Raw genomic sequence first — 57,671 nt, 5'->3', positions numbered from 1 at the left:
GGAACTTGGCCGCAGCCAGCCACTGACGCCCAATGCCAAGCTGCCCGCCGAGCTGAGCATCGGCATCGGCCGGGAGAACACCTGCCCGCTGCCCGAAGAGTTCGATGGCTATGCACGCAAGAACCTGCACGGTGGCATGCCTTTCGCTGTGACCGGCCTCAGCGATCAGGAATACGCGACGCTGCAGCGGTGGCTGGAGCAGGGCGCTCCGGTCGAGCATCGGCAGCTGCAACCGTCGCCGGCGGAAGCACTGCAGATCGAAGAATGGGAGCGCCTGCTGAACACGCCCGGCCCGCGCGGCACGCTGGTCGGACGCTGGCTGTATGAGCACCTCTTCATTGCCCACCTGTATTTCGAAGATGGCGAGCGCGGGCATTTCTATCAGCTGGTGCGCTCGCGTACACCCAGCGGTGAGCCAATCGACCCCATTACCACGCGGCGGCCGAACGACGATCCGGGTACCCGCTTCAGCTACCGCTTGCGCCCCATCAGCGATGTGATCGTGCACAAGACGCATATCACCTATCCGCTGAGCTCGACGAAGCTGGCAAGGGTCAGATCGCTGTTCTTCGAGGGCGACTGGGTCGTCGAATCGGTGCCGGGCTACGGCGCCAACCACCGGGCCAATCCGTTCAAGACCTTCCAGGCGATTCCGGCCGAGGCGCGTTACCAGTTCATGCTGGATAACGCCGAGTATTTCGTGCGCACCTTCATTCGCGGGCCGGTCTGCCGTGGGCAGATCGCCACGGACGTGATTCGCGACAACTTCTGGGTCTTTTTTCAGGACCCGCAGCATGACCTCTATATCACCGACCGTCGCTTTCGTGAGCAGGCCACACCGCTGCTAGCCATGCCGGGTCAGTTCGACGAGATGGGCGATCTGCTGGCGTTCTGGAAGACCTACCGCGTCAAGCGCAACCAATATGAGCAGCTGCGCACCAAGGCTTATGCCGACGCGCCGGCGGACTGGCCGCAGATCTGGTCCGGCAACGACAATGCCTTGCTCAGCGTGTTTCGTCAGCACGATAGCGCCTCGGTACGCAAGGGGCTGATCGGCGAGATTCCACAAACGCTGTGGTGGATGGACTATCCATTGCTCGAACGCACCTACTACCAGCTGGTGGTCAACTTCGACGTGTTCGGCAACGTATCCCACCAGGGCCAGACGCGGCTTTACTTCGATCTGATTCGCAACGGCGCCGAGCTCAATTTCCTGCGTCTGCTGCCGGCCAACAGCCGCCAGGCGATTCTCGATGACTGGTATGAAAAGGGCGGCCAGCTGAAGCTGCTGCTGGCCTACACCGCCATCGACCGCTCGACCCCCTCGCTGGTGGCGTCGAGCAAGGCGGACCCCAAGCGTGACTTCGCGCAGAGGCTGCTCGTGCGCCATGCCGCTATCAATGCCGCGCCTGATCCGATCAACCGCTGCCAAGGCACGCATTGCTATCGTGAAGACCAGTCGGTCGAATTGCAGCGCGTCGAGCAGGCGCTCGCTCGACTGACGAACCGGATGGCAGCAGGCTTGCCCGCCATCTTGCAGTTGCCGGAGGCGACACTGCTGCGGGTCGAATATGCTGATGACCGCCGCGAGATCTACAGCCTCCTGCGCAACCGTGCTCACAGCAACGTCGCGTTCATGTTCGGTGAATCACTGCGCTGGCAACCGAGACTGGACACCCTGACCGTCTACCCCGGCATTCTCAGCAGCTATCCGAACTTTCTTTTCAGTCTGCCGGCAAGCGACGTGCCCGCATTCGCGGCTGCAATGGAGCAGGTCCGGAACAGGGGCGATTTTGAGCAGGTGGTAGAACGCTGGGGCATTCGCCGCAGCCACCCGCTGTTCTGGAGCTATTTCAACGATCTGACTCGCTATCTCGAGCAGGTCGAGCCACTCGAGGCGGGGGTACTCGACATGAATCGCTACGAGAATCTCTGATCTTCGAACCGGATGCGGGCGTGCTGGAACTGTAAGCAAGCTATCCCGACTAAAATACTAGGACTTAACCGCGGCAGTGGTTTGGCGTACACTGCCGCGCATGTCTGCGAGGAGTTCTCATGAGCGCGATCACCATTACCGAAGCTGCACACGATTATCTGGCCGACCTGCTCGAAAAGCAGAACACCACCGGCATCGGCATTCGCATCTTCATCACCCAGCCCGGCACACCTTACGCCGAGACCTGCATCGCGTACTGCAAGCCGGGTGAGGAGAAGCCCGATGACATCGCCATGGCTTTGAAGAGCTTTACCGCCTGGATCGATGGCACCAGCGAGCCCTTCCTCGAAGACGCACTGGTCGACTATGCCACTGACCGGATGGGTGGCCAGCTGACCATCAAGGCGCCGAATGCCAAGGTGCCCATGGTCAATGACGACAGCCCGCTGAACGAGCGCATCAATTACTACCTGCAGACCGAGATCAACCCTGGCCTGGCCAGTCACGGAGGGCAGGTGACCCTCATCGATGTGGTCGACGAAGGCATCGCCGTATTGCAGTTCGGTGGCGGCTGTCAGGGCTGTGGTCAGGCCGACGTGACATTGAAGGAAGGAATCGAGAAGACGTTGCTGGCTCGGATTCCAGAGCTCAAGGGGGTCCGCGACGTCACCGACCACACCAATCGCGAGAACGCGTACTACTGATCTTCGGGCCCGGTGGAGCAGGTCCACCGGGCCGTTCAGCGGATTAAAGGCAAAATGCCATTATTTTGCCGCCATGACGCACACAGCGCGTCTTTCCTGCGATAAGCTCTGGCGCTTCGGTCGATCGGGCAACGAGAGCTCGTACCATGTCTGCCATTTCACTGCTGATCTGCGATGACTCCAGCCTGGCCCGCAAGCAGCTGCTGCAAGCGCTGCCTGCAGGCTGGCCGGTGGTCGTCAGCCAAGCGGCAACCGGTATCGAAGCCCTGGAGAGGGTCCGGCAGGGCGACATCGACGTGCTGCTGCTCGACCTCACGATGCCCGAGCTGGACGGTTATCAGGTCCTTGCGCAACTGCGCGAAGAAAAACTGCCGTGCAAAACCATCGTGATTTCGGCCGATATCCAGGATGAAGCCGTACGTCGGGTGCTGGCGCTCGGCGCGCTGGCCTTCATCAAGAAGCCTGCGGACCCCGTGCACCTGCAGCAGACGCTCGCCAGCCTTGGCCTGCTGGACGATCTTTCGACGCTGATCGGTCGAGAGGAGGGTGAACGGATCGGTTTCCGCGACACCTTCCGCGAGGTCGTCAACATCGCCATGGGTCGTGCCGCGGCCCTGCTTGCGCGGGTTCTGGGCGTCTTCATTCAGCTGCCGATTCCCAACGTCAACATTCTCGAGGTCGGCGAACTGCACATGGCGCTGGCCGATGCTGCGCGCGGTGACCAGTTGACCGCGGTTTGTCAGGGTTACATCGGTGGAGGGATCGCCGGAGAGGCGTTGCTACTGTTCCATGATTCGGAGGTCGCGGACATGGCGCGCCTGATGCGCCGGCAGGATTACCTGGAGATGGAGATGCTCCTGGATCTGTCGAGCCTGCTGATCAGCGCCTGCCTGAGCGGCATCGCCGAACAGATCGAGGTCGTGTTTTCCCAAGGGCATCCGCAGGTGCTCGGGCAGCATGCGTCGATCGAGGAGCTGATACGCCTCAACAGCGCGAGATGGAAAAAGACCTTGGCGGTCGAGATCAGCTATAGCCTGGAAGGGCATGACATCCACTTTGACCTGCTGCTGTTGTTCACGGAAGATTCGGTCGAGCTGCTGACCCGCAAGCTCGCCCACCTGATGGATTGAGCATGAGCGATACCACCGAGTTGACTGAGCTTCACTGGTTGCTGGCCATCGTCCAGAGCATCGACGTGGGTGTGGTGGTTCTGGACCGCGACTTCCGTGTCGAGGTCTGGAACACTTTCATGGAGAATCGCTCTGGCCTGCCGCCGGCAAAGGCGCGCAATCGCTCTTTTTTCTCTCTCTTTCCCGAAGTCGACGAGGACTGGTTTCGCCGCAAGGTGGAGGGCGTCATGACCCTGGGTACGCCCTCGTTCACCATCTGGGAGCAGCGGCCGTATCTCCTGCGTTTCAAGAACTACCAGCCGATTACCGGGCTGGAAGATTTCATGTCCCAGAACACCACGCTGCTGCCGCTCAAGGGCATCGACGGCAGCATCGCCCAGGTCTGTCTGATCATCTACGACGTGACCGACGTTGCGGTGAACCGGCGCCAACTGCAGGCGGCCAACGCTGAGCTGCAGCGCCTGTCGAGCACCGATCGGCTGACCGGTTTGTACAACCGCGGCCATTGGGAGGAGATGCTGCAGCTGGACTATGCACGTCATCGCCGTTACGAGAGTCAGGCCGCGCTGGTGATGTTCGATATCGATCACTTCAAGGCGATCAACGATACCTACGGTCACCAGGTCGGCGACGCGGTCATCCAGCAGGTTGCCGATCTGATCCGCGAGAACCTGCGGGAGTCGGACGTAGCGGGGCGGTACGGCGGCGAGGAGTTCGTCGTGCTATTGCCGGACACCGACAAGCAGGGCGCCATGACCTTCGCCGAGCGCCTCCGGCATGCCGTTGAGAGTCATGAGGTGCAGCACGAGCAGCACCGTATTCGTTTCACCATCAGCCTCGGGGTAGCTGATCTCAGCGAGCCTACCAGCAGCCACGCCCAGCTGATCGAATGGGCAGACTCGGCGCTTTATGCATCCAAGGCGGCCGGACGCAATCGAGTCACCCTGCATCAGCACGACGCCTGAGCCGGGGGCGCGCCTTCAATCCGCTGCGCTCCTGAGAAAGGCTAGCAATCCAACCTCTTCCGCGCTCAGCCATCTGCGCTTCCTGGCACCTCGCAATCCGGCCAGTGCACCCTCGCTGAATGCCTGCAGGATTGCAGGATGGATGTAGCACTGTCGACATACGGCGGGCGTGTTCCCCAGCTGGCTGGCGACCTGCCTTACCGTCTCAACCAGATTGTGCCGGGCCATGCTCTCGGGGGAGCATTCGAGCTGACGCAGACGCGCCAGTGCCAAGGCACTTCCGGCCCAGGTGCGGTAGTCCTTGGCGGTGAAGTCGCGGCCCGTCATTTCCTGCAGGTAGGCATTCACATCGCTGGAGCTGACCGCCCGGCGTTGCCCCTCGTCATCCAGATACTGAAACAGCTGCTGGCCCGGTAGCTCCATGCAGCGGCGCATAAGCCTGGCCAGGCGCTTGTCGCGCAGGGTGACCTCGTGCTTGACCCCGCTTTTGCCGCGAAAGTGGAAACGGATTGCGGTGCCGCGGATATCAACATGGCGGGTACGCAGGGTAGTCAGCCCGTAGGAGCGGTTGTCCTTGGCGTAACGTGGATTACCGATTCGGATTAGTGTGGATTCGAGCAATAGCACCACCAACGCCATGACCTTCTCGCGCGGCATGCCCCGGAGCGCCAGGTGTTTTTCCAGGTCTCGGCGCAGTCGTGGCAGGGCTTCGCCGAACTCCAGCATCCGGTCGTACTTGTTGCTGTCTCGGATCTCTCGCCACCGGGGGTGGTAACGGTACTGCTTGCGACCACGGGCGTCGCGACCGGTAGCTTGAAGATGACCTTGCGGATCGGAGCAGATCCAGACATCACGGTACGCCGGCGGTATCGCCAACTTGTTGATCCTGCGTATCTCGTCTCCGTCGCGGATGCGCTCGCCGTCAGTATCGAAGTAGGCGAACTTCCCACGTAACGTCCGGCGGCGGATGCCGGGTTGCGAATCATCTACGTAGTGCAGGTCCGGTGGTAACGCAGGGCATAAGAGGGTGCCGGTGTCGCCCGCTTCGTCCCTGGGAACGGGACGATCTCCCTCCGCCAGGGGAGGGGGCTCTTGCATCGTGCTGTCGTCGCGCATCTATTGCGAGATCCTCTGGGCCTCGCCAGCCCTGCTGGCGAGGCGATGGAGCGGCTCAGTTGTCCTTTTCGTTGCCGTTGCGCATCAACAGGCGGATTGCTGCGACGAGTTCGTCAACCGCTTCGCGGTAGAGCTCTGGCTTGGCCTCGGTTTCAGCCTGGTCTGCGTGCTTGCGCGCGGTTTCGAGGTGGTCGTTGATCGATGAATAGTCGCCAAGCATGGTCTGCTCCTGCTTTGATCTGGATTGAAGTCGGACAGCCGCAACGGAGATTGCTGGCCTCTATCAACTGACCGGTTAGAGCGATGGCGGTTCGTACCGTGTATCAGCGTGATCGCAGCGTCGTCAGCGCCTTTGACCAGGTCGGATTGGAGCAGCGCGGGCATCGCTGCGTCTGTTGGCTTTCCAGTGCCTGGGGGAAACCGCAGCGGCCGCATGCATACATGCCGGCCGCGGGAACCTGGCGGAATTCCGGCCGGTATTCCGGCGGTAGAACGGAGAGTCCGGGACGTACTGCTTCGGGTTCATGGAAGAACAGACTGACGTTGCCGTCGTTTTCCAGAATGCCGAGCCGTACCTGACCAAGGTGCTCGACCCCCTGCTGGCGCAGTTCCATGAAGAATTCGTCAGCCGAGATGTTCAAGCTGTCCAGGCTGCGCAGTTCGTAGATGCCGTCGCGAATGATGGTGACCGGTCTACCTTCCAGCCACACACCGAAGCGCGGGCTGCGATTCATCAGATACACGGTGAAGCGATACAAGAACAGCAGGGTGACGAACACCGCCGCGACCGGCAGCAATGGTACGTCTTCATAAAACGAGACGTCGCCGGCGGCGGAACCGAGGGTCAGGATGATGACCAGCTCGAACACCGAGAGCTGGCGAATGCCCCGACGGCCGCTGACCTTGAGAAAGATGAAAACCGCTGCGAAAGCGAGCAATGCCCGTAGCGCCACTTCCGCTACGAACATCAGCGGAAACTCATGCAAAAGCATGCGCTGCAGATCAAAGGGAGTCATCTTCGGTGTTCCTTCGGAAAAGCCGGCGTTCGTCGGCAGGCATCACATTCGGCTTATCCTAGAGTGCCAGCGTCGAGGAGTGCAGCCCCGTTATTCGGCTGCTGCTATCTCGAATTCCAGGTCGATGGCATCACCACTACCGTCGCCGACCACCGAGCCGACTACTGGCTTGCGGGTGACCTTGCGCCCGCCATAGGCCTCGCTCAAGTGCCGCTGTGCGACGTCACCGATGTGGTCGATGAGTCCGGGCGTCTGTGTGTCGCGCGGAATGACGAAGTGCAGTTTCACCAAGTGGCCGCCGGAGTCTCGAGGTAGATCGGCAAGCCCGCAGCTTTGCCATTGATCGTTGACGTAGGCTTCTGCACCTTTCATGGGTCTCTCCTGTTATGTCCGTTGCTGTTGAGACCGTTAAACAGCCGAATGGATCAGTCGAGATCACCAGGGCAGCCCAACCGCCGGACATGAAAAAAGGCCTGGAGCGCGTGCCGCAGGCCTTCGTTCGGGCGAGCCATGCTTATTCAGGCATGTGCCAAGGGGAGAAGTGGGCGCCGTCGCGGCTGAGTTGCTCGCGAGTCTGCTCCAGGGTTTCACCGAGCTTCACAGGATCGGTGAAAACGCTGCTGGACATTTTGCAACGACCCAAGAGGCGGGCTTCGTCGCGATCGACAACGGTGATGCTGACTTCGCCGTTTCCTTCGGGCAGCGTCCAGGCAACGCACTGGAATGGTTTGAACGCGCGGTCGGTGATCAGAAGGGCTTCATTGATACGCAGCGGGGTGTGCATGGGGCATGTCTCTCTGTGTGATACCCAAAATACCTGCAGCCAAGCTCGTTGGCATTGGCCTTACATTGCAGTTGATGTACCCAGAGGACTGATGAGTCACATGCGAGTTCGAAAAAATTTGAAGGCCTTTGCAATTAGCCAAAGGTATAACGTTGACGCATGGTCGGCCGGGGGCTCCAGGTTCGATCTAAACTCTTGTCACTGCTGGAGAATTTCACTGGCGAGGTGAGGGAGGTGGGCTTGCTAGGCCGCAGTGGGAAAAGGCCCGTGCGACAACCTGTCGCGAGGGGAGATGTTGAGGTTAGGCTGGCGCCTGCTTGCTGATGGTGCAAGCGGGAGGGGGCACTGCTTCAGTAGGGTGCCGGCGGTCCCGCTCGCACGAGGACCGCCGGGTGGGGGATCAGACCCTGAACTGACTGAGCAGGCGATTGAGCTGGCTGGCGAGTTCGCCCAGACGCTTGCCCGCCTCACTGGACTGCTCGGCTGCCAGCGTACTCTCTTGCGCCAGGCCGGCGGCCTGGGTCACGTTCTGGTTGATCTCCTCGACCACATGGGACTGCTGCAGGGTGGCGCTGGCAATCGAAGCGTTGACGCCCGACAGGTTGCGCAAAGCCTGAGCGATCTCGCCAAGACTTTCGCCAGCCTGACTGGCCTGCTCGACAGTGAGCTGCGAGGCCCGGTTGCTTTCCATGATGACGTTCACGGCTGCACCTGAATTCTTCTGCAGGCGCTCGATCATGCCTTGGATCTCCGCTGTCGACTGTTGTGTCCGCTGAGCCAGCAGACGCACCTCGTCGGCTACCACGGCGAAGCCACGGCCCTGCTCGCCAGCTCGTGCAGCTTCGATTGCGGCATTCAGTGCCAGCAGGTTGGTCTGCTCGGCGATGGAGCCGATGACCTCGAGAACGGAGCCGATCTTGGTGGTTTCATCGGCCAGCGACTGGATCACGTCCACCGCCTGGCTAATCGTTGCCGACAGCTCATCGATCTGTTGCAGGCTCGTCTCGATGTTGCGCTGGCCGAGCCCGGCCTGGTTCTCTGCTGCGCCCACTTCGCTCGACGCGTGTTCGGCGTTCTTGGCGACTTCCTGCACTGCGTAGGTAACCTCGTTGACTGCCGTGGCCACCTGTTCCATTTGCAGCATCTGCTGCTGGCTCTGTTCGTGGGTCTGGCTAGAAAGCTCGCTGAGCGAGCGCGAGGATTGATCCAGGGCTCCGGCCGTTTCGAAAAGCTGACCGACAACGGTACGCAGTTTTTGGGTGAATCGGTTGAAATCTCGGCCGAGCGTGGTCAGCTCATCATTGCCCGACACATCCAGTGTGTGGGTCAGGTCGGCTTCGCCGCTGGCGATATTGGCCATCGCCGCCATCGTGTGGCGCAGCGGCGCAACGATACTGCGGATCAGGATGGCGACCACCACGGCCATGATCGCGGCGATGAACAGACCGATGATGGAAAAGCGCGTCACGTAGTTCCAGAACTCCTGCTCCACGTCATCGACGTAGATGCCTGAGCCGATGATCCAGCCCCAGGGCTTGAACAGTTGCACATAGGAGATTTTCGGCACCGGATTCTCTTCGCCGGGCTTGGCCCACATGTAGTCGACCAGGCCTGCACCGTCACGACGAGCGATGGCGACCATCTCGTTGAACAGCTCCTTGCCTTCCGGATCCTTGATCTTCGAAAGATCCTGGCCGTCGAGCTTGGGCTGCATCGGGTGCATGATCATGGTCGGGCCGAGATCGTTGATCCAGAAGTAGTCCTGGCCGTCATAGCGCAGCAGCCGGATCTGCTCCATGGCGGCACGTTGCGCCTCGGCAGTACTCATCGCACCGCTGGTTTCCAGCTTGCGGTAGTGCTCGAAAACACCGGCGGCCGCTTCAACCACGTTACGCGTCGCCTCCTGCTTGCCTCGGTACAGGTCGGAGCGAACCTGCTGGATCATCAGCAGGCCGAGGATGAACAGCATGGCGATGGCGACCACGGGGATCAGCCAGAGGCGCTTGCTGATAGGAACATTGCGCAGCAGATTCATGAATACGGCTCCTGGAGGTGTCTTTCTTATCGTTCTTGTCTTGTGGTGGCTCGGACGATGCTTGGTTTGTTGCAAGTGGTAGCGCCATGCTGGTGACGACAACCACCTGAGCCTGTGCCCGCTCAAGCAACCAATGGCTCGCCTGTCAGCTGCGTGCGGCCTGCTGGTTAGAGCCGGACAATGGCTTCTAAGTAGCTTTTCGGCCGCTTGTGACTAAAAATGAGCCCGCGCTTCGTCTGCCGTGGAATTTAGTTCCCCGCGGCGAGTCAGAACAGCGTTTCGATGGCTTTGTGATATATACCTTGGTTGCATTCATGTGCGATGAGTGGCATCGCTTTTGGGGAGTAGATGGATCTTTGGATTGCGGTTCAGGCACTGATTCTGGGCGTAGTAGAGGGAATAACCGAGTTTCTTCCGGTCTCCAGTACCGGCCACCAAATCATCGTCGCGGATCTGATCGGCTTCGGCGGTGAACGCGCACTGGCTTTCAATATCATCATCCAGCTCGGCGCGATCCTCGCAGTGATCTGGGAATATCGGCGCAAGATCATCGATGTGGTGGTCGGCCTGCCTAGGGAGCGCCAGGCACAGAAGTTCACGGCCAACCTGCTGGTCGCCTTCATGCCGGCTGTGGTGCTTGGCGTGGCCTTTGCCGATCTGATTCACGAATACCTGTTCAACCCGATCACAGTGGCCACCGCGCTGGTCATCGGTGGCATCGTCATGCTCTGGGCCGAGCGTCGTGATCACGCGATCCGCGCCGAGACAGTCGATGACATGACCTGGACGCTGGCCTTGAAGGTCGGTTTCGCCCAATGCCTGGCGCTGGTGCCGGGCACTTCGCGGTCGGGCTCGACGATCATTGGTGGACTGCTGTTCGGCCTGTCGCGCAAAGCCGCCACCGAGTTCTCGTTCTTCCTGGCGATGCCAACCATGGTCGGCGCTGCTGTCTATTCCGGCTACAAATACCGCGAACTGTTCCAGCCGGGCGACTTCGCCGTGTTCGCCATCGGCTTCGTTACCTCGTTCATTTTCGCCATGCTGGCCGTGCGAGCGCTGCTGAAGTTCATCGGTAACCACAGCTACGCTGCGTTCGCCTGGTACCGGATCGGTTTCGGTCTTTTGATCCTGGGCACCTGGCAGCTGGGGGTGATCGACTGGAGCACGGCAGTCGGTTAGAGCCACCCATGAAACGAAAAAGCCCCGCGGATGCGGGGCTTTTTCATTTCATGCGCGAGGGTTTCAAACAAGCACGCCCTGGCTGCGCAGATAGTCGTCGTAGCTGCCGCTGAAGTCGGTCACGCCGTTCTCCGACAATTCGATGATGCGCGTGGCCAGGGAGCTGACGAACTCGCGGTCGTGGCTGACGAAGATCAGCGTGCCCGGGTAGTTCTCGAGTGCTAGGTTGAGTGCCTCGATGGATTCCATGTCCAGGTGGTTGGTTGGTTCGTCCATCACCAGCACGTTGGGCTTCTTCAGGATCAGCTTGCCGAACAGCATGCGGCCCTGTTCGCCGCCGGAGATCACCTTGACCGATTTCTTGATCTCGTCGTTGGAGAACAGCATGCGGCCCAACGTGCCGCGCACCAGTTGCTCGCCACCCTGGGTCCACTGGCCCATCCAGTCGAAGAGGGTGACGTCGTCCTCGAAGTCCTCGGCGTGGTCTTGGGCGAAATAGCCCACATCGGCACTTTCGGTCCACTTCACTTCACCGGACATCGGCGGCAACTCGCCGACCAGTGTGCGCAGCAGGGTGGTCTTGCCGATGCCGTTCGGGCCGATGATGGCCACGCGCTCGCCGGCCTCGACCTGCAGATTCAGGTTCTGGAACAGTGGCGTGCCGTCATAGCCCTGACTGATGCGCTCCAGGGTGACCGCCTGGCGATGCAGCTTCTTGTACTGCTCGAAACGGATGAACGGGCTGACGCGACTGGACGGCTTCACTTCGTCGAGCTGGATCTTGTCGATCAGCTTCGCGCGGCTGGTGGCCTGCTTGGCCTTGGAGGCGTTGGCCGAGAAGCGGCTGACGAAGGTCTGCAGTTCGGCGATCTGCGCCTTCTTCTTGGCGTTGTCCGAGAGCAGGCGTTCACGGGCCTGGGTCGCAGCGGTCATGTATTCGTCGTAGTTGCCCGGGAACAGGCGCAGCTCGCCGTAATCCAGGTCGGCCATGTGGGTGCAGACCGAGTTCAGGAAGTGACGGTCGTGGGAAATGATGATCATGGTGCTGTTGCGCGCCGTGAGAATCGATTCCAGCCAGCGGATGGTGTTGATGTCCAGGTGGTTGGTCGGCTCGTCCAGCAGCAGCACTTCCGGGTCGGAGAACAGCGCCTGGGCCAGCAGTACGCGCAGCTTCCAGCCGGGCGCCACGGCACTCATCGGGCCGAAATGCTGATCGAGCGGGATGCCGAGGCCGAGCAGCAGCTCGCCGGCGCGCGATTCGGCGGTGTAGCCGTCGAACTCGGCGAACTGAACCTCCAGCTCGGCGACCGCCATGCCGTCTTCTTCGCTCATTTCCGGCAGCGAGTAGATGCGGTCGCGCTCGGCCTTCACCTTCCACAGCTCGGTGTGGCCCATGATCACCGTGTCGATCACGCTGAAATCTTCATAGGCGAACTGATCCTGGCGCAGCTTGCCCAGACGCACGTTGGGCTCGAGCATCACCTGGCCGGCCGATGGCTCCAGCTCGCCACCGAGGATCTTCATGAAGGTCGACTTGCCGCAGCCGTTGGCGCCGATGAGACCGTAGCGGTTGCCACCGCCGAACTTGACGGAAACGTTTTCGAACAGCGGCTTGGCACCGAACTGCATGGTGATGTTGGCGGTGGAGATCAAGGGCTTACCTATCAATGAATGCGACGTGTAACGGGCCGGGACCGATCCGGCAGCAATACTCGGCGTTCCAGCTCGCTCCGGAAGGAGCTGGTGATCCTGCAATGCTGAGGAGTACGACAGCGACGGATGCTGGCTGTCGAGAACGAATGCGGGGATTGCGGCCGAGCGAAAGGCGCGCATTGTCGCATAGCTGCGCCATCGGAGTAAGGAGGGTGAACGCAGCAATCGAGGAACCGGCCATTCGTGGCGAAGCAGATGCGAATCGTTCCATTGACAGCGCCAAGCCAAACGGACAGCATTGTTACGATATAACGTCGTAACCTTTGAGCATTAGGCATGAGTGAGAAAGTCGCGGTATTGAAGTGGGCGGGTGCCGGAGCGGTATTGATGCTGGCCGGTGTGCCCCTGGCGGGCGCGCAGGAGGCGGCGGTGCTGGATTCGGTCGTCATCACCGCCGATCAGGAACGTGCCGACGGACCGGTGCAGGGCTATCGCGCCAAGCGCACGCGCAGTGCCACCAGGACCGATACGCCCATCGAGGAAATACCCCAGTCGATCAGCGTCGTCCCGGCCTCGGTGCTGGACGACCTGGACAGCCCACGAGTGGAAAGGGCGTTGGACTTCGCCGGCGGCGTTGCACGGCAGAACGACTTCGGCGGCCTGACGATGTACGAGTACAGCGTCCGCGGGTTGACCACCAGCGAGTTCTACAAGGATGGCTTCAGCGTCAACCGGGGCTACATGAACCCGCCGGACGCGGCGAGCATCGAACGCGTCGAGGTACTCAAGGGACCGTCCGCCAGCCTCTACGGCCGTGGCGATCCGGGCGGCACCATCAACATCGTCAGCAAGCGGCCGCAGCTGGACAGCTTCGCCCGTCTCGACCTGAGCGCCGGGCGTTGGGATCGCTACCGCAGCGCGTTGGACGTGAACACGCCGCTGGATGAAGACGGCAACATGCTGTACCGCATGAACATCGCCGTCGAAGACAACAAGAGTTTCCGCGACCATCGCGAATCCGAGCGGCAGTTCGTGGCACCGGCCTTCAGCTGGGAGCTGAGCCCCTATACGCGGTTGCTGGTGCAGGCTGAGGTGGTGCGCAACCGGCAGACCTTCGACCGCGGGGTGGTCGCACCGGGCGGCAACCTGGGCCGGGTGTCCCGCTCGGCCTTCTATGGCGAACCCTCGGACGGTCCGATCAGCAACGACAACGAAACACTGCAGGCCGAACTCGAACACGACCTCAACGAGGTCTGGACACTGCGCCTGGCCAGTCACTACAAGCAGGGGCGGATGGACGGCTATGCCACCGAAGCGGCGAGCGTCGCTGCTGATGACCGCACGCTGCTGCGCAACCTGCGCTATCGCGACTATGACTGGCAGGACGCGATCACCCAACTGGAACTGCACGGCCGGGTCGACACCGGTTCGATCGAGCATCAGTTGCTGATCGGCACCGAGTACGAGCGCTATGCCTTGAGCGAATTCATGCTGCGCTCCAACAATCTGCGTAGCATCGACCTTTACAACCCGGTCTACGGCGCGCCGCGCCCGGCATTCAACCCTGCGCGTACGGTCGACCGTAATGAGCTGGTGCATAGTCGTGCACTGAACCTGCAGGACCAGATTCGCTTTACCGACAAGCTCTTTGGCGTCATCGGCGCCCGTTATGACCACTACGAGCAACGCCTGGACAATGAGGTTGCTGGCCGGCGCACCGAGCAGACTCATGAAAAGGTCACGCCTCGTATCGGCGTGCTCTATCAGCTGGTACCGGAGGTGGGGCTGTTCGCCAACGCCTCGCAGTCGTTCAAGCCGAATAACGGAGCAGACTTCAGTGGCGCGACTTTCGATCCTGAAGAAGGCATGGGTTATGAGGCAGGAGTCAAGCTCGACCTGTTCGATGGACGCCTGGGGCTGACCGCCGCCGCGTTCCACCTGACCAAGGAAAATGTGCTGACCAGCGATCCGGCCAACGATGGCTTTCAGATCGCTGCGGGCGAAGTTCGCAGCCGCGGTGTGGACCTGCAGCTCGCCGGCCAGCTCACCGACGCCATTCGACTGATCGGCGCCTACGCCTACGTGGATGCGGAAGTGACCCGCGACAACACCCTGGCGCGCGGGAGCCGGCTGCTCAACGTGCCACGCCACAGCGGCAGCCTGCTGACCACCTACGAATTCCTCGATGGCGATCTCAGCGGGCTCTCCCTTGGCGGCGCGGTGAACTATGTGGGCGACCGGGCAGGGCAGGCCGATAGCGACTTCGAGTTGCCGTCGTACACGACCGTGGACCTGCTGGCGCGCTACAAGGCGACGGAAAAGCTGACTCTTGGCATGAACCTTAACAATGCGTTCGACCGGACCTACTACGAGCGTTCCTACAGTAATGTCTGGGTGATGCCGGGTGAGCCGCGCAACCTGAGCGTAAGCCTGTCCGTGGAGCTCTGAACCCGTACATCAGCGGGCGCTGTCGCCCGCTGATGTCGTCGCCTACAGCCAACCCTTCTCCTTGTAATAACGCTCGGCGCCCTCGTGCAGCGGCGCAGTCAGTCCGACGCGGATCATGTCCTCGGCTTGAAGCTCGGCGAAGGCCGGATGCAGGCGCTTGAATCGTTCGAGGTTGTCGAATACCGACTTGACCAGTTGGTAGACCCACTTCGGGGGCGGTCTTGCTGGTGGTGGCCAGAACCGCCTTGCCGCCGATCGAGGGGACCGCGTCAACGACACCCGGATAGAGCCCGCCGGGGATCGGCGCCGCGCTGTAGTAGTCGGCCTTGGCGAGCATAGCGTCGATTGCCTCGCCCTGGACCGGGATGATCCGCGCTTTCACGTTCGTCAGTGCTTCCTGGATCGCACCACTGGCCCACTACATAGGTGATGGCATCCAGGTTGTTGTCGCCCGGTCGGAACGGTACGGCTGTGAGATCAGCAGGTTAGGCTCAGCCCCTGCAGCGAAACCGCTGGCGGCGATCCGCCGATTTCGCTGGCGAGCAGGTCGGCGCTGCCGCAGGCGAGCGTGAAGCCCAGGCTGCCGTGGCCGACGTTGAGCCAGAGATTATCGATGCCGCTGCGGCCGATCAGCGGCGTGCCCTCCGGTGTGGCTGGGCGCAGACCTGCCCATTTGCGGGCGTGCCGGTAGTCCCCCGCGTCGGGGAAGGTCGCGCCAGCCAGGCGCTGCAGCGTCGCGATGCGTTTGTGGTCGAGTGCGCTGTCCCAGCCGCCGATATCCACCATTGCCGCGACGCGCAGCTGATCGTCGAGGCGGGCGTAGACGACCTTGTTGTCGTAATCGGTGACGTTGGTCTGCGGCACCTGGCTCCGTTCGCCCAGCGGCAGGGTCAGGCTGTAGCCCTTGAGCGGATAGATCGGCAGATCGATGCCCAGTGGCCGCAGCAGCCCGACGCTGCCGGTGCCGGCCGCCACTACCAGATGGTCGATGGAGACTTCATCGACCCCGAGCACGACGGCGCGGACGCGCTTGCCTTCGCTGCGCAAAGCGCTTACCGATTGCCCGGTATGCAGACGAAACCGAGTGGATGCGCGTAGTCGCTGCAGCAGCTCGGTGCAGAACAGATGGCAGTCGGCAACCTCGTCGCCGGGCGAATAGATGCCGCCGTGCAGCGATGCCGCCAGCGGCGCCAGCGCCGGCTCGACGTCGACGCATTGCGCGGCGTCCAGCAGCCGCTGCCCGGAATCGTCGTCGATGCCCGCCGCGCCTTTGTGCAGGCTGTGCTGATCGCGATAGATCACCAGCTTGCCGTTGGCGCGCCAGGCGAAGCCGTCCAGCTGGTCCTGCTCGCGCCAGTTGCGCAGGATCTGCTGGCTGTGCAGGGCGAGCCGCAGCAAGTGAGCCGCGTTGCGCCGATTGACCGAGCGCTGGCACGCCAGCAGGAACTGCAGGCACCAGCGCCACTGGTGCAGACTTGCCTGCGGTCGGAAGCGCAGCGGGGCATCGGCTCCGCGCAGCATCCAGCCAATCGCCTGCAGCGGCACGCCGGCATCGGCCAGGGGGGAAACGTAGCGATAGCTGAGCTGCCCGCCATTGGCGAAGCTGGTTTCCAGGGCAACATCGTCGCGCCGTTCGATCAGCACCACGCTGTGCCCCTGGCGCACCAATGAATAGGCCGTGGCAAGCCCGATGACCCCTGCGCCGATGACTGCTACCCGCATGCAACCGCTCCTCCGACCCGATCAGCGCAGCCTAGGCCGCGTGTTAGCGAGGCGGCCAATGAAAGGATGGAACGTTCCCATAACCTGCGGTTATGCTCGATTGACTGAAGGGGGGACATGCATGCGGTTGCGTCATATCGAACTGTTCCAGGCGATCCTGCAAACTGGCAGCCTGACGGCCGCGGCCGAGCTGCTGCATATCTCCCAGCCGGCGGCGAGCAAGATTCTCAAGCATGCCGAGCAGCAACTGGGCTTTGCGCTGTTCGACCGGGTGCGCGGCAAGCTGCAGCCCACCGCCGAGGCGCGGGTGTTGCAGCAGCAGACCGAACGCCTGGCGATCGACCTGCAGAATCTGCGGCGGCTTGCAGACAACCTCGGCCGGGGCGAGGAGTGCGCACTGCGCCTGATCTGCACGCCGGCGCTGGCTCAGGCGCTGCTGCCACAGGCGTTGCGCGCCTGGCGCGAGCGATTTCCACGGACGGTCTGTCAGCTCGCGACGCAGCACACGGCGGAAATCGTCGAGGCCCTGCTACTGCGTGAAGCCGATCTCGGGCTGACGTCACAGGCGGTTGAGCATCCGGGGCTCAGCAGCCGATTGCTGGCCGAGGGACGCATGCGTGTGATCGCGCCGCCTGGCTGGTGGCAGCCGGATGAACTGCACCGCCCGCTGCGGCTGCAGGCCTTGGCGGGTAAAGCACTGGTCGGCATCGACGCCCGCGATGCACTGGGCAGCCTGTTGCGCGGCCACATAGAGGAGCTCGATTCGCCGCCGCGCGTCGTTACCTGGGTGCAGACCTATCAGCTGGCGCGACAGCTGGTGTCCGCGGGGCAGGGCGTGGCGCTGGTCGATCCGTTCACCGCGCTGGCGGCCACTGGCGGCGAGGTGCAGACCCGTCTGCTCGAGCCCGCCGTCAGCGTGCCGGTCTATGCGTTGACCCGTGTTCACGAGCAGCCGCTACCGGCGCAGGCGATGTTGCTGGAGCAGCTCCGCGCCCAGGCCGAGCGACTGCTGCAGGATGGGCACAACTGAGCGGTCGCGCGCTACCATGGCGGCTTTTGCGCCGGACGATCATGCACGCCGACTCGCCCCGTGAACGCTACCAGCAGGCAATCGCACAAGACGGTTTCGTTGCCGATGCGGCTCAACAGCGCGCCGTTGCACGGCTTCAGGCCTGTCATGAGGCGCTGCTTTCAGGTGGGGACCTGCCGCTTGGCGTCTACCTATGGGGACCGGTCGGGCGCGGCAAGACCTGGCTGATGGACCTGTTTAACGCAAGCCTGACGGTTCCGTCGCGGCGGCAGCATTTCCACCATTTCATGCGCTGGGTGCATATCCGGCTGTTCCAGCTCAACGGCACGGCCGATCCGTTGCAGGCCCTGGCGAGAGAACTCTCGCAAGAGATTCGCGTGCTCTGCTTCGACGAGCTGTTCGTCGGCGACATCGGCGACGCGATCATCCTGGGGCGCCTGTTCCAGGTGCTCTTCGAGCACGGCGTGGTGATCGTCTCCACCTCCAATCAACCGCCGGAGCAGTTGTATGCCGATGGGTTCAATCGCGAGCGTTTTCTGCCGGCCATCGATGCCATCGTTCAACACATGCATGTGGTGGATGTGGATGGTGGCGCCGATCACCGCCTGCGTCCCGGCGCTGTGTTGCAGCGCTACTGGATCGCCCCGTTCGACGGCGCCACTGCGTTAGCCGCGACGTTCGAGGCGCTGTCCGATGGTGCGGTCAGCACCGAGCCACTCGCACTCAGCCGTCGTCCGCTCGACGTCGTGCGGCGTAGCGAATCGGTGCTCTGGTGCCGCTTCGCCGACCTCTGCGAGCAGCCGTTTTCGGCGCTGGACTTCATCGAGCTGTGCGACCGTTTCACGGCGATCCTGATTGGTGACGTGCCCAGGCTGGGTGGCACGCAGCGCGATGGGCGCATAGCCCGTGGCACCGAGGATGGAGCCGCGCGGGTCGAGGCGGGCGACCGCCAACTGCCCAGGCTCGCCGCGCGGGATGATGCCGTGCGCCGCTTCATCGCGCTGGTGGACGAATGCTACGACCGACGGATTCCGCTCTATATCGAAGCTGAGGTGGCACTGGACGAGCTGTATACCGCGGGCTATCTGGCATTCCCGTTCCGCCGCACGCTCAGTCGCCTGCGGGAGATGCAGCTGCAGCGCTTTGGCTGAGCGCTGGCTCAGTCGCGGTAGAACACCTGCACCAGGTGGTAGCCGAACTGGCTCTTTACCGGGCCGTGCACTTCGCGCAGCGGCTTCTTGAAGATCACCTGATCGATGCTGCGCACCATCTGTCCCGGGCGCACTTCGCCGAGATCGCCACCTTTCTTGCCGGACGGGCAAGTCGAGTACTTGCGCGCCAGCACGTCGAACGCCTCGCCGTTGGCCAGGCGCTTTTTCAGCTGCGCGGCTTCGGCCTCGGTCTTGACCAGAATGTGGCGGCACATGGCTTTGGGCATGCTCGATGTCCTCGATTGCACAGGGGCGCGATTGTAGTCATGCCGCCGCGAAAGTCGACCGGCATACCGTTTCGATGCAGGCGATACGTGACTGATCGGTCGACGAGCGGTAGTTCTATCGCGCCGTTTGATAGCGCTAACATCCGACCAAACAAGCAAAACAATGGATTTCTCACATGCCTTCAGTGCATACCTCAAAGGCTTCCGCGCTTCCGGTGCTGGTCGTCATGGGCGTCAGCGGTTCCGGCAAGACCGACACCAGCCACGCCGTAGCCGACGCGCTCGGCCTGCCGCACATCGAAGCGGACAACTTTCACCCGGCAGAGAACGTGGCGCGCATGCGTGCCGGCACGCCGCTGTCCGACGCCGATCGCGTGGAGTGGCTGCACGCGCTGATCGCTGAAATGCAGCGCACTTTAGCGGCAGGCAGCGGCTTCGTGCTGGCTTGCTCGGCGCTCAAGCGCAGCTACCGGGAGTTGCTGCGCAGTGCGGTTCCGGAGCTGCGTTTCGCCCATCTGGCCATCGATTACGAAACCGCCGTGCAGCGCGTCGGCGGACGGCCGGGCCATTTCATGCCGATTTCCCTGGTCGACAGCCAGTTCGCCACCTTGGAATCACCCGAGGGCGAACCCGGCGTACTGACGGTGGATGCCAGCCAGCCCCGCGAAGTCGTCTTGCGCCAGATCGTCGATTGGATGCAGGGCGCCGGTCTGGATGAGCTGATCGAAACCCGTGTCGATCTTTCCTCGCGTCCGTTTGATAGCGCTACCACGGCGCCGCCTTTGACCAACGAGCCGATCTACAGCGGCACGGTCGCCCAGCACTTCGACCGCCTGACCGACTGGCTGATGGCCGCGCTGATGGCCTTCATGGTCATCGTGGTGTTCTCCAGCGTGGTGCTGCGTTATGCCTTTGGCACCGGTTGGACGGGCGCCGAGGAACTGTCGCGGCTGGCATTCGTCTGGCTGGTGTTCGTCGGCGTCGCTTCGAGCATGCGTCGCGGCGAGCTGATGAGTTTCTCCATGCTGCGCGACCGCTTCCCGTGGCTGTTCCGCCGCGTCGTCGACTCCCTCAGCTGGCTGCTGGTGGCAGCTGCGAGCTGCTTGGCGGCCTGGGGCGGTTGGAACCAGATGCAGTTCGGCTGGACCATCAACAGCCCGGTGGTCGGTTATCCGCTGGGCCTGGCGATGCTGCCGGTGGCTGCCAGCATGGTCGCGCTGGCGGTACTGGCGCTGGTGCAGCTGGTGAATGTCTGGCGGCGCGATCAGCCATCGGCCACTGCCGCTGCGAATGTCACCGCGGACTGAAGCGACGCCGCATTCAGAACAATACGGGCACTGCCCAACCGAGGACCTTGTATGACCGTCGTCGTCTTCCTTTCATCGCTGCTGGGCTTCATGACGCTTGGCATGCCCATCGCCTTCGCGCTGCTGCTCACCGGCGCGGTGCTGATGTGGTACCTGGATTTCTGGGACGTGCAGCTCTTGGCGCAAAACCTTCAGGCCGGCGCTGACAGCTTCCCGCTGCTGGCGGTGCCGTTCTTCATCCTGGCCGGCGAACTGATGAATGCCGGCGGCATCTCGCGGCGCATTATCGCCATGGCGCAGGCCTATTTCGGTCACAAGCGTGGCGGCCTGGGTTACGTGGCGATTGCCGCCTCGGTGCTGCTGGCCAGCATGTCCGGCTCGGCGTTGGCCGATACCGCCGCGCTGGCGACGCTGCTGCTGCCGATGATGCGCGAGCGCGGCTACCCGCTGAGTTCGTCGTCGGGCCTGGTGGCGGCTGGCGGGATCATCGCGCCGATCATCCCGCCGTCGATGCCGTTCGTGATCTACGGCGTAGTCACCGGCACGTCGATCAGCCAGCTGTTTCTCGCCGGCATGGTGCCGGGGCTGATCATGGGCATGGGTCTGATCGTGGCCTGGACGCTGATCGCCCGGCGGATCGATGAACCGAAACAGGAAAAGGCCAGCGCCGCCGAACGCCGTCGTGTGCTGGTCGACGGTGCTGCCGCGCTGATGCTGCCGGTGATCATCGTTGGCGGGCTGCGTGGCGGCCTGTTCACCCCGACCGAAGCGGCGGTGGTCGCCGCCGTCTATGCCTTGGCCGTTTCGACCCTGCTGTATCGCGAGCTGAACTGGGCCGGGCTGGTCGAGGTGCTGACCCGTGCCAGCCGCACCACGGCGTCGGTGATGTTTCTCTGCGCCGCGGCGACGGTATCGGCGTACATGATCACCCTGGCGCAATTGCCCGACGAGATCGCCGCGATGCTCGGCCCGCTGGCGCAGGACCCGAAACTGCTGATGATCGCCATCATGCTGCTGATGATCGCCGTCGGCATGGTGCTGGACCTGACGCCGACCATCCTGATCCTCGGCCCGGTGCTGGCGCCGATCGCGATCAAGGCCGGCATCGACCCGGTGTACTTCGGTGTGATGTTCGTGCTGATCGGGTCCATCGGGCTGATCACGCCGCCAGTGGGCACGGTGCTCAACGTGGTCGGCGGCATCGGCCGACTGCGCATGGAAACCCTGGTGCGTGGCGTCATGCCGTTCTTCCTTATCTATCTGGTGATCGTCGGGCTGCTTATCGCCGTGCCCTCGATCATCACCGTACCCCTGGCCTGGCTGCGGTAACGCCGGTCGTGCAACCCCAGCGTTCAACAACCCAACGTCCAACAACAAGAAGGTAACGCGACATGAAACGACTTCTCATCAGCACCCTGGCCGCCGCCTTGCTCGGCAGCACACTCAGCCTCGGTTACGCGCAGGCCGCGGACGACATCCGCCCACGCATGATCCGCTTCGGTTACGGCCTCAACGAAGACAGCAACCAGGGCAGGGCAGCCAAGCTGCTGGCCGAGGAGGTGGCCAAGGCCTCGGGCGGCAAGCTGAAGGTGCGCACCTTCGCCTCCGCCAGCCTCGGTTCGGACGACCAGATGCAGAACGCACTGATCGGCGGCGCGCAGGAAATGATGGTCGGCTCGACCGCGACGCTGGTCGGCATCAGCAAGGAGATGGCGGTGTGGGATACGCCGTTCCTGTTCACCGACCCGCGCCAGGCCGATCAGGTACTGGACGGTCCGGTGGGCCGGCAGGTGATGGACAAGCTCGAGGAGAAAGGCCTGGTTGGGCTGGTGTACTGGGAGAACGGTTTTCGTAACGTGACCAATAGTGCGCGGCCGATCGAGAAGCTCGAGGACTTCGAGGGCATCAAGCTGCGCGTGATGCCCAATCCGGTGTTCATCGACACCTTCAAGCGCATGGGCGCCAATGCGGTGCCGCTGCCGTTCTCCGAGCTGTTCACCGCGCTGGAAACCAAGGCAGTCGACGGCCAGGAAAACCCCTACAACACCATCCTCTCGTCCAAGTTCTATGAGGTGCAGAAGTACCTGAGCGTGACCAATCACGTCTACAGCCCCTGGATCGTCACGGTGTCCAAGCGCTGGTGGGACGGGCTGTCCGCGACCGAGCAGGGCATCCTCATGGACGCTGCGGAAAAGGCCCGCGATGCCGAGCGCGAGGACACCCGTCGCGAGGCCAGTCAGGCGCTGGCGGCGCTGAAGGAACGTGGCATGCAGATCAACGAGGTCAGTCCCGAGGAAATCCAGCGCATGCGTGAGCAGGCGCAGCCGGCGATCCAGACGGTGATCGATGCGGTCGGCCAGGACCTGTTCGATCAGGTGCAGGCCGAAGTGGAAAAGGCCGCACCTTAGGAGGCGCCCCCGGAATGCCCGCTGCTAGAATCCGCCGCTTTCGACCAATGGAACGCGCATGACCACACGCCGACGCCGCTCTGCCGAGCGGGTAACCCTCTCGGATGTCGCACGTAGCGCCGGCTGCTCGCTGATGTCGGCATCCCGCGCGCTGTCGCAACCGGATCTGGTTTCCGATGCATTGCGTGAGCGTGTCGAGCAGGCGGTCAAGGCGCTCGGCTACGTGCCGCATCCGGCGGCGCGCAGCCTGGCCAGTTCGCGTTCCAATCTGGTCGCGGTGATCATTCCTTCGCTGTCCAACGCGGTGTTCGTCGACACGGTCGAGGCCATCCAGCGCGTGCTGATGCCGGCGGGCTACGAAATGATGATCGGCGTCAGCCACTATCGGCCCGAAGAGGACGAGCGCCTGCTGCGCGCCTATCTGGCCCATCAACCGGCCGGCTTGCTGATCACCGGGTTCGAGCGCAGCGATACCGCGCGTGCAGTGCTGGCCAACTACACCGCACCGATGGTTACCCTGATGGAGCTGAGCGAGCGGCCGGACGACTACTGCGTAGGCTTCTCGCAACTGGAAGCCGGCGCGGCCATGACCCGCACGCTGTTGGAGCGTGGCTACCGTCACGTCGCCTTCGCCGCAGCGCAGCTCGACCCTCGCACCCTGCAACGCGCCGAAGGCTACCGTCAGGCCATGCGCCAGGCGGGTCGCTATGAGCCGACTCTGGAGCTGCTGACGCCGCAGCTGTCATCCATCGGTCTAGGTGCCGAGCTGCTGGATCGGCTGCTGGCGCAGCATCCGCAGATCGACGCGGTGTTCTTCAACAACGACGACCTGGCTCTGGGTGCGCTATTTCGCGCCCATCAGCTGGGGCTCGACGTGCCGGGGCGTCTGGCGATCGCCGGTTTCAACGACCTGCCGGCCGCAGCCTGGATGCACCCCGCGCTGAGCACGGTGCGCACCCAGCGTGGCGAGATCGGCGAGCTGGCGGCGCAGATGCTGCTGAGCCTGATGCGCGGTCAGCAGCCTGCGGAGCGCTGTATCGATGTGGGCTTCGAAGTGGTGATGCGCGACAGCGCCTGAGGCGGGCTTTCACCCGCCAAGGCATCAGAGATCCTGCTGCGCGGTGACCTGCTGGGCGATCTCGATCATCTGCTCGCGCATCCAGCGGTTGGCCGGGTCCTGATCGGTGCTTTCGTGCCAGTAGATGTGGGTTTCCAGCGGCTGAATATCTACCGGTAGGTCCATCTGGTGCAGATTGTGTCGACGGGCGAAGCGCTCGGGAACGGTCACCGCCATGTCGGTCTGGTCGATCACCTGGGTCGCCATCAGGTAGTGCTGCGAGCGCAGGGCGATCTTGCGCTGCAGGCCCATCTTGCCCAATGCCAGGTCCACCAGACCGAGCCCGCTGCGGCGGCTGGAAATGTGGATGTGCGACAGCGACAGGTATTGCTCCAGGGTGAGCTTGTCCTTGGCCAGCGGGTGGCCGCGGCGCACGGCGCAGATGTAACGATCTTCCAGCAGCTTGACGTGACGGACCTGCGGGTCGGTGTTGAGCGGCGCGTCCATGGCGAAATCCAGACGTCCGGCGGCCAATTCCTTGGTTGTCTCGCGGCGCTTGGCCAGCATGCTCTCGATCTTCACGTTCGGTGCCAGGCGGCGCAGGCGCTGGAACAGCGGCGGCAGCATCACCGCCTCGGTGAGGTCGGTCATGCTGATGCGGAACGTCTTGTTTGCCTGCGCCGGGCTGAAGGTGCGGCTTTCCTGCACCGATACCCGCAGCAGCTGCAGCGCATTGCGCACCGGGCCGATGATGTTCTGCGCCATCGGCGTCGGCACCATGCCCTGGGCGGTGCGCACGAACAGCGGATCGTTGAACGTCTCGCGCAAGCGGGCAAGGGCGTTGGAAACAGCGGGCTGGGTGATGCCGACGATCTGCCCGGCGCGTGTCAGGTTCGCTTCGGTGTAGATGGCATCGAAGACGATGAAAAGATTCAGATCGACCTTGTTCAGGTTCATTGTTGTGCTCTCCGGCGTGTATCGGAATTCGCCGATCATATATCGGTGATGAATGTTTATACACGAGGAAAATAGCTTAGATAAATCACCAGGCCTCCTCTAGCATTCAAAACTACAAAACATTACCTGCCAGAAGGTTGTCGCCCATGAATTTCGCCTACTCCCCGAAGGTTCAAGAGCTGAGAGAGCGCGTGCAAGCGTTCATGGATGCTCACGTCTATCCCGCCGAAAAGGTGTTCTACCAGCAGGTCGCCGAGGGTGACCGCTGGCAGCCGACCGCCATCGTCGAGGAGCTCAAGGCCAAGGCCAAGGCGGAGGGGCTGTGGAATCTGTTCCTGCCGGAATCGGAACTGGGCGCCGGCCTGACCAATACCGAATACGCGCCGCTGGCGGAAATCATGGGCAGCTCGGGCCTCGGCCCGGAAGCGTTCAACTGCTCGGCGCCGGACACCGGCAACATGGAAGTACTGGTGCGCTACGGCAGCGAGGCGCAGAAGCGCGAGTGGCTGGAACCGTTGCTGCGCGGCGAGATCCGTTCGGCCTTCGGCATGACCGAGCCGGGTGTGGCTTCGTCCGACGCCACCAACATGGAAGCCCGCGCGGTGCGTGAGGGTGACGAGTGGGTCATCAACGGTCGCAAGTGGTGGACCTCCGGCGCCTGCGACCCGCGCTGCAAGATCATGATCTTCATGGGCCTGACCAACCCGGACGCGCCGCGCCATGCCCAGCACTCGATGATCCTGGTGCCGATGGATACTCCCGGCGTGAAGGTGCTGCGCCCGCTGCCGGTGTTCGGCTATGACGACGCCCCGCACGGCCACGCGGAAGTGCTGCTGGAAAACGTGCGGGTACCGTACGAGAACGTCATCCTCGGTGAAGGCCGCGGCTTCGAGATCGCCCAGGGGCGTCTCGGCCCGGGCCGCATCCACCACTGCATGCGCTCGATCGGTGTCGCCGAGCGCGCACTGAAGCTGATGTGCGAACGTGCCGTCAGCCGTACCGCCTTCGGCAAGCCGCTGGCCCGGCTGGGCGCGAACTTCGACCACATCGCCGAGTGCCGCATCGAGATCAACATGGCGCGCCTGCTGACACTGAACGCGGCGTACATGATGGATACCGTGGGCAACAAGATCGCCGCCAGCGAGATCGCCCAGATCAAGGTGGTCGCACCCAACGTGGCGCTGAAGGTCATCGATCGCGCCATCCAGATTCACGGCGGCGCCGGGGTTTCCGAGGACTTCCCGCTGGCGCACTGGTGGGCGATGCAGCGTACCCTGCGCCTGGCCGATGGCCCGGACGAGGTGCATCGGGTCGCCATTGCCCGTCACGAGCTGGGCAAGTACGTGCCGCGCGAGGCGCTGCGCAGCCGCTAAGGCGTCGTCCCGGGGAAAGGACCAAAGGCAAAGCCACACACCGTGGCTTTGCCTTTTTTATGACCGTTGGCCTGTAATCGAGCGCGACGCCTCAGGAGGCGACCGGCGTCAGCTCCGGTGGTGTATGCCGACCGTAGGTGCTCGCCACCAGCTGCCGATAGCGCCGATAGGCCTGTTCATAAGCCCGAACCGATTCCGCCTGCGGCTCGACCGCTGTGCCTTCATCGACCCGCACGCAGCGCGCGCACAGCGCCGCGAGGCTGGCGATGGGGTTGCTCTGTCGTGCATGGCACCACGCCGCCTGTATCGCGCCGCCCAGCGCCGCCGCTTCGCTGTGGGTGGTACAGACCACCGGGGTTTCCATCATGTCGGCGACGATCTGGCGCCACAGTGGATTCTTCGCGCCGCCGCCGATCAGCTGGATGCGCTCGCTGCGGATGCCGCTTTCACGCAGCAGGTCCAGGCCATAGCGCAGGCCGAAGGTCACGCCCTCGACAACGGCCCGGCAGAGGTTTGCGCGGGTGAGGTTTTCCGTGGTCAGGCCGTGCAGGCTGGCACTGGCCTGGGGCAGGGCGGGGACGCGCTCGCCGTTGAGGAAAGGCAGCAGAGTGACGCCGTCACAGCCGATTGGCGCCTGCGCTACGAGTGCGTTGAACGATTCGAGATCGAGCTGCAGCAGGTCGCGGATCGCGGCGTTGGCGTTGGTCAGGTTCATGGTGCAGATCAATGGCAGCCAGCCTCCACTGGACGAGCAGAAGGTGGCGACTGCTGGCTGGGGGCTGATGCGCGGCGTGTCCGAATAGGCGTAGAGCGTGCCGGAGCTACCCAGGCTCATGGTGATGGCGCCGGGGCGGATATTGCCGGTACCGATGGCGCCCATCATGTTGTCGCCACCGCCACTGGATACGATGGCGTCAGGGTTCAGCCCGAGCTGTCCGGCGATTTCCGGACGCAGCCGGCCCACGGCTTTGTCCGGTGCGATCAGCTCGGGCAGTGCCGCCTCCAGCCGACCGCTCGGGTCGATGTGGCGCAGGATGTCGATATCCCATTCGCGCGTTCGTAGGTTGAAATAGCCGGTGCCGGACGCGTCGCCGTACTCGGCGCAGGCGCGCCCGGTGAGCCAATGATTCAGGTAATCGTGCGGCAGCAGGATCTGCGCAATCTGCTCGAAGAGTGCGGGATGCTGCGCCTTCATCCACAAGAGTTTCGAGACGGTGTAGCCCGGCGCGATGACGACGCCGAGGCGCTCGAGCGATCCCTGTTCCCCGCCCAGCCAGTCGAGCAGCGCGGCGTTTTCCGTAGCCGATTCCGTGTCGCACCAGAGCTTGGCCGGGCGCAAGACGCGGCCCGCGGCATCGAGCGTGACCAGGCCGTGTTGCTGCCCGGACACACCGATGCCCAGCACCTCGCGACCGTCTACTCCGGCCTCGGTAAGGGCGGCTTTCGTAGCGGTGGCGAACGCGGTTGTCCATTGCGTGACGTCCTGCTCGCGGCGGCCATTGGCGCCGCTGATGAGCGTGTGCGCCGCCGAGCCCTGGCCGAGCACGCGCCCGCTGGCGGCATTGAGCAACAGCGCCTTGGTGCCCTGGGTACCGCAATCGATCCCGAGAAACATGCCGGGTCCCTCACTGCGTCAGCAATAGATCAAGGGTGCCGCTCACCGCTAGCGTGCGCAGCCGCAGCAGGTTGCGCTCGAAGGCATCGCGGAAGGCGAGCGAACGCGGAATCTGCGTGCCGAAGATCTCCTCGCGCCCCAGCAGGCGTTCGGTGAGGCCGTCGTCCTCCGCGACAAGGGATTGGCAGAAATCCGCGCGCGGATCCGGGATGCGGTACCGCTCGCCGTTTTCATCGACGCCCCGCAGATACAGCGCCCAGGCGGCGACCACCAGGGCGGCCCGGTCCAGGGCGGCGTTATCGGCGATCAGGCGGTTGATGGTCGGCACGGTGAACTTGGGAAACTTCGACGAGCCGTCGGAGCACACCCGCTCCAGCTGGTCGGCGATGGCGCAGTTGGAGAAGCGCTCGATCAGGGTCTGCTTGTAGCGGGTGAGATCGATGCCTGGCACGGGAGCCAGTTGCGGAGTGACGTCCTCGTCCATGTAGCGGCGGATGTACTCGGCGAACAGCGGATCGGCCATGGTTTCGTGGACGAAGCGATAACCGCGCAGGAAGCCCAGGTAGGTCAGCGCGAGGTGGCTGCCGTTGAGCAGCTTGATCTTCATCTCCTCATAGGGTGAAACGTCGTCGGTGAACTGCACGCCGACCTTTTCCCAGGCCGGCCGGCCGGCGACAAAGCGGTCTTCCAGTACCCATTGCACGAAGGGTTCGCAGACCACCGGCCAGGCGTCATCGAGGCCGTGCTGCTGCCTGAGGTCCTGGCGATGCGCCGTGCTGGTCATGGGCGTGATGCGGTCGACCATGGCGTTGGGAAAGCAGACGTTGCGCTCGATCCAGCGGGCCAGGTCGGGGTCGACCAGGCCGGCGTAGGCCAGCGTGGCCTTGCGGGTCACGTCGCCGTTGTGGGGGAGGTTGTCGCAGGACATCACCGTGAAGGGCCCGACGCCGTCGCCGCGCCGCTTGGCCAGCGCCGCGCAGAGCAGGCCGAACACGCTGACCGGGCTGCGCGGATGCTGCAGGTCATGTTGAATCTGCGGCAGTTGCGCATTGAACTGGCCGGTGCTGTCGTCCAGGCAATAGCCGCCCTCGGTGATGGTCAGCGAGACGATGCGAATCGCCGGATCGGCCAGGCGGGCAACGACCGCCTCGGAACCATCCTCGTCCACCAGCAGCATGTCGCGAATGCTGCCGATCACCCGGACCTCGGTGTCAGGCCGGTCGTCGAGCTCGACCAGGGTGTAGAGATAGTCCTGCGAGGCCAGCGCGTCGCGCATCGAGCGTTCCTCGGCGCGTGTGCCGATGCCGCAGATGCCCCATTCCAGCCCCTCGCCGGTGTTCATCAGCGCATCGGTGTAGGCCGCCTGGTGGGCGCGGTGAAAACCACCTACGCCGATGTGGGCGATGCCGGTGGTGACCTCGGCCAGGCGGTAGTTGGGGCGCGCGATAGGGGCCGGCAGCTGTGGCAGATTCGCTTCTTTCAACTTCATCTCGGGCCTCGCTGGGCTTGAGTGTGGAAAAGCCGGGGGCGGGATCGCTGCCATTGCGGGCGCAGCGATCTGCCGGTAAGTCAGGGCTCGGGTGGCTATAGGTCGGTCAGGCCGCCTGCTGTGGCGACTGGCCGACTGCGACGCCATTGCTGTCGAAGAGGTGGCAATGGGCGGCTTCCAATGTCAGCGACAGCGACTCGCCATAGCGCGGGGTGAAGTCACCGCGGATGCGCATGGTCAGCTGCTCGCCGTTGCCGGTGACCACGTGGCAGTAGGTGTCGCTGCCCAACCGCTCGCTGACGTCGGCCTTCACGGTCAACTGGCAGTTGCCTTCGCTGCCACGGTTGAGGTGCTCCGGGCGGATGCCAAGGGTGACCGGATCGCCCGCCTTCAGCGTGGCGCCGCTCACCGGCAGGAACAGACGACAACCGGCGTCGAGCTCGACTTCGCAGCCGCTGGCTTCGACACGGCTTGCGCGGCCCTTGAGAAAGCCCATCTTCGGCGTGCCGAGAAAGCCCGCGACGAAGAGGTTGGCCGGATGGTGATAGAGCTCCATGGGCGAGCCGACCTGCTCGATTCGCCCGCCGTTGAGCACCACCACCTTGTCGGCCAGGGTCATGGCCTCGACCTGGTCATGGGTCACGTAGATCATCGTGGCCTGCAGCTCCTGGTGCAGGCGCGACAGCTCCAGACGCATCTGCACACGCAGTGCGGCATCGAGGTTGGACAGGGGCTCATCGAAGAGAAACACCTTGGGGTTGCGCACGATGGCGCGGCCGATGGCGACGCGTTGGCGCTGGCCGCCGGAGAGCTGGCGTGGCTTGCGTTCGAGCAGCGGTTCCAGCTCCAGGGTGCGCGCGGCCGCTTCGATCTTGCGGGCAACCTCCTGTTTGTCGGCACCGGCCAGGTCCAGGGCGAAGGACATGTTCTTGCGCACCGTCATGTGCGGGTAGAGCGCATAGGTCTGGAACACCATGGCCAGGTCGCGCTTGGCCGGGCTGACATCGGTGATGTCGCGCCCGTCCAGTTCGATCCGCCCGCTGCTGACCTCCTCGAGCCCGGCGATCAGGCGCAGCAGGGTGGACTTGCCACAGCCGGAGGGGCCGACGAAGACGACGAATTCGCGGTCGCGGATGTCCAGGTCGATGCCCTTGATGATCTCGTTGCCGTCGAAGCCTTTCTTCAGGTTGTGGATCTTCAGGTCTGCCATGTTCGAATCCTCAGTTGTTCTTGGTTGTCAGGCGGCGCTCATTTCACAGCGCCGAACGACAGGCCGCGCACCAGCTGCTTCTGGCTGATCCAGCCGAAGATCAGGATGGGGGCGCAGGCGAGGGTGGAGACGGCCGAGAGCTTGGCCCAGAACAGGCCTTCGGGGCTGGAGTACGAGGCGATCAGCGCGGTCAGCGGCGCGGCGTTGGACGAGGTCAGGTTCAGCGACCAGAAGGCTTCGTTCCAGCACAGGATCAGCGACAGCAGCATGGTCGAGGCGAGCCCGCCCTTGCTGATTGGCAGCAGCACGCGAACCATTTCCTGCATCAGCGTGGCGCCGTCCATGCGGGCCGCTTCGAGGATGTCGCGCGGGATGTCCTTGAAGTAGGTGTAGATCATCCACACCAGGATCGGCAGGTTGATCAGCGTGTAGATGATGATCAGCACTGCGTGGCTGTCCAGCAGGCCGAACTGCTTGGCCAGCAGGTAGATCGGCACCAGCACGCCCACCGGCGGCAGCATCTTGGTCGAGAGCATCCAGAGCAGGGTGCCCTTGGTGCGCTTGGTCTCGTAGAAGGCCATCGAGTACGCGGCGGGAATGGCGATGAGCATGCCCAGCGCGGTCGCGCCGAAGGAGATGGTCACCGAGTTCCAGGCGTACTTGAAGTAGCCGCTGCGGTCCTGGATGTGCAGGTAGTTTTCCAGCGTCGGCGTGAAGATGAACTGCGGCGGGGTGGCGAAGGCGTCGATCTCGGTCTTGAAGCTGGTGAGGATCATCCAGAAGATCGGGAAGAACAGCAGCAGCGCCACGGCCCAGGCGAACAGCCCGACCACCAGGGTGTTGAGGCGGCGACTTTGTTTGAGCGTCAGCATCGGTCTGTCCTCAGTATTTCTCGGTGAGATTCTTGCCGAGCATCCGCACCAGGATGATCGCCGCGATGTTGGCGATCACCACCGCGATCAGGCCGCCGGCCGAGGCCATGCCGACATCGAACTGCAGCAGCGCCTGGTTGTAGATCAGGTAGGCGAGGTTGGTGGAGGCGTAGCCGGGACCACCGCTGGTGGTGGTGAAAATCTCGGCGAATACCGAAAGCAGGAAAATGGTCTCGATCATCACCACGACCGCTATCGGGCGTGCCAGATGCGGCAGGGTCAGGTGCCAGAAGATCGCGATGGGGCCCGCACCATCCAGGCGAGCGGCTTCCTTCTGTTCCTGATCGAGGGACTGCATGGCCGTCATCAGGATCAGAATCGCGAAGGGCAGCCACTGCCAGGACACGATGATCACGATGGACGCCAGCGGATGCTGTGCGAGCCAGTCCACCGGCTGTGCGCCGAAGAACTTCCACACCGCCGCGAGAATGCCCGAGACCGGGTGATAGATGAGGTTCTTCCAGACCAGCGCGCTCACGGTCGGCATGATGAAGAACGGCGAGATCAGCAGCACGCGGACGATCCCTCGCCCCGCGAAGTCCGCCGCCTCCAGCAATGCCGAGATGAGCACGCCGAGTACCACGCTGATCAGCAGCACGCTGCCAACCAGGATCAGCGTGTTGGTCATGCCCGGGATGAAGCCTGCGTCAGTCAGGAAATAGTGGAAGTTCTCCAGCCCGACGAAATCGTTCTCACCGGGATAGAGCAGGTTGTAGCGGATCACCGAGAAATAGACGGTCATCGACAGCGGAACCAGTATCCACAGCAGCAACAGCGCAACGGACGGGCTAACGAGAAACCAGCTGGGGCCGAAGCGGCGTGACTTGCGCTCGCGCGGCTCGCTTGCCGTATCGGTGACAGGTGCCTTGGGCAAGGCTGCAGATGGGGTGGCCATGGTGTGCTCCGGCTGAAAGAAGGCCATGAGGGCTCTGGCGAGCCCTGTCCGGTTTCATCTTCGAAAGAAAATGCCTACTTGGGATAACCGGCGCGCTTCATCTCCCGCGTCGTGGTCTGCTGCACCGCGGTAAGCATCTGCTCGACCGGCATCTGCCCGGTCAGCGCGGCGGAGAACATCTTGCCGACCTGGGTGCCGATGGCCTGGAACTCAGGGATGGTGACCAGCTGGATACCGACATAAGGCACCGGCTTGGCCGATGGCGAGGCGGGATCGGCCTGCTTGAGCGACTCCAGGGTGATCTCCGCGAACGGCGCGGCCGCCATGTACTGCTCGTTGTAGGTGGACTCGCGCGTGCCCGGTGGCACGTTGGCGACGCCATCGGTCTCGGCGACGAGCTTGGCGTAGTCCTTGGAAGTCGCCCAGGCGGTGAAGGTCTTGGCGGCGTCCTTCTGCTGGGAGCTGGTGGGGATCGCCAGTGCCCAGGAGTACAGCCAGGCCGAGCCCTTGTCGGTTTCTTCCTGCGGGGCGAAGGTGAAACCGACCTTGTCGGCAACCTTGCTCTGCGATTCATCGGTCACGAAGGAGCCGGCAACGGTCGCATCGACCCACATGGCGCATTTGCCGCTGTTGAACAGCGCCAGGTTTTCGTTGAAGCCATTGCTGGAGGCGCCGGGCGGGCCGTACTTGCTCAACAGATCTACATAGAAGTTGGCGGCCTTGGTCCATTCGGGACCGTCGAATTCGGGCTGCCACTTCTCGTCGAACCAGCGCGCGCCGAAGGCGTTGGCGACGGTGGTGACCAGCGCCATGTTCTCGCCCCAGCCGGCCTTGCCGCGCAGGCAGATGCCGTACTGGTCCTCGCCAGGCTTGTGCAGCTTCTCGGCGAACTCGGCCATCTGGCTCCAGGTGGGGTGCTCGGGCATGTCCAGCCTGGCCTGTTCGAACAGGTCGGTACGGTAGTAGGTCATCGAGCTTTCGGCATAGAACGGCAGGGCGTAGAGCGTCCCGTCTACCGACAGGCCCTCGCGGACCGAGGGGAAGATGTCGTCCAGGTCGTAGTCGTCAGGGAGGTCGGTCATCGGAGCCAGCCAGCCCTTGTCACCCCACAGTGACGCTTCGTACATGCCGATGGTGAGCACGTCGAACTGGCCGCCCTGGGTGGCGATATCGGTGGTCAGGCGTTGGCGCAGCACGTTCTCTTCGAGCACCACCCAGTTGAGCTTGATGTCGGGATTCTGCTGTTCGAAGGTCTTGGAGAGGCGCTGCATGCGGATCATGTCCGCGTTGTTGACGGTGGCGACGGTGAGGGTTTCGGCGGCCTGGGCCAGCGCAATCGAGGCCATGCAGGCGGTACCGAGCAGCAAGTTGAATGCTTTCATTCGTGGACTCCTCTTCCAGATCAGGGCCTGGAAGCACTTATTGTTTTTGTTGTTACCCGCGTACTGCGCTACGAGCGTCTGGCAGGCATTACAACGCCGGCTGTGGCTGTGCGACAAAGCCGTGGCTGCACTCGCTTCGATACTTTTTTGCACTCGCTTGACCGAGGTGGGTTGCCGGCAGCGGCATCTTCCGGACCTGTTGTAGAGGCTCAAGAACGAGGCTTTGCCACGATCCTAAGAACGCGAGTGGCGCAGCGGGCGAGGATGAGGGCGCCGAATCCGCCCGGCCGGAAGCGTATCAGCTGGCCAGGTTCTGCTCGGTCAGGCGTTGTTCGACCAGGCGTCGATAGCGCGATGGGGTCATGCCCTTGAGCTGCTGGAAGCGGCGATTGAAATTGGACAGGTTGTTGAAACCTGATTCGAAGCAGACATCCGTGACCGGCTTGTCCTGATCGAGCAGCAGTTCGCAGGATTTGCTGATGCGCAGGCTGTTGACGAACTCGACGTAGCAGCGCCCGGTGGCGCGCTTGAAGAAGCGCGAGAAGTAGGTGGGTTTCATGCCGAGATGGCTGGCGACTTCCTCCAGCGGCAGCTCGCGCATGTAGTGTTCGAAGATGTAGTTGACCGCCATGTTGGTCCGGTCGGCCTGCTGCTCGTCGCTCAACTGTGCCGAGGTGGCGCCGGAGAGCAGCTGGTAGTCGTCGCACCCGGCAAGCAGCTCGAGCATGATCAGGAAATAGCCGAGGCGGGTGGCGCCGCGGCTGTCGGCGATCTGCTGCATCAGCTGGCGTGCCTGGGCGATGGTCTGCGGACAACGAAATTCGATGCCGTAGCGCGAGCGCTCGAGCATCGGCGTGAAGGTCCGCAGCTCGGAGAACACAGCGTGGCCGGCCTCGAGCATCTCGTCCGTGAAGTTGACCAGCATGTCGCGCTTGGCCACGACCTCGCCGTCCTCGACCTGACTGATCCAGTTGTGCGGCAGGTGCGGGCCGGTGAGAAACAGGCTGTCCGGTCCGAAATTGCCCACGTAGTCGCCGACGAACACCTTGCCGGAGCTGGCGACGATCAGATGCAGTTCGTATTCCTTGTGGTTGTGCCACCGCACCAGCGGGCAGGGGAAACCGTGTTCGCGATAGATCAGCGAGTTGCCGTGGTGATCGTCCATGAGTTCGTAGGACGGGTCGGAGATCTTCAACGCTCTCATGCAGGGTCCGTTGTCGTGAAAGGCCACGAAGGGTTATAGCCGCTGAGGGCGCAATGGCCAAACCGGTCAGGCAACTTCGTATCGGTAGGGTAGGTCCGGACCACGCCTTGAACAGGTGATGGCGGCGGCGCTGCTGGCGAAGGCGAGCATGGCCTGCAGTTGCGCAGGCGCCATCTGTGCGAGTCCGTGCGGCGAGTCCAGCTGCTGTTCGGCCAGGTAGGCGAGCAACGCGGCCTGGAAGGTGTCGCCGGCGCCCACGGTGTCACGCACCGTCACCGCCTGCGCTGCCACGTGCAACTGGCCGTGCTTGCGGCTGAAGAGCTGTGCGCCTTCGGCACCTCGGGTGAGCACCACCAGCTCGGCGTGATGGTCCAGCCAGCGCTGGACGATGCTCGCTGGCGCCATGTCTGGATAGAGCAGGGCCAGGTCCTCGTCGCTGACCTTGATCAGATGTGCGCGTTCGGCGAACGCCTCGACCCGCTCGCGCCAACGTTAGAGGCTGGGTTCGACGTTGAGGCGAATGTTCGGATCGAGTGAAATCAGGCGCTGGGCATGCTCGCGATGCAGCAAGGCCAGCAGCGTATCGGCAATCGGCGGCGTCACCAGCGAATAGGAACCGAAATGGATGCCGCGAATGCCAGCAGGCAACGGCTGCAGCTGTTCGGTGTGCAACAGGCGATCGGCACAGCCTTCACCGCGAAAGCTGTAGACCGGACTGCCATCGGCACCGATGGCGACCATCGCCAGGGTGGTCGGCGCATCGAAGATGGCGAGGTGCTCGGTGGCGATGCCTTCTTCCTGCAGCAGCTCTAGCAGGCGCTGACCGAAATGATCGCGCGAGAGCCCACCGAACAGCGCGGCCTGCGCGCCCAACCGGGCCAGCCCGACGGCAACGTTGAACGGCGAGCCACCTGCGACGGCTTCCAGATTCAGGCGACTGCGGCTTCAGTCGAGGCCGCGAACACATCGAAAAGTGCTTCACCACAGACGAGGTACATGGGCGATTCCTGCTGGCGGAAATCGCCCGAGCTTAAACCCGACGCCTGTAGCGGGACAGTACGCCCGCGGCTGGCGGCCGATACGATCTTGCACTCGTTTCAGTACACCCAGACTTCGACGCGGCGATTTTTGATGCGGCCAGCTTCGCTGTTAGATGCCACTGGAAGTTGATCGCCCAAGCCATTGATTTCCTTTACAAGAATGCCGCCACGAGCCAGTTCGCGACGCACCGCCATGGCGCGCAGCTTGGACAGCAACGCAGTCCGCGCGGGATCGTTGCGGGCGTCGCCGAAGCCGACCAGCACCGCCGCGTTCATCTGCTTGTCGTGGCTGTTGAGATAATCGATCAAACGCTGCACATCGCGCTGGGCCTTGTTGTCCAGCTGCGCGCTGCCTTCGGCGAAGCGGAAGTTGACCGTCAGCCGTTGCGCTTCGCGTGCCAACTGCTGGTAGGCAGCGGGCATCGCCGCCTGCGCCGGCAGCCTGATCGGCGCGATGGCCTGGGCCACGTAGCCGGATTTCTCGACGATGGCTTGCCCCGCAGGACTATGCACGAACGTCAGGAATTCGCGGGTCCATTTCGATTGCTTCTGTGGATCGGCGTAGAGGAACAGTCGCCGCGACAGGGGATAGTCTTCGGTGGCGACCAGGGCCGTGGTCGGTGGCATGGGCTGGGAATCGCCGTCGGTGATTGCCAGCGCCTTCGACTTGCCGACAGAGGCGAGACCGACAAAGCCGATGGCCCCGTTACGGCGGCTGACGGCCAGGGACAAGGCGTCGTTGGACTCGTAACGCGTTGCATTGGTAGCCAGCGTTTTGCCCTGGCTGCCCAGGACCAGTTCCTTGAAGGTGTCGTAGGTACCGGACTGGTCATCGCGAGCGTGCAACTCGACCGCTGCATTGGCACCGCCGAGCTCACGCCAGTTGGCGATCTCGCCTGAGAAGAGGCGTGCGACCTGTTCTACGCTGAGCGACTGCACCGGGTTATCGGGATGGACGATCACCGCCAGGCCATCGATGGCGATGACCTGTTCGCTCTCGGCGCTGCGCATGTCGCCCAGGGCGGCGAGGCTCTGCGCTTCGCTCTGCTTGATCGGTCGCGAAGCAGCGGCGAGGTCGGCAGCACCGTCTTTCAGCCCGGCGAATCCGGTACCGGTGCCATGGGCTGCGACCAGCGCCTGAATGGTCTTGCCTCGCTCGTCAAGGGCGGTGACGCGCTGCTCGTTCTCCTTGCCGGCCGGGGCGATGCGGACCGACTGCAGGCCCTTGGCCTCGAACAGGCCGGCCACCAGCATCGGTGCCAGCTTGGCACCCACGGTATTGGAGCCGTGGATGCGCAGTACGGCCGATCCGTCTGGCGGGGTGGGCGGGGCGGCGAGGCTGTTGCCGGAGGCGCTTCCAAGCGTGAGCAACAGCAGGGGCAGTGCCCGATTCCAGAACCGTCCAAACACTCGTGGCGTCATCTCGCGACCTCCTTGTAGAAGGCCGCGAGATTAAGACGATTCGGTTACCAATAAATGACAGCGCGGACGGCGCTGCAGGAATTGCGCAGCGGTCGTCAGCGCAGCTCGATCCACACCGGGCAGTGGTCCGAAGGCTTCTCCATCGCGCGGATCTCGTAGTCGACGCCGCAATCGGTCACGCGCTGGTGCAGCGCTGCGGTGGTCAGGATGTAGTCGATGCGCAGGCCGCGGCGCGGGTCATCCTCGAAACCGCGGCTGCGATAGTCGAACCAGCTGAAGCGATCGACGACTTCCGGGTTGAGGGTGCGGAAGCTGTCCTGCAGCCCCCAGCCCTTCAGGCGTTCGAGCCACTCGCGCTCTTCGGGGAGAAAGCTGCACTTGCCGGTGCGCAGCCAACGCTTGGCGTTCACTTCGCCGATACCGATGTCGCAGTCCTGCGGGGAAATATTGAAGTCGCCCATCAGCGCGAGGGATTCCTCGGGGCGGAACTGCTGTTCGAGCAGTGTCTGCAGGTCGGCGTAAAACTTGGTCTTGGCGGGAAACTTCACCGGATGGGCGCGGCTTTCGCCTTGGGGGAAGTAGCCGTTCATGACGGTGACCGGCTGGCCGTCGGCATCGGCGAACCGGCCCCAGATGAAGCGCTTCTGCGACTCCTCGCCGTCGCTGGGAAAGCCCTTGTGTATCTCCAGCGGTGCCTGGCGCGAGAGCAGGGCGACGCCGTAGTGGCCCTTCTGCCCGTGATAGTGGACGTGGTAGCCGAGCGCTTCGATCTCCGCCTGGGGAAACTGCTCGTCGGCCACCTTGGTTTCCTGAAGGCCGATGACGTCCGGCTGATGCTTGTCGATGATCGCAGAAAGCTGATGAGGTCTGGCGCGTAAGCCGTTGATGTTGAATGAAACGATTTTCATGAGGATTCCATGGGAGGGACGCTGTCGCGACGCGTATCAACGGCGCGCGCCGGTAACTGATGGACTTGAAGCGCTGATTCTAGAGACACCGTGCCGCAGGTACAAAGGCACTGTCACGGCGATTGCCGCGGCGCGCTCAGCTGGTCATCTGCCGACGTGGCGGGCGGCGCGAAGCGCTGCTAAGTTGCAATCACCCATCATGAAAAAGCCGAGAGCCGTCATGCCGATGTCCGCCGAGGTTCGTACGCTCGACAGTGGTTACGACCGCGAAACCCGTTCCCTGCTGTATCACGCCTACCGCCACGAACCGACCTTTGCCTACCTCTTCGAGGCCGACCGCCCGGGCTATCAACAGCGCGTGCGCGCGACCGTGCGGGAGCTGGTTAACCAGCATTTTCTGCAGCAGCAACCGGCGCTGGGGCTATTGCTGAACGACCGGCTGATCGCCGTTGCGCTGATTGCGCCGCCGCAGCGTCGGCTGGATATCACCGAGAGCTGGGCCTGGCGCGCGCGGATGCTGCTGACTGCCGGTTTCCGCTGTACGCGGCGCTATCTGGATTACCACGCCGCCGTGCTTGCCTGCCTGCCCAGCGATGCCGTGCACCTGCTACCGCTGCTCGGTGTGCACCCGCAGTTCCAGGGCCAGCACTACGGCGAGCAGCTGCTGGAAGCGGTGCATGAGTGGTGTGCCGAAGACGAAACCTCCCAGGGCCTGGTCATCGACACCGGCAACCCGCGCTACCTGAACTTCTATCAACGGCAGGGCTACGAAGAAATCGGCCAGGTCGCGGTAGGGCCGGTCGTCGAACATGTCTTCTTCCATCCGGCACCACGGCGGATGGAAGCGGCGCGCTAGGTGTGGGCGAATTTTATCCGGGCGGGTCAGTCTGACTGGTCTGAAGCTACGCGATGTCAGCCGATGCCCGTCCCCCCGCAAGATCGCCTTACACACTGTCTAGCCCGCTCTTTCGGGCTCGCTCGGAAACACGTGCTAGCATCGCTGGCTATGTGCAAATCGAACCGAATCGGCCCGCTGGTAGCCGCACTTGTGATGTTGAGCGGCATCCATGCCAGCGCCGCCGAGCTCGACGTTCGCATCGAGCCTGAGAATCGGGCGCTTAGGGAAAATATCGAGAACTACATAGGCGACCTGGGCGACCGGGATGCGCGCGAGTTGCTGCGCTACAGCCGGGTGGCGCAGCGTCAGGCAGAGAAAGCCCTGCAAGCGCTGGGCTACTACCGCAGCCGCATCCGCACCGACGTGCGTGAGGGCGAGGAACCGACCCTGGTGCTGCGGGTGCGAACCGGCGAACCGGTGCGCTTACGCAACATCAATGTGCGGCTGGAAGGGCCGGCGGCGGAATTTTCGGGCTTTCGCGTCACTCAGCGCAGCCTGCGTCAGGGCGATGTGCTCAATCACGGCCGCTACGAGGACGTGAAACAGCAGTTCCTCAATCAGGCTTCGCGCTTCGGTTATTTTGACGGGCGCTTCACTCAGCAGCGGCTGGCGGTCGATCCGCGGGAGAACATCGCGGACATCGATCTGGTGTTCGACAGCGGCCCGCGTTACCGGCTGGGGGACGTGCGTTTCGAAGGCGATGCGCCATTCGACGACGACCTGCTGTCGCGCATGGTGCCTTTCGAGGCCAATACACCTTACGACTCGGAGCTGATCGCCGAACTGACCCAGGCGCTGCAGTCCAGCGGTTATTTCGAGGGTGTGCGGGTCGATGCCAACCCCACCAGTGCTCGCGATCAGCGGATCCCCGTCGCGGTCAGTCTGACAACTCGCAAGCCGCGTACCTTCGGGCTCGGGCTCGGCTATTCCACCGACGTCGGGCCGCGTATCCGCCTGGACTGGACACGCCACTGGGTCAATCCGCAAGGTCACAGCTACGGCGCCGAGGCCGAGTTGTCCGCGCCAAGGCAGAACGTCGGCCTCTGGTACGACATTCCCCTCGACCCACCGTTGACCGACAAGCTGCGCTTCGTCGGCGGCTATCAGTATGAGGAGATCGCCGGCACCGACAGCCTCAGCCGCCTGCTCAGAGTCGGCCCCGAGTGGCACAGCCAGCTGCCCAGTGGCTGGTTGCGGGTTCTCTCATTGAAATGGCAGCACGAGGAATACCGCCTCGGCGACGATTCGGGGCTGAGCACGCTGCTGATGCCCGGTGTCGCCTACAGTTACCTGCGCAGCGACAACCGTATCGACCCCAGCCATGGCTATCGCCTGCAGTTCGAGCTGGCCGCGGCCAAGGCGGGGCTGTTGTCGGATGCCGATCTGATCCACGCCAATGCCCAGCTGCGCGGGTTGACCACCTTGGGTAAGCGGCATCGCTTTCTCGGTCGCGTGCAACTGGGCGGCAACTGGACGGATGAATACGTCAATGTGCCCCCTTCATTGCGTTATTTCGCCGGTGGCGACCAGAGCGTGCGCGGCTACGACTACCAGAGCCTGTCACCGACCAACTCCGATGGCGACAAGATCGGCGGCCGCTATCAGTTCGCGGTCAGCGCCGAGTATCAGTATTCGATCAGCGAGAAGTGGCGTGTCGCCACCTTCTTCGATCAGGGCAATGCTTTCAACTCGCTGGAAATTCCCACGCTGAAAAGTGCCGTAGGCGTCGGTGTGCGCTGGGTATCGCCGGTCGGTCCGATTCGCGTCGATGTCGCTCATCCGCTGGATGGCGACGGTGGCGTCCGCCTGCACTTTTCCATGGGGCCGGAGCTGTGATGCGGGTACTGCGTGGGCTTGGCTGGACGCTGCTTGGGCTGATACTGCTCGTGCTCATCGTCACCGCCGTGCTGCTCGGCACCGCCAGCGGCAGCCGCTGGTTGCTCGAGCAGGTGCCGGAGCTGACGGTCGAAGCGTTCGAGGGTCGACTCGGCCAGCGCTGGCAGGCCGAGCGGCTGATCTGGGAGCAGGGCGGCAGTCGCGTCGAAGTGCAACAGCCCCGTCTTGCCTGGTCACCGGCATGCCTGCTCAGACGCACGCTGTGCATCGACGAGCTGGTCACCGGCGACATCGACCTCAGCTTCCCGCCCAGCGAGCCTGACCCGGCGGCGGAGCCCTTCAGCTTGCCTGAGCTCGATCTACCGCTGGCACTGCAAGTCGAACATATTGAGATTGGCCGGGTGACGCTCAATGAAAGCGAGCAGGTGCGAAACCTGTATCTGCAGGCCAACTGGCGTGCGGATGGCCTGGACATCCAACGCCTCGACGTGCGCAGGGCGGATGTGGACCTGTCAGTGACTGGCCGACTGCAGCCCAACGGCGCCTGGCCGCTGCAGCTGCAGGGGCAGGCAGCGCTGCAGTCGCCTGATGACGAGCAGCCGTGGGCTCTGCAGCTCGCGGTCGCGGGTGAGCTGCGTGAGCAGCTGCAACTCGAGGTCGAGAGTCAGGGCTATCTCGACGGCACGCTCAGCGGCCAGGTTCGTGCACTGGACGAGCGATTGCCGGCGAACATCAGGCTCACCGCAAACGGTTTCAAGGCAATGCCCGATCTGCCGGAAACCCTGCGCCTGCAGGAGCTGGAAATCACCGCGACCGGCGATATCGAAGATGGCTACCACCTGCTCGGCACCAGTCGGCTGCCGGGCGAGGGCGGTGCCGTGCGCCTGGCGCTCGAAGGCATAGTCAACCCAAGCGGCGCAGAGATCGACGTGCTCGAGCTGGATGCCGGGCAGCAGCGCCGGGTGAGCCTTTCTGGCGACATCGCCTGGCAAGACGGACTGGCCGCCAACGCCGAGCTGGCGTGGCGCGATTTTCCCTGGCGACGGCTCTACCCGGCGATCGAGGGGCCGCCGGTGACGCTGCGCGAACTCAACGCGCAGATCCAGTACGACAATGGTAACTACCTCGGCAACTTCGATTCGGCGATGACCGGGCCGGCCGGAGATTTCACATTAAATAGCCCGGTCAGCGGCAACCTCGAAGCCGTGCATCTGCCGCAACTGCAACTGCAGGCCGGGCAGGGCAGTGCGACGGGTTCGTTGAGTGTCGGTTTCGCCGAGGGCGTGGACTGGAAAGCGGACCTGACGCTTAGCGAACTCGATCCGGCGTACTGGCTGGCCGAGCTGCCGGGCAATCTCGGCGGTTCGTTGAAAAGCCAGGGCGCCTTGCGTGACGAGCAGTTGCAGGCCGAGGCGAGCCTCGACATCGCTGGGCGCCTGCGCGGCCAGAACACCAGCCTGCAATTGCAGGCCAATGGCGAAGGCGAACGCTGGAACCTGCCGGTCATCGAACTGCGCATGGGCGATAACCGCGTGCACGGCAGCGGCACCTGGGCACAGACGCTGGATGGTCGGTTGCAACTGGAGCTGAGCCGCCTGGCACAGCTGTGGCCCGGCCTCAGGGGGCGAGTGAACGGTGAGGTCACGCTGGCGGGAACCGCAGCGGCGCCGAGCGGGCAACTCGAGCTCAGCGGCCGCAACCTCGCTTATCAGGACAATCGGCTGCGGCGCCTCAGCGTGCAGGGTCAGCTATCCGATGGGGAGCGCGGTCGGCTGGCGCTAGATGCCGAGCGAATCCGCGCAGGCGAGACCGATCTTGGCGCGCTGCGGATCAATGCCCAAGGCACTGCCGAGCGGCATCAGGCCGAGCTGCAGCTGCAGGGTCCGTTGCTCGACCTGGCGCTGGCCTTCGATGGCAGATTGCGCGGAGAGGACTGGCTTGGCCGGCTGACGCGCGGCGAGCTCAGCGCGCAGCAGCAGGACTGGGCCCTGCAACAGCCCGCGACACTGCAGCGTTTTGCCGATGGCCGACTGGAATTCGGTGCGCATTGTTGGCGCTCCGGGCCCGCGAGCCTCTGTGCGGAGAATCAGCGTCTGCTGCCGGAGCCGCAGATTCGCTATCGCCTGCGTGATTTCTCACTGCAGACCCTGGCCGAGTATCTGCCCGAAGATTTCCGCTGGCAGGGCGAGCTGAATGCCGATATCGAGCTGGACCTTCCCGCTGGCGGACCCAATGGCCGGGTTCAAGTCGACGCCGGCCCCGGCGTGCTGCGCATTCGCGATGCAGACGAGTGGCATGACTTCCCCTATCAGACCCTGGCGCTGAACAGCCGCCTGCTCCCGGAGCGGATCGACAGCCAGCTGCGCTTCCAGGGCGGTGAGCTGGGCGAACTGGACGTGCAGCTGCAGATCGATCCGCGCCCTGCGGCCAAGCCAATCGATGGCGAGTTTCGCCTGAGTGGTCTCGATCTTTCGGTGGCGCGCCCGTTTGTGCCGATGGTCGAGCGTTTGCGCGGCGAACTGAACGGCAGTGGCCAGTTGGCCGGCACTCTGCAGCAGCCGACGCTCAATGGCCAGCTGCTGTTGAGCGACGGGGAGATCGCCGGCAGTGAACTGCCGACGACCTTCGAAGACCTACGGGTGCGCATGCTGATCGAGGGCGAGCGACTGGAAATCGACGGCAACTGGCGAGCTGGCGAACAGGGCCGCGGCAGCCTGAACGGCGCACTGGACTGGCGGAACGAACTGGATCTGGACCTGGCAATCAAGGGGAGTCGCCTGCCGGTGGTGGTCGAGCCTTACGCCGACCTTGAAGTCGAGCCCGACCTGCGCATCGTTCTGAGCGGCCAGCAACTGGCCGTCAGTGGTCGGGTCGAGGTGCCACGGGGCGCGATCACCGTGCGTGAGTTGCCGCCGTCGACGGTGAAGGTATCCGAAGACACCGTGATCGTCGGTCGCGAAGCCGAGGAGCCGGCGACACCGCTGGCGGTAAAGATGGATATCGATGTCGAGGTCGGCCAGGATCGCCTGCGCTTCTCCGGCTTCGGCCTGACCGCGGATCTCGCCGGCTACCTGCATATTGGCGACAACCTGGATGCGCGCGGCGAGCTGCAGCTGAAGAACGGCCGCTATCGCGCCTACGGTCAGCGACTGACCATCCGGCGTGCCGAGCTGCTGTTTACCGGCCTGATCAGCCAGCCATTCCTCAATATCGAGGCGATCCGCCGGATCGAGGCGGAAAACGTGGTGGCCGGCCTGCGCATCACCGGTAGCGCCGAACAGCCGCGCATCGACGTCTTTTCCGAACCCGCTATGAGTCAGGAACAAGCGTTGGCCTATCTCGTGCTCGGCCGTCCGCTGGGTGCCGATACCGGGGACAGCAACCTGCTGGCCCAGGCTGCGCTGGGCCTCGGTCTGGCTGGCAGTTCATCGATTACCGGCGGGTTGGCGCAACGACTGGGCATTCAGGATTTCCAGCTGGACACCGAAGGCACGGGCGCCAGCACCAGCGTGGTCGCGACCGGACGGCTGACCGAACGGCTGGCCCTGCGCTATGGCGTGGGCGTGTTCGAGCCGTCCAATACCATCGCGCTGCGTTATCAACTGACGCGGCGGATTTTTCTCGAGGCGGCCAGCGGTCTGGCCAGTTCGCTGGACATTTTCTACCGCCGCAATTTCTGAGCGCAGGCACGGCGTGGCTGCAGGGCGGCCGTCGCCTTGCGGCGCTGTTCTACCCGGCCGATCGATCTGATATGGCAATAGCCGCACCAAAGCGCGCCAGCGATCACTGGCGCGCGCACCAGACTGGGCTACGCTGAGTTCGCTTTGCTTGCCATTCGCTATTCAGCGGGCGCGGCTGTCCGGGTTTGACCGTTCGGTCTGGTTCCTGCGTCGATTCGATCATCGAATCTGGCGCGATTGCCCCGCGCCCAACGAGCGAATGCAGTGGTAGCATCCACGCTTCCGACCGTCGCGGTCATCGCCGCGCAACGCTCTAGCACGAGTCTTGCAAAGCGCTGCGGACCTCAGCGCTTAGCAGCTCCAGAGGCGGATCGGAGTCGTCGGTACCTGGTCGCTGAAAAACCACCGCCACAAGCGTCATGTTTTTCAACGGCTCCACGGTAGCGCGCCCCCAACGCGAGGGAACTCGCCTATAAGAAATAAGGTGCTCGAATGGAATTTCTGAACAACCTCGTCAATACCGTAAACGGCCTCGTCTGGGGGCCACCCATGCTGGTACTGATCCTCGGTACCGGTCTGTTCCTGATGATCTTCCTCAAGTTCATGCCGCTTACGCGCATCGGCACGGGCTTTGCGCTGATGTGGCGCGGTCGTGCCAAGGGAGATGATTCGACCGGTGAAATCAGCCCGTTCCAGGCGCTGATGACCTCCCTGGCCGCGACAGTGGGGACAGGGAATATCGCCGGTGTGGCGACCGCGATCTTTCTCGGCGGGCCGGGGGCGCTGTTCTGGATGTGGTGCACCGCGCTGGTCGGTATGGCGACCAAGTACTGCGAGGTCGTGCTGGCGGTTCATTACCGCGAGAAGGACGACCGGGGCGAGCACGTTGGCGGCCCGATGTACGCGATCAAGAACGGCCTGGGCAAGAAGTGGGTCTGGCTCGGCACCGCATTCGCCATCTTCGGCGGGCTGGCCGGCTTCGGCATTGGCAACATGGTGCAGGTCAACAGCATGGCGCATGCGCTGGAAACGACCTTTGCCGTACCGCTCTGGATGACTGGGCTGCTGACCATGGTGGTGGTCGGGCTGGTGATTCTTGGTGGCATCCGCCGCATCGGGGTGGTCGCCGCCTCGCTGGTGCCATTCATGTGTCTGGCCTACCTGATCGCCGCGGTGGTGGTGCTGGTGGTCAACGCTTCGGCGATTCCGGCAGCCTTCGACCTGATCTTCACCCACGCTTTCACCCCGATCGCCGCGACCGGCGGCTTCGCCGGTGCCGCGGTCATGGCGGCAATTCGCTTCGGTGTGGCTCGTGGCATCTTCTCCAACGAGGCGGGCCTCGGTACCGCCGGTATCGCTCAGGCGGCCGGCACCACCACCAGCTCGGTGCGCTCGGGCATGATCGGCATGCTGGGTACGTTCATCGACACCATCATCGTCTGCTCGATGACGGGCCTTGCGATCATCTGCACCGGCGTCTGGACCAGCGGCGAAAGCGGTGCGGCGCTGTCCGCGGCAGCCTTCGAGTCGGCCATGCCGGGTATCGGTGGCATCATCCTGACCATTGCACTGGTGGTCTTCGCCTTCACTACCATCCTGGGCTGGAGCTACTTCGGCGAGAAGTGCTGGGAGTTTCTGGTCGGCACGCGAGCCATCTGGCCTTTCCGTGTGATCTGGGTGCTGGCGGTTCCGTTCGGTGCCATCGCCCAGCTCGACTTCGCCTGGCTGTTGGCCGATACCCTTAACGGCCTGATGGCGATCCCCAACCTCGTTTCGCTGTTGCTGCTGAGTCCGGTAGTGGTCAAGCTGACCAAGGAATATTTCGCACGCAGCTGATGTCCGGTAACGGTCGGTAATCGCCCTAGATGGCTGTTCACCGATCGGCGGTCCGAGGCTACACTCGGGCCCTCTTTCAGGCCGTGGGGCTGATGGCCCCGCGGCCTTTTCGTGTCACCCATCGAGGAGCGAAGCAATGACAGAAGTCACCCTGAAAGGCACCCCCGTCCAGGTAGCTGGCGAGTTTCCGCAGGCCGGCCAGCAGGCTAAGCCGTTTCGCCTGGTAGGCGCCGACCTCGCCGACGTCGAGCTGGCAGCCTTTGCCGGCAAGCGCAAGATCCTCAACATCTTCCCAAGTGTCGATACGCCGACCTGCGCCACGTCGGTGCGCAAGTTCAATGCTCAGGCCAATGCGCTCGAGAACACCGTCGTGCTGTGCATCTCCGCCGACCTGCCGTTTGCGCAGAAACGCTTCTGTGGCACCGAGGGGCTGGAGAATGTAATCAACCTATCAACCATGCGGGGCGCCGAGTTCCTCAAGGACTACGGTGTGGCCATCGCCAGCGGCCCGCTGGCCGGCGTTGCCGCACGCGCGGTAGTCGTGCTGGATGAGCAGGATCGCGTGCTGCACAGCGAACTGGTCAGCGAAATCGGCAGCGAACCGAACTACGAGGCAGCTATCGCTTCACTTGCCTGAAGCTCAAATGGCTAATCGACGGCGAGTCCTTAGGGGCTCGCCGTTTTTTTTTGGCGACAGAAACCCATCGGCACAGGTGAAACCGCCTGTCGAGGTCAATTAGCGGAAACAGCAGGGTCGAACTACTTTCCGTGGTGTCGCTTACCCGAGGATTTCAGGGTGAGCGCAAGCCCACAAAGATGGCAATTAGGCAGCTTTTCTTAAAAATCTTTTCGCGCGGCTGCTGTCATAGAGCTGATGCCCATTGAATGGATTCAGTTATGCCTACCTCAGATGTCAAAAGAATCGGTATATCCGGAACCGGAATGATTGCCCACGGCATCGTTCGGTTGATCAACCGGCACTATCAGGACATGCAGATCTCCCGCGTCCTGACGCGCCGCCCGCTTTCCTCGCTGACTGACTTTCCGCTGCCCGAGGCACTGACCAACTCGCTGGACGAGCTGATCGATCATTCCGATCTGATCGTCGAATGCAGTGGTGATGTCTTCCACGGTACTTCGGTCATCGAACGGGCCTTCGAGGCTGGGCTGCAGGTGGTGACCGTCAACGCCGAGCTGCAGGTCACCACGGGTTCCTACCTGGCGGGGAAGGGCTTTCTCACCGAAGCCGAGGGCGATCAGCCTGGCTCGCTCGCCGCATTGCGCGAAGATGCGCTGCAGATGGGCTTCCAGCCGATGGTCTACGGCAACATGAAGGGCTATCTGAACCACGACCCGTCGCCCGAAGACATGGCCTACTGGGCCAATCGACAAGGCATCAGCGTTGACCAGACGACCTCCTTTACCGATGGCACCAAGGTGCAGATCGAACAGGTGATCCTCGGCAACGGCCTTGGCGCGACTATTACCCGCCAGGGGATGGAAGGGCTGGCCTCGACCAATCTGGACGACAGCGCCAGTTTGCTGGGAATGATGGCCGAGCGCGCTGGACAGCCGATCGTCGACTATGTGATCCCCTCAGGTTACCCAGCCGGTGGCGTGTTCCTGGTTGGGCGGCACGACGAGGATCAGGCCCGAGCCATCGAGTACTTCAAGCTGGGACGCGGGCCGTTCTACACGCTGGTCAGGCCGTTCCATCTGTGTTCGCTGGAGGTGGGCAAGACCCTGCGCCGCGTACTGGACGGCGGCGGTGTGCTGCTCAACAACTCGACCGAGCCGACCTTGGGCGTGGCGGCGATTGCCAAGCGCGCCATGAAGCCCGGTGAGCTGATCGATCGTGGAATCGGTGGCTTCCAGTTCCGTGGCGAGGCGATCAAGCTCGCCGAGCATCCGGATCACGTACCCATCGGCCTGCTACGCAAGACGGCGCTCAAGCGTGCGGTCGAGCCGGGGCAGATCATCACCTTCGACGATATCGATATCCTGCCCAGTCGTGCGCTGGACATCGTCATGGAGCAGCGCCGACCGCGTCCGCAGAAATCCGATGCCACATCGGACGGCTGGACGACGCCCTGCGTCAGCACCATGGGAATGCTCGCCCTGGGGGGGTGAGCATGAACATCCTGACGACAAGGCCGCTGCACCACGCAGCGGCCTTGTCGTTTCTGCCGTTGGAACTTCAGCTCATGACGGCGGTGAGCGTCTGTCAGGCCTTGCGCATCGACCAATAGCGCGGACGGAACAGATCACGCTCACCCAGCAGGGTGACCCCTGCGGCGAAACCCACCAGCACCAGCCCGATGTAAAGGCACAGTTCGACGAAGCCCTGTGGCTGCGGCAGGAAATGCACTGCCCCGGCGAGCGCTACTGCGGTCGCCAGCCAGCGCGCCAGTACGGCCACGCCGGCGCCTCGGGGCGAGGTACGGTAGACGAACAGCCCCATGAACAGCGCCTGCAACATGGCCCCGCTGGTGAAGGCCAGTGCCAGCCCGGCGGCGCCGTAGTGGCGATAGAGCGCAGCATCCAGCGCTATGGTCATGACCGAGCTGATCAGCGTGATGACCAGGAACAGACGCGCCTGGTGCTGCGCAAGCAACGCCCGTCCCCACAGCAGGGCAAGTCCCATCGCCGGTAGGCCGAGCGCGTAGATCACCATCAGCGAAGCCGTTGCCTGCGTCTGGGCCGTGCCGAACTGCCCACGTTCGAGCAACACCGAGACTACCGCCTCGGGGAAGGAGCACAGCACCACTGCGGCAGGAACGAGGAACAACAGCGTCGCCAGCAACCCCTTGCGAATCACAGCGGCGTGACCGCTATGGTCCTGGTCGTTCCAGCTTGAGGAAAACTGCGGAAACAAGACCGACAGCACCGACATGGCGTACAGCGTCAGCGGAATGGTGACGATGCGGAAGGCGAAGGAAAGCATGGTGATGCTGCCTTCCTCGAGAAACGAGGCGAACATGCGTTCGGCGAGTATGCATGCCTGCTGCGCCCCGGCAGCCAGCAGCACTGGCGCGAACGCGAGTCCGAACTGACTGCCGTGTCCCTTCTCCAGCGGCAACGCTTCGCCACGCATGTAGCGGATGCGCCGGTGCTGGACGATGATCAGCGCAACCTGCGGCAGCAGCATGCCGAGGAAGATCACCATGCCACTGGGCTCGAACAACAGAATGCCGACGATCGCCCCGGCATTGAGTAGCAGCGTGCGCGTCATCGGCATGATGAACACGTTGTCCATGTTCAGCAGTGCGCCCTGGCAGTAAAGCGCCGCTTGCACGGCGATCAGCAGGGCGCCGACACAGAACACCAGCTGACCGCTGGCTACTTGCTCGGTGGTCCAACCGGGCGCCAGCGCGTTGAGTACCCAGTAGCTGGAGAGCACGATCAGTGCGCAGGCGGCGGCACCGAGCAGCATCACACGCCAGTACAGCCAGCGCGCGACCGCCTCGAACAGCGATTCCGACTGGCTGCGCAGCTTCTGCAGGTAGGGAATCATGGTGTCGCGCAATGCCAGGCCGAGGAAGTTCTCGAAGAACAGCGGCAGGATCAGCGCAACGAAGATGAGATCCGCTTCCCAGCTGAGGCCGAACGAGCGGGCGATGAACAGATCGCGAAGAAAACCGAGAAGAAAGCTGGCGACGGTGAGCGCCAGAATGACCAGCGATGCATTCATTCCTTGATCCTATGCCGGCCATCGATGAGGCGATGGCTCGTTGAACGACACGACAATGTCCGATTTCGACGTGCTGCAAAGCGCGGGGCTTGCTCACAGCGCTCCACTCGCGCACGGGCCGCGAGAGGAACGCTAGATAGACTTAAGACCTGCTCCATGGTTCCAGGCCCATGGCTCTGAACCGGTCATCGTGTACATGCCGATACGTAAAAATGCCGTAAAGGCACTTTGCGAGCGGATCGCGACTGCTTATGGTTCACGCTCCTTTCCAAGCGAACTCCGTTCATGTCCGAGACGCATCCCACATCCACGCGCTCCAGCCTTCGCTGGGTGGTTCTAATCATCGCCGTCATCGCCATTGCGGCGCTGATCTGGTGGCTATGGCCCGCTGCCAAGGAGGCCCCGCAGCGCCCGGGTGGTCGACCGGGATTCGGCGCGTTCGGCGGCCCGGTTCCGGTGCGTGTCGCGACGGTAGAGCAGGGCGAGTTCGAGGTGTTCCAGAAAGCCTTGGGCAGCGTGACGCCGTTGAACACGGTCAATGTGCGCAGCCGGGTCGGCGGCGAGCTGGTGGAGCTGCGCTTCGAGGAGGGGCAGCGCGTCAAGAAAGGCGACCTGCTGGCCGTGATTGATCCGAGGCCTTACAAGGTCGCGCTACAACAGGCCGAAGGCACGCTGCAGCAGAACCGTGCGCAGCTGAGGAATGCCCAGGTGGATCTCGAGCGCTATCGCGGCCTGTACGCCGAAGACAGCATTGCCAAGCAGACACTGGATACCCAAGAGGCGCTGGTCAGCCAATATCAGGGCACGCTGGCGGCGAATCAGGCTGCGGTCAACGAGGCGCGCCTGAACCTGGAGTTCACCCAGATCCGCTCACCCATCGACGGTCGAGTCGGTCTTCGCCAACTTGACGCAGGTAACCTGGTGTCGGCCAATGACACCACGCCGCTGGCGGTCATCACGCAGACCCAGCCCATGTCGATCAGCTTCACCCTGCCCGAGGGTGACCTGCTGCCGGTACTGACCCGCTATCGGCAGGGCGACGAGCTGGCGGTGCAGGCCTGGGATCGTGGCGAACGCGTGCTGTTCGGCGAGGGCGTGCTGGAAAGTATCGACAACCAGATCGACCCGACCACCGGCACCCTGCGGCTCAAGGCGCGCTTCGATAACGAGCCCGAGCTGCTGATCCCCAACCAGTTCGTCAACGTCCGCCTGCGGGTGGAGACCCTGGCCGATGCTGTACTCATTCCCTCCGCGGCGCTGCAGTTCGGCTCGCGCGGTACCTTCGCCTACGTCGTCGGCGACGACAGCAAGGTGGAACTGCGATCGCTAGAGGCCGGCCCTACCAATGGCGAAACCACCGTGGTGCTCAAGGGCCTCGAAGTCGGCGAGCGCGTGGTGATGGAAGGCACCGACCGCCTGCGTGACGGTGCTGAGGTCGAGGTCGTGAGCGGCCAGCGAATGGCCGAGGAGGCGGCCGAGAAGCCGGTCCTAGGTGGCGACGAGGCCGCGGAGCGCGAGGCGCGATGAATATCTCCCGCCTGTTCATCCTGCGGCCGGTGGCGACCACGCTGAGCATGGTCGCGATCCTGCTGGCCGGGTTGATCGCCTACAAGCTGCTGCCGGTGGCTGCGCTGCCGCAGGTCGATTACCCGACTATCCGCGTGATGACACTCTACCCGGGCGCAAGCCCTGAGGTGATGACCAGCGCGGTAACCGCTCCGCTGGAGCGCCAGTTCGGCCAGATGCCGGGGCTCGCGCAGATGTCCTCGACCAGCTCGGGTGGTGCCTCGTTGATCACCCTGCGCTTCTCGCTGGAAGTGGCGCTGGATATCGCGGAGCAGGAAGTGCAGGCGGCAATCAACGCGGCGAACAACCTGCTGCCCAACGACCTCCCGGCGCCGCCGGTCTACAACAAGGTCAACCCGGCAGATACGCCAGTGCTGACGCTGGCGGTAAAGTCCGATGCGCTGCCGCTACCGCAGCTGCACGATCTGGTCGATACCCGCATGGCGCAGAAGCTGGCGCAGATCAACGGCGTCGGCATGGTCAGCATCGCCGGCGGGCAGCGGCCGGCGGTGCGTATCCGTACCAATCCAGAAGCGCTGGCCGCCTATGGCCTGTCGCTGGCCGACGTGCGTTCGCTGATCGCCAACTCCAACGTCAACCAGCCCAAGGGCAACTTCGACGGACCGACGCGGGTGTCGATGCTCGACGCCAACGACCAGCTGGAGACGCCGGAGGAGTACGCCGAGCTAATCCTGACCTATCAGGACGGCGCCGCGCTGCGCCTGAAGGACGTAGCCGAGATCGTCGACGGCGCCGAGAACGAACGTCTCGCGGCCTGGGCCAACGAAAGCCAGGCCGTGCTGCTGAACATCCAGCGCCAGCCGGGCGCCAACGTGATCGAGGTGGTCGAGCGCATCCAGGCGTTGCTGCCGGAGGTGACCGCCAGCATGCCGGCCGGGCTCGACGTGATCGTGCTTACCGACCGCACCCAGACCATCCGCGCCGCGGTCACCGATGTACAGCATGAGCTGATGCTTGCCACCTTCCTGGTGGTGATGGTGACCTTCGTCTTTCTCAAGAAGCTGTCGGCCACGGTAATCCCGTCGATCGCGGTGCCACTGTCGCTGGTCGGCACCTTCGCCGTGATGTACCTGTGCGGCTTCTCGCTGAACAACCTGACGCTAATGGCGCTGACCATCGCCACCGGCTTCGTGGTCGACGATGCCATCGTCATGCTGGAGAACATCGCGCGGCACCTGGAGGAGGGCGAGACCCCGCTCAACGCGGCGCTCAAGGGCGCGAAGCAGATCGGTTTCACCCTGATCTCCCTGACCCTCTCGCTGATCGCCGTGCTGATCCCGCTGCTGTTCATGCAGGACGTGGTGGGCCGGCTGTTCCGCGAGTTCGCCATCACCCTTGCGGTGGCCATCCTCATCTCCCTGGTGGTCTCGCTGACGCTGACCCCGATGATGTGCGCCAAGCTGCTCAAACCCCACGCGGCAGAAGAGAAACCCGATTGGGTGGAGCGGCTGATCGGTGGCTATTCGCGCTGGCTGACCTGGGTGCTGCGCCACCAGACGCTGACCCTGGTGGTGGCAATCGTCACACTGGGGCTGACGGTTGTGCTCTACCTTGCCGTGCCCAAGGGCTTCTTCCCGGTGCAGGACACCGGCGTAATCCAGGGCATCAGCGAGGCACCGCAGTCGATCTCCTTCCGCGCCATGAGCGAGCGTCAACAGGCATTGGCGCGAGTGATTCTTGCCGATCCGGCGGTGGACAGTCTGTCGTCCTATATCGGCGTTGACGGCAGTAACGTCACGCTCAACAGCGGCCGTTTGCTGATCAACCTCAAGCCCCACGGCGGGCGCGACCTGACCGCCAGCCAGGTGATCGATCGCCTGCGGCCGGAGCTGGCAAAGGTGCCGGGTATCGAGCTGTATCTGCAGCCGGTGCAGGACCTGTCCATCGAGGACCGGGTCAGCCGCACGCAGTTCCAGTTCAGCCTGGAAACGCCGGACAGCGAGTTGCTGCAGGAGTGGACGCCGCGGCTGGTCGAGGCGCTGCGTGAGCGGCCGGAGCTGACCGACGTGGCCAGCGACCTGCAAAGCAACGGCCTGCAGATCTACCTGGACATCGACCGCGACGCGGCGGCGCGCCTCGGCATCCAGGTCGCGGACATCACCGATGCGCTGTACGACGCCTTCGGCCAGCGACAGATCTCCACCATTTTCACCCAGGCCAGCCAGTACCGCGTGGTGCTGGAGGCGGAGGCGGGCAACCGCCTCGGCCCGCAGGCGCTGGAACAGCTGTTCGTGCAGAGCGAAGGCGGCACGCCGGTGCGGCTGTCGAGCCTGGCAACCCTGGAACAGCGCAACGCACCGCTGCTGATCAACCATATCGGTCAGTTTCCGGCGGTGACCCTCTCGTTCAACCTGGCCAGTGGCGTGTCGCTCGGCAAGGCAGTGGAGGTGATCGAGACGGTTGAGCAGGAGATCGGCCTGCCGGCCGGAATCCAGACGCGCTTCCAGGGCGCCGCGGAGGCGTTCCGCGCCTCGCTGTCGAGCACGCTGCTGCTGATCCTTGCCGCGGTGGTGACCATGTACATCGTGCTCGGCGTGCTCTACGAGAGCTACATTCACCCGATCACCATCCTCTCCACGCTGCCCTCGGCTGCGGTGGGCGCCTTGCTTGCCTTGTTGCTGACCGGTAACGACCTCGGGCTGATCGCGATCATCGGCATCATCCTGTTGATCGGCATCGTCAAGAAGAACGCGATCATGATGATCGACTTCGCCCTTGAGGCCGAACGGCAGCAAGGCATGAGCCCGCAGGATGCGATCTACCGCGCGGCGCTGCTGCGCTTCCGGCCGATCCTGATGACCACCCTGGCGGCACTGTTCGGTGCGATTCCGCTGATGCTGGCGTCCGGTTCCGGCGCTGAGTTGCGCCAGCCGCTCGGCCTGGTGCTGGTTGGCGGTCTGCTGCTCAGTCAACTGCTGACGCTGTTCACCACGCCGGTGATCTACCTGTTCTTCGACCGCCTCGGCCAGCGCTTCGGGCGCCGTCGCGAGCCGCTGGCGGAGGCGCAAGCGTGAGCCGGACTGCAATCGCGCGGGGGCAGGCATGAACCTTTCTGCCCCGTTCATCGCCCGCCCGGTGGCGACGATGCTGCTCAGCCTGGCGATCCTGCTGCTGGGTGGGGTCAGCTTCGGCCTGCTACCGGTGTCGCCGCTGCCGAACATGGATTTCCCGGTGATCACCGTGCAGGCCAGCCTGCCCGGCGCCAGCCCGGAAATCATGGCCTCCAGCGTGGCCACGCCACTGGAGCGCTCGCTGGGCAGCATCGCCGGGGTCAGCCAGATGACCAGCCGCAGCAGCCAGGGCTCGACGCGGATCATCATCCAGTTCGATCTGGATCGCGACATCAATGGAGCTGCCCGCGATGTGCAGGCAGCGATCAACGCCGCGCGCAACCTGTTGCCCAGCGGCATGCGCAGCATGCCCACCTATCGCAAGATCAACCCGTCCCAGGCGCCGATCATGGTGCTCTCGCTGACCTCGGACGTGCTGGACAAGGCCGAGCTGTACGACATCGGCTCCACCATCCTGGCGCAGAAGCTGTCGCAGGTGTCCGGCGTTGGCGAGATCCAGGTCGGTGGCAGCTCGTTGCCGGCGGTGCGCGTCGAATTGCAGCCGCAACAGCTGGAACAGTACGGCGTTTCGCTGGACGAGGTGCGCCAGACCATCGCCAATGCCAACGTGCGCCGGCCCAAGGGCATGGTCGAGGACGCCGACCGGCACTGGCAGGTGCGCGCCAACGACCAACTCCACCAGGCCGCCGACTACACGCCGCTGATCATCCGCTACCAGGACGGCGCCGCGCTGCGCCTGGGTGACGTGGCACGGGTTCGGGACTCGGTCGAGGACCGCTACAACAGCGGTTTCTTCAACAATGAGCAGGCGGTGCTGCTGATCGTCAACCGCCAGGCCGGTGCCAACATCATCGAAACCATCGAAGGCATTCGCCGTGAGTTGCCGGCGCTGCAGGCCATCATGCCGGGCAGCGTCGACCTGGATATCGCCATGGACCGCTCGCCGGTGATCCGCGCCACGCTGCACGAGGCCGAGCGCACGCTGCTGATCGCGGTGGGCCTGGTCATCGTGCTGGTGTTCCTGTTTCTCGGTCGCCTGCGCACCGCGCTGATTCCGGCGCTGGCGGTGCCGGTGTCGCTGGTCGGCACCTTCGCGGTGATGTACCTGTTCGGCTTTTCGCTGAACATCCTTTCGCTGATGGCACTGATCCTGGCCGCCGGCCTGGTAGTGGATGACGCCATCGTGGTGCTGGAGAACATCGCCCGGCATATCGATGAAGGCATGCCTCCGTTGAAGGCCGCCTATGTCGGTACCCGCGAAGTCGGATTCACGCTGTTGTCGATGAACCTGTCGCTGGTGGTGGTGTTCGTCTCGATCCTCTACATGGGCGGCATCGTCGAGCGGCTGTTTCGCGAGTTCTCCATCACCCTGGCGGCAGCGATCCTGGTTTCCCTGCTGGTCTCGCTGACGCTGACGCCGATGCTCTGCGCGCGTTGGCTCAAATCCCACGAAGCGGCGACGGAAGGGCGCCTGCAGCGCTGGAGCCACGCGGCGCACCAGTGGCTGCTGCGCTACTACGATCGCTCGCTGAGCTGGGCGCTGCGTCATCGGCGCATCACCCTGTTGAGCCTGCTGGCGACCATTGCGCTGAACGTGGTGCTCTACGTGCAGGTGCCCAAGACGTTCCTTCCACAGCAGGACACCGGTCAGCTGACCGGCTTCATCCGCGGCGACGACGGCCTGTCGTTCCAGGTCATGCAGCCGAAGATGGAGATTTTCCGCAAGGCGGTATTGGCCGATCCGGCAGTGGAGAGCGTGGCCGGCTTTATCGGCGGGCAGGGCGGCATCAACAATGCCTTCATGATCGTGCGCCTCAAGCCCCTGAGCGAGCGCAAGATCTCGGCGCAGAAGGTGATCGAGCGCATCCGCAAGAACCAGCCCACAGTGCCCGGCGGGCGCATGTTCCTCATGGCCGACCAGGATCTGCAGTTCGGCGGCGGCAGGCAGAGCAGCTCGGCCTATTCCTACACGTTGCTGGCGAGTGATCTCGGCGACCTGCGCACCTGGGTGCCACGGGTCACCCAGGCGCTTTCGGCGCTGCCCGAGCTGACCAGCATCGACGCCAATGATGGCGAAGGAGCGCAACAGATCACCCTCAAGGTCGACAGGGATGCCGCCAAGCGTCTGGGCATCGACATGAGCACGGTGACCACGCTGCTCAACAACGCCTTCAGTCAGCGGCAGATTTCCACTATCTACGAGGCGCTCAACCAGTACCGCGTGGTAATGGAAATCGACCCAGGCTACGCCGATTACCCTGAGGTACTCGAACAGATTCACGTCATCACCGGGGAGGGTCGCCGTGTTCCGCTGGCGGCCTTCGCACGCTACGAGCGCAGTCTGGAAGAAGACCGGGTCAGCCATGATGGCCAGTTCGCTGCGGAGAACATCGACTTCGACCTCGCCCCGGGCGTCAGCCTCGACCAGGCAACGCTGGCGATCGAGCGGGCGGTGGCGGCAATCGGCCTGCCGAGCGAGGTACAGGGCCGTCTCGGCGGCACCGGCAGCGCCTTCGAGAGCACTCAACAGGGCCAGCCGCTGATGATCCTTGGCGCCTTGCTGCTGGTCTACATCGTGCTGGGCATTCTCTATGAGAGTTACATTCACCCGCTGACCATTCTCTCGACGCTGCCATCGGCCGGAGTCGGCGCGCTGCTGGCGATCATCCTCACCGGCAACCAGTTCAGCCTGATTTCGTTGCTCGGGCTGTTTCTGC

42 protein-coding genes and 2 pseudogenes (2 of these 44 only partly in view) are annotated in these 57,671 nt (G+C 63.6%); 22 read left to right on the top strand and 22 right to left on the bottom strand.

Translation table 11 applies throughout. From position 1 onward, the window contains the following. The 4 genes from OUY36_RS12005 to OUY36_RS11990 form a co-directional block, all read left to right on the top strand. Window positions 1-1,936: the 3' portion of a fatty acid cis/trans isomerase gene (locus tag OUY36_RS12005; RefSeq protein WP_063540599.1), read on the top strand. Its footprint begins 341 nt before the window's first position; only the last 1,936 of its 2,277 coding nucleotides appear in the window; the start codon falls outside the window, past its left edge; it ends in the stop codon at window positions 1,934-1,936. A 119-nt stretch (window positions 1,937-2,055) separates the two neighbouring features. Further along, window positions 2,056-2,640 carry a Fe-S biogenesis protein NfuA gene (gene nfuA / locus OUY36_RS12000; protein ID WP_063540598.1) on the top strand — a complete coding sequence of 195 codons (585 nt, stop codon included), beginning with the start codon at window positions 2,056-2,058 and terminating at the stop codon, window positions 2,638-2,640. Window positions 2,641-2,786: 146 nt separating this feature from the next. Beyond that, window positions 2,787-3,770, top strand: a complete 984-nt coding sequence (locus tag OUY36_RS11995) for a response regulator (protein WP_063540597.1) — start codon at window positions 2,787-2,789, stop codon at window positions 3,768-3,770. Between the two features lie 2 nt (window positions 3,771-3,772). Then, on the top strand, window positions 3,773-4,735 hold the full coding sequence (locus OUY36_RS11990) for a sensor domain-containing diguanylate cyclase (protein ID WP_267934450.1): 963 nt from the start codon (window positions 3,773-3,775) through the stop codon (window positions 4,733-4,735). 15 nt (window positions 4,736-4,750) lie between these two features. On the opposite strand, the gene OUY36_RS11985 is transcribed toward OUY36_RS11990, so the two are convergent. From OUY36_RS11985 to OUY36_RS11960, 6 genes are all read right to left on the bottom strand, one after another. Further along, window positions 4,751-5,851 carry a DNA topoisomerase IB gene (locus OUY36_RS11985; protein ID WP_267934448.1) on the bottom strand — a complete coding sequence of 367 codons (1,101 nt, stop codon included), beginning with the start codon at window positions 5,849-5,851 and terminating at the stop codon, window positions 4,751-4,753. 55 nt (window positions 5,852-5,906) lie between these two features. After that, complete coding sequence (locus tag OUY36_RS11980; protein WP_166082564.1) at window positions 5,907-6,071, bottom strand: hypothetical protein; 165 nt, start codon at window positions 6,069-6,071, stop codon at window positions 5,907-5,909. 103 nt (window positions 6,072-6,174) lie between these two features. Continuing rightward, window positions 6,175-6,867: a DUF421 domain-containing protein gene (locus OUY36_RS11975; RefSeq protein ID WP_102841030.1), complete on the bottom strand. Its 693-nt coding sequence runs from the start codon at window positions 6,865-6,867 to the stop codon at window positions 6,175-6,177. Window positions 6,868-6,957: 90 nt separating this feature from the next. Then, window positions 6,958-7,239 (bottom strand): hypothetical protein, encoded by a 282-nt coding sequence (locus OUY36_RS11970; RefSeq protein ID WP_063540593.1) that lies wholly within the window; start codon window positions 7,237-7,239, stop codon window positions 6,958-6,960. Window positions 7,240-7,381: 142 nt separating this feature from the next. Continuing rightward, window positions 7,382-7,651: a hypothetical protein gene (locus OUY36_RS11965; RefSeq protein WP_038659962.1), complete on the bottom strand. Its 270-nt coding sequence runs from the start codon at window positions 7,649-7,651 to the stop codon at window positions 7,382-7,384. A gap of 400 nt (window positions 7,652-8,051) precedes the next feature. Continuing rightward, window positions 8,052-9,686: a methyl-accepting chemotaxis protein gene (locus OUY36_RS11960; RefSeq protein WP_063540592.1), complete on the bottom strand. Its 1,635-nt coding sequence runs from the start codon at window positions 9,684-9,686 to the stop codon at window positions 8,052-8,054. A 348-nt stretch (window positions 9,687-10,034) separates the two neighbouring features. Between OUY36_RS11960 and OUY36_RS11955 the strand changes: the two genes are divergently transcribed. Next, a complete protein-coding gene (locus tag OUY36_RS11955; protein WP_156245779.1) occupies window positions 10,035-10,865 on the top strand; it encodes an undecaprenyl-diphosphate phosphatase in 831 nt (276 codons plus the stop codon). 63 nt (window positions 10,866-10,928) lie between these two features. On the opposite strand, the gene OUY36_RS11950 is transcribed toward OUY36_RS11955, so the two are convergent. Further along, window positions 10,929-12,518 (bottom strand): ABC-F family ATPase, encoded by a 1,590-nt coding sequence (locus OUY36_RS11950; RefSeq protein ID WP_102841032.1) that lies wholly within the window; start codon window positions 12,516-12,518, stop codon window positions 10,929-10,931. A 387-nt stretch (window positions 12,519-12,905) separates the two neighbouring features. On the opposite strand from OUY36_RS11950, the gene OUY36_RS11945 reads away from it, so the two are divergent. After that, the gene (locus OUY36_RS11945; protein WP_156245831.1) at window positions 12,906-14,966 is read left to right on the top strand and encodes a TonB-dependent siderophore receptor; all 2,061 of its coding nucleotides are present in this window, start codon (window positions 12,906-12,908) and stop codon (window positions 14,964-14,966) included. A 42-nt stretch (window positions 14,967-15,008) separates the two neighbouring features. Here the strand turns inward: OUY36_RS11945 and OUY36_RS11940 are convergent. Both OUY36_RS11940 and OUY36_RS11935 read right to left on the bottom strand, forming a co-directional pair. After that, a pseudogene (locus tag OUY36_RS11940) lies at window positions 15,009-15,418 on the bottom strand (TAXI family TRAP transporter solute-binding subunit); the annotation flags it as partial. A gap of 25 nt (window positions 15,419-15,443) precedes the next feature. Then, the gene (locus OUY36_RS11935) at window positions 15,444-16,688 is read right to left on the bottom strand and encodes a D-amino acid dehydrogenase (RefSeq protein ID WP_267934446.1); all 1,245 of its coding nucleotides are present in this window, start codon (window positions 16,686-16,688) and stop codon (window positions 15,444-15,446) included. 121 nt (window positions 16,689-16,809) lie between these two features. Between OUY36_RS11935 and OUY36_RS11930 the strand changes: the two genes are divergently transcribed. Next, window positions 16,810-17,718 carry a LysR family transcriptional regulator gene (locus tag OUY36_RS11930; RefSeq protein WP_267934444.1) on the top strand — a complete coding sequence of 303 codons (909 nt, stop codon included), beginning with the start codon at window positions 16,810-16,812 and terminating at the stop codon, window positions 17,716-17,718. 41 nt (window positions 17,719-17,759) lie between these two features. Beyond that, window positions 17,760-18,869, top strand: coding sequence for a cell division protein ZapE (gene zapE, locus OUY36_RS11925; RefSeq protein WP_267934443.1), 1,110 nt, complete (start codon window positions 17,760-17,762; stop codon window positions 18,867-18,869). An 8-nt stretch (window positions 18,870-18,877) separates the two neighbouring features. Here the strand turns inward: zapE and OUY36_RS11920 are convergent, their stop codons facing one another. After that, window positions 18,878-19,156 carry a peptidylprolyl isomerase gene (locus tag OUY36_RS11920; protein ID WP_102826002.1) on the bottom strand — a complete coding sequence of 93 codons (279 nt, stop codon included), beginning with the start codon at window positions 19,154-19,156 and terminating at the stop codon, window positions 18,878-18,880. 176 nt (window positions 19,157-19,332) lie between these two features. On the opposite strand from OUY36_RS11920, the gene OUY36_RS11915 reads away from it, so the two are divergent. The 4 genes from OUY36_RS11915 to OUY36_RS11900 all read left to right on the top strand — a co-directional run bounded on the left by OUY36_RS11915 (window position 19,333) and on the right by OUY36_RS11900 (window position 23,949). After that, window positions 19,333-20,463, top strand: a complete 1,131-nt coding sequence (locus OUY36_RS11915) for a gluconokinase, GntK/IdnK-type (protein WP_267934442.1) — start codon at window positions 19,333-19,335, stop codon at window positions 20,461-20,463. Window positions 20,464-20,514: 51 nt separating this feature from the next. Next, on the top strand, window positions 20,515-21,792 hold the full coding sequence (locus tag OUY36_RS11910; protein ID WP_110776893.1) for a TRAP transporter large permease: 1,278 nt from the start codon (window positions 20,515-20,517) through the stop codon (window positions 21,790-21,792). A gap of 62 nt (window positions 21,793-21,854) precedes the next feature. Then, window positions 21,855-22,871 (top strand): TRAP transporter substrate-binding protein, encoded by a 1,017-nt coding sequence (locus OUY36_RS11905; RefSeq protein ID WP_042928151.1) that lies wholly within the window; start codon window positions 21,855-21,857, stop codon window positions 22,869-22,871. Window positions 22,872-22,929: 58 nt separating this feature from the next. Then, window positions 22,930-23,949 carry a LacI family DNA-binding transcriptional regulator gene (locus OUY36_RS11900; protein ID WP_267934441.1) on the top strand — a complete coding sequence of 340 codons (1,020 nt, stop codon included), beginning with the start codon at window positions 22,930-22,932 and terminating at the stop codon, window positions 23,947-23,949. A gap of 24 nt (window positions 23,950-23,973) precedes the next feature. On the opposite strand, the gene OUY36_RS11895 is transcribed toward OUY36_RS11900, so the two are convergent. Further along, window positions 23,974-24,885 (bottom strand): LysR family transcriptional regulator, encoded by a 912-nt coding sequence (locus OUY36_RS11895; protein WP_200629848.1) that lies wholly within the window; start codon window positions 24,883-24,885, stop codon window positions 23,974-23,976. A gap of 146 nt (window positions 24,886-25,031) precedes the next feature. On the opposite strand from OUY36_RS11895, the gene OUY36_RS11890 reads away from it, so the two are divergent. Continuing rightward, the gene (locus OUY36_RS11890) at window positions 25,032-26,258 is read left to right on the top strand and encodes an acyl-CoA dehydrogenase (RefSeq protein ID WP_013982861.1); all 1,227 of its coding nucleotides are present in this window, start codon (window positions 25,032-25,034) and stop codon (window positions 26,256-26,258) included. Window positions 26,259-26,349: 91 nt separating this feature from the next. Here OUY36_RS11890 and xylB read toward each other — a convergent pair whose 3' ends face one another. The 10 genes and pseudogenes from xylB to xthA form a co-directional block, all read right to left on the bottom strand. After that, complete coding sequence (gene xylB, locus OUY36_RS11885) at window positions 26,350-27,873, bottom strand: xylulokinase (RefSeq protein WP_267934438.1); 1,524 nt, start codon at window positions 27,871-27,873, stop codon at window positions 26,350-26,352. 10 nt (window positions 27,874-27,883) lie between these two features. Next, window positions 27,884-29,362 (bottom strand): mannitol dehydrogenase family protein, encoded by a 1,479-nt coding sequence (locus OUY36_RS11880; protein WP_267934437.1) that lies wholly within the window; start codon window positions 29,360-29,362, stop codon window positions 27,884-27,886. A 106-nt stretch (window positions 29,363-29,468) separates the two neighbouring features. Beyond that, on the bottom strand, window positions 29,469-30,572 hold the full coding sequence (locus tag OUY36_RS11875; RefSeq protein ID WP_267934436.1) for an ABC transporter ATP-binding protein: 1,104 nt from the start codon (window positions 30,570-30,572) through the stop codon (window positions 29,469-29,471). A gap of 38 nt (window positions 30,573-30,610) precedes the next feature. Further along, window positions 30,611-31,444 (bottom strand): carbohydrate ABC transporter permease, encoded by an 834-nt coding sequence (locus tag OUY36_RS11870; protein ID WP_267934435.1) that lies wholly within the window; start codon window positions 31,442-31,444, stop codon window positions 30,611-30,613. A gap of 10 nt (window positions 31,445-31,454) precedes the next feature. Then, complete coding sequence (locus OUY36_RS11865; protein WP_267934434.1) at window positions 31,455-32,399, bottom strand: carbohydrate ABC transporter permease; 945 nt, start codon at window positions 32,397-32,399, stop codon at window positions 31,455-31,457. Window positions 32,400-32,473: 74 nt separating this feature from the next. Further along, window positions 32,474-33,781 carry an ABC transporter substrate-binding protein gene (locus tag OUY36_RS11860; RefSeq protein WP_267934433.1) on the bottom strand — a complete coding sequence of 436 codons (1,308 nt, stop codon included), beginning with the start codon at window positions 33,779-33,781 and terminating at the stop codon, window positions 32,474-32,476. A gap of 298 nt (window positions 33,782-34,079) precedes the next feature. Then, the gene (locus tag OUY36_RS11855; protein ID WP_267934432.1) at window positions 34,080-34,985 is read right to left on the bottom strand and encodes an AraC family transcriptional regulator; all 906 of its coding nucleotides are present in this window, start codon (window positions 34,983-34,985) and stop codon (window positions 34,080-34,082) included. A 66-nt stretch (window positions 34,986-35,051) separates the two neighbouring features. Then, window positions 35,052-35,983, bottom strand: a pseudogene (locus tag OUY36_RS11850) (carbohydrate kinase family protein). A 99-nt stretch (window positions 35,984-36,082) separates the two neighbouring features. Next, on the bottom strand, window positions 36,083-37,447 hold the full coding sequence (locus OUY36_RS11845; RefSeq protein ID WP_267934431.1) for a substrate-binding domain-containing protein: 1,365 nt from the start codon (window positions 37,445-37,447) through the stop codon (window positions 36,083-36,085). Window positions 37,448-37,542: 95 nt separating this feature from the next. Beyond that, entirely contained in the window at window positions 37,543-38,355 is an 813-nt protein-coding gene (xthA, locus tag OUY36_RS11840) for an exodeoxyribonuclease III (RefSeq protein WP_267934430.1), read from the bottom strand. 220 nt (window positions 38,356-38,575) lie between these two features. On the opposite strand from xthA, the gene OUY36_RS11835 reads away from it, so the two are divergent. The 6 genes from OUY36_RS11835 to OUY36_RS11810 all read left to right on the top strand — a co-directional run bounded on the left by OUY36_RS11835 (window position 38,576) and on the right by OUY36_RS11810 (window position 48,735). Continuing rightward, window positions 38,576-39,211 (top strand): GNAT family N-acetyltransferase, encoded by a 636-nt coding sequence (locus OUY36_RS11835; protein ID WP_063540519.1) that lies wholly within the window; start codon window positions 38,576-38,578, stop codon window positions 39,209-39,211. A 195-nt stretch (window positions 39,212-39,406) separates the two neighbouring features. Beyond that, window positions 39,407-41,089, top strand: a complete 1,683-nt coding sequence (locus OUY36_RS11830) for an autotransporter assembly complex protein TamA (protein ID WP_267938165.1) — start codon at window positions 39,407-39,409, stop codon at window positions 41,087-41,089. Continuing rightward, complete coding sequence (locus OUY36_RS11825) at window positions 41,089-44,769, top strand: translocation/assembly module TamB domain-containing protein (RefSeq protein WP_267934429.1); 3,681 nt, start codon at window positions 41,089-41,091, stop codon at window positions 44,767-44,769. Before OUY36_RS11830 ends, OUY36_RS11825 begins: the two co-directional genes overlap by 1 nt. Window positions 44,770-45,261: 492 nt before the next feature. After that, window positions 45,262-46,605 carry an alanine/glycine:cation symporter family protein gene (locus OUY36_RS11820; protein WP_063540516.1) on the top strand — a complete coding sequence of 448 codons (1,344 nt, stop codon included), beginning with the start codon at window positions 45,262-45,264 and terminating at the stop codon, window positions 46,603-46,605. A gap of 136 nt (window positions 46,606-46,741) precedes the next feature. Then, complete coding sequence (tpx, locus tag OUY36_RS11815; protein ID WP_267934427.1) at window positions 46,742-47,242, top strand: thiol peroxidase; 501 nt, start codon at window positions 46,742-46,744, stop codon at window positions 47,240-47,242. A gap of 305 nt (window positions 47,243-47,547) precedes the next feature. Then, entirely contained in the window at window positions 47,548-48,735 is a 1,188-nt protein-coding gene (locus tag OUY36_RS11810; protein ID WP_110776920.1) for an NAD(P)-dependent oxidoreductase, read from the top strand. A gap of 94 nt (window positions 48,736-48,829) precedes the next feature. Here the strand turns inward: OUY36_RS11810 and murJ are convergent, their stop codons facing one another. Further along, the gene (gene murJ, locus OUY36_RS11805) at window positions 48,830-50,296 is read right to left on the bottom strand and encodes a murein biosynthesis integral membrane protein MurJ (protein ID WP_267934426.1); all 1,467 of its coding nucleotides are present in this window, start codon (window positions 50,294-50,296) and stop codon (window positions 48,830-48,832) included. Between the two features lie 285 nt (window positions 50,297-50,581). Here murJ and OUY36_RS11800 point away from each other — a divergent pair, with 285 nt between their 5' ends. The 3 genes in view from OUY36_RS11800 to OUY36_RS11790 are tightly spaced (at most 28 nt apart) and all read left to right on the top strand, a layout consistent with a single transcriptional unit that may run on beyond the window. Further along, on the top strand, window positions 50,582-51,823 hold the full coding sequence (locus tag OUY36_RS11800) for an MdtA/MuxA family multidrug efflux RND transporter periplasmic adaptor subunit (protein ID WP_267934425.1): 1,242 nt from the start codon (window positions 50,582-50,584) through the stop codon (window positions 51,821-51,823). Beyond that, window positions 51,820-54,897 carry an MdtB/MuxB family multidrug efflux RND transporter permease subunit gene (locus tag OUY36_RS11795; RefSeq protein ID WP_267934424.1) on the top strand — a complete coding sequence of 1,026 codons (3,078 nt, stop codon included), beginning with the start codon at window positions 51,820-51,822 and terminating at the stop codon, window positions 54,895-54,897. The genes OUY36_RS11800 and OUY36_RS11795 overlap by 4 nt, the downstream gene beginning before the upstream one ends. A 28-nt stretch (window positions 54,898-54,925) precedes the next feature. Then, window positions 54,926-57,671 carry the 5' portion of an efflux RND transporter permease subunit gene (locus tag OUY36_RS11790; RefSeq protein WP_102841056.1) on the top strand. Its footprint extends 359 nt past the window's final position, so 2,746 of the gene's 3,105 nt are visible here — the first part of the coding sequence; its start codon is at window positions 54,926-54,928; its stop codon lies off the right edge, out of view.

Origin of the sequence: Stutzerimonas sp. R40042 (assembly GCF_026642215.1) — a bacterium.
Taxonomy (GTDB): domain Bacteria; phylum Pseudomonadota; class Gammaproteobacteria; order Pseudomonadales; family Pseudomonadaceae; genus Stutzerimonas; species Stutzerimonas frequens.
The sequence above is the reverse complement of the archived record's forward strand: the minus strand, read 5'-3'. Positions and strand labels throughout refer to the sequence as shown.

Coding starts and splice junctions, on each gene's coding strand:
- OUY36_RS11835 (WP_063540519.1), top strand. CDS start 38,576: ATGCCGATGTCCGCCGAGGTTCGTACGCTCGACAGTGGTTACGACCGC.
- zapE (WP_267934443.1), top strand. CDS start 17,760: ATGCACGCCGACTCGCCCCGTGAACGCTACCAGCAGGCAATCGCACAA.
- OUY36_RS11825 (WP_267934429.1), top strand. CDS start 41,089: ATGCGGGTACTGCGTGGGCTTGGCTGGACGCTGCTTGGGCTGATACTG.
- OUY36_RS11935 (WP_267934446.1), bottom strand. CDS start 16,688: ATGCGGGTAGCAGTCATCGGCGCAGGGGTCATCGGGCTTGCCACGGCC.
- OUY36_RS11795 (WP_267934424.1), top strand. CDS start 51,820: ATGAATATCTCCCGCCTGTTCATCCTGCGGCCGGTGGCGACCACGCTG.
- OUY36_RS11970 (WP_063540593.1), bottom strand. CDS start 7,239: ATGAAAGGTGCAGAAGCCTACGTCAACGATCAATGGCAAAGCTGCGGG.
- OUY36_RS11900 (WP_267934441.1), top strand. CDS start 22,930: ATGACCACACGCCGACGCCGCTCTGCCGAGCGGGTAACCCTCTCGGAT.
- OUY36_RS11915 (WP_267934442.1), top strand. CDS start 19,333: ATGCCTTCAGTGCATACCTCAAAGGCTTCCGCGCTTCCGGTGCTGGTC.
- OUY36_RS11995 (WP_063540597.1), top strand. CDS start 2,787: ATGTCTGCCATTTCACTGCTGATCTGCGATGACTCCAGCCTGGCCCGC.
- OUY36_RS11800 (WP_267934425.1), top strand. CDS start 50,582: ATGTCCGAGACGCATCCCACATCCACGCGCTCCAGCCTTCGCTGGGTG.
- OUY36_RS11880 (WP_267934437.1), bottom strand. CDS start 29,362: ATGAAGTTGAAAGAAGCGAATCTGCCACAGCTGCCGGCCCCTATCGCG.
- OUY36_RS11920 (WP_102826002.1), bottom strand. CDS start 19,156: ATGCCCAAAGCCATGTGCCGCCACATTCTGGTCAAGACCGAGGCCGAA.
- OUY36_RS11860 (WP_267934433.1), bottom strand. CDS start 33,781: ATGAAAGCATTCAACTTGCTGCTCGGTACCGCCTGCATGGCCTCGATT.
- OUY36_RS11975 (WP_102841030.1), bottom strand. CDS start 6,867: ATGACTCCCTTTGATCTGCAGCGCATGCTTTTGCATGAGTTTCCGCTG.
- xylB (WP_267934438.1), bottom strand. CDS start 27,873: ATGTTTCTCGGGATCGATTGCGGTACCCAGGGCACCAAGGCGCTGTTG.
- OUY36_RS11855 (WP_267934432.1), bottom strand. CDS start 34,985: ATGAGAGCGTTGAAGATCTCCGACCCGTCCTACGAACTCATGGACGAT.
- OUY36_RS11830 (WP_267938165.1), top strand. CDS start 39,407: ATGTTGAGCGGCATCCATGCCAGCGCCGCCGAGCTCGACGTTCGCATC.
- OUY36_RS11980 (WP_166082564.1), bottom strand. CDS start 6,071: ATGCTTGGCGACTATTCATCGATCAACGACCACCTCGAAACCGCGCGC.
- OUY36_RS11870 (WP_267934435.1), bottom strand. CDS start 31,444: ATGCTGACGCTCAAACAAAGTCGCCGCCTCAACACCCTGGTGGTCGGG.
- OUY36_RS11965 (WP_038659962.1), bottom strand. CDS start 7,651: ATGCACACCCCGCTGCGTATCAATGAAGCCCTTCTGATCACCGACCGC.
- OUY36_RS11990 (WP_267934450.1), top strand. CDS start 3,773: ATGAGCGATACCACCGAGTTGACTGAGCTTCACTGGTTGCTGGCCATC.
- OUY36_RS11810 (WP_110776920.1), top strand. CDS start 47,548: ATGATTGCCCACGGCATCGTTCGGTTGATCAACCGGCACTATCAGGAC.
- OUY36_RS11820 (WP_063540516.1), top strand. CDS start 45,262: ATGGAATTTCTGAACAACCTCGTCAATACCGTAAACGGCCTCGTCTGG.
- OUY36_RS11955 (WP_156245779.1), top strand. CDS start 10,035: ATGGATCTTTGGATTGCGGTTCAGGCACTGATTCTGGGCGTAGTAGAG.
- OUY36_RS11960 (WP_063540592.1), bottom strand. CDS start 9,686: ATGAATCTGCTGCGCAATGTTCCTATCAGCAAGCGCCTCTGGCTGATC.
- OUY36_RS11845 (WP_267934431.1), bottom strand. CDS start 37,447: ATGACGCCACGAGTGTTTGGACGGTTCTGGAATCGGGCACTGCCCCTG.
- OUY36_RS11875 (WP_267934436.1), bottom strand. CDS start 30,572: ATGGCAGACCTGAAGATCCACAACCTGAAGAAAGGCTTCGACGGCAAC.
- xthA (WP_267934430.1), bottom strand. CDS start 38,355: ATGAAAATCGTTTCATTCAACATCAACGGCTTACGCGCCAGACCTCAT.
- OUY36_RS11945 (WP_156245831.1), top strand. CDS start 12,906: ATGCTGGCCGGTGTGCCCCTGGCGGGCGCGCAGGAGGCGGCGGTGCTG.
- OUY36_RS11895 (WP_200629848.1), bottom strand. CDS start 24,885: ATGAACCTGAACAAGGTCGATCTGAATCTTTTCATCGTCTTCGATGCC.
- murJ (WP_267934426.1), bottom strand. CDS start 50,296: ATGAATGCATCGCTGGTCATTCTGGCGCTCACCGTCGCCAGCTTTCTT.
- OUY36_RS11865 (WP_267934434.1), bottom strand. CDS start 32,399: ATGGCCACCCCATCTGCAGCCTTGCCCAAGGCACCTGTCACCGATACG.
- OUY36_RS11905 (WP_042928151.1), top strand. CDS start 21,855: ATGAAACGACTTCTCATCAGCACCCTGGCCGCCGCCTTGCTCGGCAGC.
- tpx (WP_267934427.1), top strand. CDS start 46,742: ATGACAGAAGTCACCCTGAAAGGCACCCCCGTCCAGGTAGCTGGCGAG.
- nfuA (WP_063540598.1), top strand. CDS start 2,056: ATGAGCGCGATCACCATTACCGAAGCTGCACACGATTATCTGGCCGAC.
- OUY36_RS11985 (WP_267934448.1), bottom strand. CDS start 5,851: ATGCGCGACGACAGCACGATGCAAGAGCCCCCTCCCCTGGCGGAGGGA.
- OUY36_RS11890 (WP_013982861.1), top strand. CDS start 25,032: ATGAATTTCGCCTACTCCCCGAAGGTTCAAGAGCTGAGAGAGCGCGTG.
- OUY36_RS11910 (WP_110776893.1), top strand. CDS start 20,515: ATGACCGTCGTCGTCTTCCTTTCATCGCTGCTGGGCTTCATGACGCTT.
- OUY36_RS11930 (WP_267934444.1), top strand. CDS start 16,810: ATGCGGTTGCGTCATATCGAACTGTTCCAGGCGATCCTGCAAACTGGC.